The organism is Streptomyces sp. H27-H1, from assembly GCF_026627445.1.
Lineage (GTDB): Bacteria > Actinomycetota > Actinomycetes > Streptomycetales > Streptomycetaceae > Streptomyces.
On the sequence record NZ_JAPNLJ010000002.1, the window covers coordinates 17677 to 75186 of the forward strand.

Annotated in this window: 51 protein-coding genes and 1 pseudogene; 7 read left to right on the plus strand and 45 right to left on the minus strand. The window is 70.8% G+C overall.

Annotated features, from left to right (window positions below; translation table 11 throughout):
- Window positions 1-116 precede the first annotated feature (116 nt).
- From OTB20_RS01845 to OTB20_RS01865, 4 genes are all read right to left on the minus strand, one after another.
- Window positions 117-806, minus strand: a complete 690-nt coding sequence (locus tag OTB20_RS01845) for a hypothetical protein (RefSeq protein ID WP_324290323.1) — start codon at window positions 804-806, stop codon at window positions 117-119.
- A 355-nt stretch (window positions 807-1161) separates the two neighbouring features.
- Window positions 1162-1734: a GNAT family N-acetyltransferase gene (locus OTB20_RS01855; RefSeq protein WP_267814729.1), complete on the minus strand. Its 573-nt coding sequence runs from the start codon at window positions 1732-1734 to the stop codon at window positions 1162-1164.
- 58 nt (window positions 1735-1792) lie between these two features.
- A complete protein-coding gene (locus tag OTB20_RS01860; RefSeq protein WP_267815076.1) occupies window positions 1793-2485 on the minus strand; it encodes a DNA alkylation repair protein in 693 nt (230 codons plus the stop codon).
- A 601-nt stretch (window positions 2486-3086) separates the two neighbouring features.
- The gene (locus OTB20_RS01865; protein WP_267814731.1) at window positions 3087-4064 is read right to left on the minus strand and encodes a helix-turn-helix transcriptional regulator; all 978 of its coding nucleotides are present in this window, start codon (window positions 4062-4064) and stop codon (window positions 3087-3089) included.
- A gap of 147 nt (window positions 4065-4211) precedes the next feature.
- Here OTB20_RS01865 and OTB20_RS01870 point away from each other — a divergent pair, with 147 nt between their 5' ends.
- Window positions 4212-4607 (plus strand): RidA family protein, encoded by a 396-nt coding sequence (locus tag OTB20_RS01870; protein WP_267814732.1) that lies wholly within the window; start codon window positions 4212-4214, stop codon window positions 4605-4607.
- Window positions 4608-4740: 133 nt separating this feature from the next.
- Here OTB20_RS01870 and OTB20_RS01875 read toward each other — a convergent pair whose 3' ends face one another.
- Both OTB20_RS01875 and fmt read right to left on the minus strand, forming a co-directional pair.
- Window positions 4741-6198 (minus strand): RsmB/NOP family class I SAM-dependent RNA methyltransferase, encoded by a 1458-nt coding sequence (locus OTB20_RS01875; protein WP_267814733.1) that lies wholly within the window; start codon window positions 6196-6198, stop codon window positions 4741-4743.
- 144 nt (window positions 6199-6342) lie between these two features.
- Window positions 6343-7287: a methionyl-tRNA formyltransferase gene (fmt, locus tag OTB20_RS01880; RefSeq protein WP_267814735.1), complete on the minus strand. Its 945-nt coding sequence runs from the start codon at window positions 7285-7287 to the stop codon at window positions 6343-6345.
- A 262-nt stretch (window positions 7288-7549) separates the two neighbouring features.
- Here fmt and OTB20_RS01885 point away from each other — a divergent pair, with 262 nt between their 5' ends.
- Window positions 7550-8089: a hypothetical protein gene (locus OTB20_RS01885; RefSeq protein WP_267814737.1), complete on the plus strand. Its 540-nt coding sequence runs from the start codon at window positions 7550-7552 to the stop codon at window positions 8087-8089.
- 155 nt (window positions 8090-8244) lie between these two features.
- Here OTB20_RS01885 and OTB20_RS01890 read toward each other — a convergent pair whose 3' ends face one another.
- From OTB20_RS01890 to pyrR, 16 genes and pseudogenes are all read right to left on the minus strand, one after another.
- Window positions 8245-10368, minus strand: coding sequence for a primosomal protein N' (locus OTB20_RS01890; protein ID WP_267814738.1), 2124 nt, complete (start codon window positions 10366-10368; stop codon window positions 8245-8247).
- Window positions 10369-10476: 108 nt separating this feature from the next.
- Entirely contained in the window at window positions 10477-11685 is a 1209-nt protein-coding gene (gene metK, locus OTB20_RS01895) for a methionine adenosyltransferase (protein ID WP_267814739.1), read from the minus strand.
- Between the two features lie 195 nt (window positions 11686-11880).
- Window positions 11881-13095 carry a bifunctional phosphopantothenoylcysteine decarboxylase/phosphopantothenate--cysteine ligase CoaBC gene (gene coaBC / locus OTB20_RS01900; protein ID WP_267814741.1) on the minus strand — a complete coding sequence of 405 codons (1215 nt, stop codon included), beginning with the start codon at window positions 13093-13095 and terminating at the stop codon, window positions 11881-11883.
- Window positions 13096-13193: 98 nt separating this feature from the next.
- The gene (rpoZ, locus tag OTB20_RS01905) at window positions 13194-13466 is read right to left on the minus strand and encodes a DNA-directed RNA polymerase subunit omega (protein WP_004948662.1); all 273 of its coding nucleotides are present in this window, start codon (window positions 13464-13466) and stop codon (window positions 13194-13196) included.
- Between the two features lie 80 nt (window positions 13467-13546).
- Complete coding sequence (gene gmk / locus OTB20_RS01910; protein ID WP_267814743.1) at window positions 13547-14110, minus strand: guanylate kinase; 564 nt, start codon at window positions 14108-14110, stop codon at window positions 13547-13549.
- Window positions 14111-14171: 61 nt separating this feature from the next.
- Window positions 14172-14495: an integration host factor gene (locus OTB20_RS01915; protein ID WP_267814745.1), complete on the minus strand. Its 324-nt coding sequence runs from the start codon at window positions 14493-14495 to the stop codon at window positions 14172-14174.
- A 245-nt stretch (window positions 14496-14740) separates the two neighbouring features.
- Window positions 14741-15189, minus strand: a pseudogene (locus OTB20_RS42365) (hypothetical protein).
- Window positions 15190-15370: 181 nt separating this feature from the next.
- Window positions 15371-15802 carry a hypothetical protein gene (locus OTB20_RS01925; RefSeq protein WP_267814748.1) on the minus strand — a complete coding sequence of 144 codons (432 nt, stop codon included), beginning with the start codon at window positions 15800-15802 and terminating at the stop codon, window positions 15371-15373.
- 302 nt (window positions 15803-16104) lie between these two features.
- A complete protein-coding gene (gene pyrF / locus OTB20_RS01930) occupies window positions 16105-16947 on the minus strand; it encodes an orotidine-5'-phosphate decarboxylase (protein ID WP_267815077.1) in 843 nt (280 codons plus the stop codon).
- A 5-nt stretch (window positions 16948-16952) separates the two neighbouring features.
- A complete protein-coding gene (locus tag OTB20_RS01935) occupies window positions 16953-18062 on the minus strand; it encodes a quinone-dependent dihydroorotate dehydrogenase (protein WP_267815078.1) in 1110 nt (369 codons plus the stop codon).
- Window positions 18063-18208: 146 nt separating this feature from the next.
- Complete coding sequence (carB, locus tag OTB20_RS01940; protein WP_267814749.1) at window positions 18209-21517, minus strand: carbamoyl-phosphate synthase large subunit; 3309 nt, start codon at window positions 21515-21517, stop codon at window positions 18209-18211.
- Window positions 21510-22673, minus strand: a complete 1164-nt coding sequence (carA, locus tag OTB20_RS01945) for a glutamine-hydrolyzing carbamoyl-phosphate synthase small subunit (RefSeq protein WP_267814750.1) — start codon at window positions 22671-22673, stop codon at window positions 21510-21512. The genes carB and carA overlap by 8 nt, the downstream gene beginning before the upstream one ends.
- The gene (locus OTB20_RS01950; protein WP_267814751.1) at window positions 22670-23251 is read right to left on the minus strand and encodes a hypothetical protein; all 582 of its coding nucleotides are present in this window, start codon (window positions 23249-23251) and stop codon (window positions 22670-22672) included. The genes carA and OTB20_RS01950 overlap by 4 nt, the downstream gene beginning before the upstream one ends.
- Complete coding sequence (locus OTB20_RS01955) at window positions 23248-24534, minus strand: dihydroorotase (RefSeq protein ID WP_267758724.1); 1287 nt, start codon at window positions 24532-24534, stop codon at window positions 23248-23250. Before OTB20_RS01955 ends, OTB20_RS01950 begins: the two co-directional genes overlap by 4 nt.
- A gap of 2 nt (window positions 24535-24536) precedes the next feature.
- A complete protein-coding gene (locus OTB20_RS01960) occupies window positions 24537-25526 on the minus strand; it encodes an aspartate carbamoyltransferase catalytic subunit (RefSeq protein WP_267758723.1) in 990 nt (329 codons plus the stop codon).
- A gap of 104 nt (window positions 25527-25630) precedes the next feature.
- Window positions 25631-26236: a bifunctional pyr operon transcriptional regulator/uracil phosphoribosyltransferase PyrR gene (pyrR, locus tag OTB20_RS01965; protein WP_324289376.1), complete on the minus strand. Its 606-nt coding sequence runs from the start codon at window positions 26234-26236 to the stop codon at window positions 25631-25633.
- Window positions 26237-26476: 240 nt separating this feature from the next.
- Between pyrR and bldD the strand changes: the two genes are divergently transcribed.
- Window positions 26477-26977 carry a transcriptional regulator BldD gene (bldD, locus tag OTB20_RS01970; protein ID WP_267814752.1) on the plus strand — a complete coding sequence of 167 codons (501 nt, stop codon included), beginning with the start codon at window positions 26477-26479 and terminating at the stop codon, window positions 26975-26977.
- A gap of 202 nt (window positions 26978-27179) precedes the next feature.
- On the opposite strand, the gene nusB is transcribed toward bldD, so the two are convergent.
- The 13 genes from nusB to OTB20_RS02035 form a co-directional block, all read right to left on the minus strand.
- Window positions 27180-27617 carry a transcription antitermination factor NusB gene (gene nusB / locus OTB20_RS01975; RefSeq protein ID WP_267758722.1) on the minus strand — a complete coding sequence of 146 codons (438 nt, stop codon included), beginning with the start codon at window positions 27615-27617 and terminating at the stop codon, window positions 27180-27182.
- Between the two features lie 2 nt (window positions 27618-27619).
- Window positions 27620-28186, minus strand: a complete 567-nt coding sequence (gene efp, locus OTB20_RS01980) for an elongation factor P (RefSeq protein WP_267758721.1) — start codon at window positions 28184-28186, stop codon at window positions 27620-27622.
- A 59-nt stretch (window positions 28187-28245) separates the two neighbouring features.
- The gene (locus OTB20_RS01985) at window positions 28246-29355 is read right to left on the minus strand and encodes an aminopeptidase P family protein (RefSeq protein ID WP_267814754.1); all 1110 of its coding nucleotides are present in this window, start codon (window positions 29353-29355) and stop codon (window positions 28246-28248) included.
- Between the two features lie 93 nt (window positions 29356-29448).
- A complete protein-coding gene (locus OTB20_RS01990; protein WP_267758719.1) occupies window positions 29449-30207 on the minus strand; it encodes an AAA family ATPase in 759 nt (252 codons plus the stop codon).
- A gap of 138 nt (window positions 30208-30345) precedes the next feature.
- Window positions 30346-31437: a 3-dehydroquinate synthase gene (aroB, locus tag OTB20_RS01995; RefSeq protein WP_267814756.1), complete on the minus strand. Its 1092-nt coding sequence runs from the start codon at window positions 31435-31437 to the stop codon at window positions 30346-30348.
- On the minus strand, window positions 31434-31916 hold the full coding sequence (locus OTB20_RS02000; RefSeq protein WP_267815079.1) for a shikimate kinase: 483 nt from the start codon (window positions 31914-31916) through the stop codon (window positions 31434-31436). Before OTB20_RS02000 ends, aroB begins: the two co-directional genes overlap by 4 nt.
- Before the next feature lie 44 nt (window positions 31917-31960).
- Entirely contained in the window at window positions 31961-33145 is a 1185-nt protein-coding gene (aroC, locus tag OTB20_RS02005; protein ID WP_267758717.1) for a chorismate synthase, read from the minus strand.
- A 181-nt stretch (window positions 33146-33326) separates the two neighbouring features.
- Window positions 33327-34154, minus strand: a complete 828-nt coding sequence (locus OTB20_RS02010) for a shikimate dehydrogenase (RefSeq protein WP_267814757.1) — start codon at window positions 34152-34154, stop codon at window positions 33327-33329.
- Between the two features lie 6 nt (window positions 34155-34160).
- The gene (gene mltG, locus OTB20_RS02015; RefSeq protein ID WP_267814758.1) at window positions 34161-35879 is read right to left on the minus strand and encodes an endolytic transglycosylase MltG; all 1719 of its coding nucleotides are present in this window, start codon (window positions 35877-35879) and stop codon (window positions 34161-34163) included.
- 127 nt (window positions 35880-36006) lie between these two features.
- The gene (gene ruvX, locus OTB20_RS02020) at window positions 36007-36477 is read right to left on the minus strand and encodes a Holliday junction resolvase RuvX (protein WP_267758714.1); all 471 of its coding nucleotides are present in this window, start codon (window positions 36475-36477) and stop codon (window positions 36007-36009) included.
- On the minus strand, window positions 36477-39146 hold the full coding sequence (alaS, locus tag OTB20_RS02025; RefSeq protein WP_267814759.1) for an alanine--tRNA ligase: 2670 nt from the start codon (window positions 39144-39146) through the stop codon (window positions 36477-36479). Before alaS ends, ruvX begins: the two co-directional genes overlap by 1 nt.
- The gene (locus OTB20_RS02030; protein WP_267814760.1) at window positions 39146-39499 is read right to left on the minus strand and encodes a DUF6167 family protein; all 354 of its coding nucleotides are present in this window, start codon (window positions 39497-39499) and stop codon (window positions 39146-39148) included. The genes alaS and OTB20_RS02030 overlap by 1 nt, the downstream gene beginning before the upstream one ends.
- A gap of 8 nt (window positions 39500-39507) precedes the next feature.
- On the minus strand, window positions 39508-39948 hold the full coding sequence (locus tag OTB20_RS02035) for a DUF948 domain-containing protein (RefSeq protein WP_267814761.1): 441 nt from the start codon (window positions 39946-39948) through the stop codon (window positions 39508-39510).
- Between the two features lie 167 nt (window positions 39949-40115).
- On the opposite strand from OTB20_RS02035, the gene OTB20_RS02040 reads away from it, so the two are divergent.
- Window positions 40116-42380, plus strand: coding sequence for an ATP-binding protein (locus OTB20_RS02040; protein ID WP_267814763.1), 2265 nt, complete (start codon window positions 40116-40118; stop codon window positions 42378-42380).
- Between the two features lie 34 nt (window positions 42381-42414).
- Here OTB20_RS02040 and rpsD read toward each other — a convergent pair whose 3' ends face one another.
- Window positions 42415-43026 (minus strand): 30S ribosomal protein S4, encoded by a 612-nt coding sequence (gene rpsD / locus OTB20_RS02045; protein WP_215033005.1) that lies wholly within the window; start codon window positions 43024-43026, stop codon window positions 42415-42417.
- 55 nt (window positions 43027-43081) lie between these two features.
- Here rpsD and OTB20_RS02050 point away from each other — a divergent pair, with 55 nt between their 5' ends.
- Window positions 43082-43969 (plus strand): DUF2470 domain-containing protein, encoded by an 888-nt coding sequence (locus OTB20_RS02050; RefSeq protein ID WP_420716302.1) that lies wholly within the window; start codon window positions 43082-43084, stop codon window positions 43967-43969.
- On the opposite strand, the gene OTB20_RS02055 is transcribed toward OTB20_RS02050, so the two are convergent.
- From OTB20_RS02055 to OTB20_RS02075, 5 genes are all read right to left on the minus strand, one after another.
- Entirely contained in the window at window positions 43970-44677 is a 708-nt protein-coding gene (locus tag OTB20_RS02055) for an HNH endonuclease family protein (protein WP_267814766.1), read from the minus strand. It abuts the gene before it with no gap.
- A gap of 36 nt (window positions 44678-44713) precedes the next feature.
- Window positions 44714-46066 carry a replication-associated recombination protein A gene (locus OTB20_RS02060; RefSeq protein WP_267814767.1) on the minus strand — a complete coding sequence of 451 codons (1353 nt, stop codon included), beginning with the start codon at window positions 46064-46066 and terminating at the stop codon, window positions 44714-44716.
- A gap of 44 nt (window positions 46067-46110) precedes the next feature.
- Entirely contained in the window at window positions 46111-46731 is a 621-nt protein-coding gene (locus OTB20_RS02065) for a vitamin K epoxide reductase family protein (protein WP_267814768.1), read from the minus strand.
- Window positions 46732-46824: 93 nt separating this feature from the next.
- Window positions 46825-48084 carry a histidine--tRNA ligase gene (gene hisS / locus OTB20_RS02070; protein WP_267814769.1) on the minus strand — a complete coding sequence of 420 codons (1260 nt, stop codon included), beginning with the start codon at window positions 48082-48084 and terminating at the stop codon, window positions 46825-46827.
- A 10-nt stretch (window positions 48085-48094) separates the two neighbouring features.
- On the minus strand, window positions 48095-48805 hold the full coding sequence (locus OTB20_RS02075; protein ID WP_267756797.1) for an MBL fold metallo-hydrolase: 711 nt from the start codon (window positions 48803-48805) through the stop codon (window positions 48095-48097).
- 153 nt (window positions 48806-48958) lie between these two features.
- Between OTB20_RS02075 and OTB20_RS02080 the strand changes: the two genes are divergently transcribed.
- Entirely contained in the window at window positions 48959-49741 is a 783-nt protein-coding gene (locus tag OTB20_RS02080) for a peptidylprolyl isomerase (RefSeq protein WP_267814771.1), read from the plus strand.
- A 200-nt stretch (window positions 49742-49941) separates the two neighbouring features.
- Window positions 49942-51171 (plus strand): DUF349 domain-containing protein, encoded by a 1230-nt coding sequence (locus OTB20_RS02085; protein ID WP_267756799.1) that lies wholly within the window; start codon window positions 49942-49944, stop codon window positions 51169-51171.
- 75 nt (window positions 51172-51246) lie between these two features.
- On the opposite strand, the gene OTB20_RS02090 is transcribed toward OTB20_RS02085, so the two are convergent.
- The 4 genes from OTB20_RS02090 to secD form a co-directional block, all read right to left on the minus strand.
- A complete protein-coding gene (locus OTB20_RS02090; RefSeq protein WP_267756800.1) occupies window positions 51247-53697 on the minus strand; it encodes a RelA/SpoT family protein in 2451 nt (816 codons plus the stop codon).
- A 345-nt stretch (window positions 53698-54042) separates the two neighbouring features.
- On the minus strand, window positions 54043-54603 hold the full coding sequence (locus OTB20_RS02095) for an adenine phosphoribosyltransferase (protein WP_267814772.1): 561 nt from the start codon (window positions 54601-54603) through the stop codon (window positions 54043-54045).
- On the minus strand, window positions 54600-55652 hold the full coding sequence (gene secF / locus OTB20_RS02100; protein ID WP_267814774.1) for a protein translocase subunit SecF: 1053 nt from the start codon (window positions 55650-55652) through the stop codon (window positions 54600-54602). Before secF ends, OTB20_RS02095 begins: the two co-directional genes overlap by 4 nt.
- Before the next feature lie 3 nt (window positions 55653-55655).
- Complete coding sequence (gene secD / locus OTB20_RS02105; protein ID WP_267814775.1) at window positions 55656-57443, minus strand: protein translocase subunit SecD; 1788 nt, start codon at window positions 57441-57443, stop codon at window positions 55656-55658.
- Window positions 57444-57510 lie beyond the last annotated feature (67 nt).

A 57510-nucleotide genomic window follows, 5' to 3' on the forward strand; every position in this document is an offset into this window, starting at 1 on the left:
CGCAGACCGGCCCCCCGCCCCTCTGGCATGTGCCGGGGCACCGGCACACCTGGTCACCGGGTCACCTGGGTCACCGACACACCGACTCACCGACTCACCGACACATCGCGCTGCCCTCAGAGCCCGATCATCCGGACCGAACCGGCCCGGTCCCCGCACAGCGCCGTCATATCGCCGACGTCGGAGGTCAGCAGGATGACGGGCACGGGCCGGCGCAGCGCCGACTCCACCACGGTGGCCTTGAGGGCGTACGAGTCCCCGTGCAGGTCCGCCGCGTCGAGCAGCTCCACGGCGGCCCAGGCCGCGGCCTCCGTGACGGGCTCGACGTCGAGCCGGGACAGGGCCCGGTGCAGCGCGGCGGTGGCGGTGACAGTGGCGGTGGCGGTGGGCGCGCCGGGCTGCGCACGGTCGAGCCCGAGCCCGAGCCCCAGCCCGAGCCCGGCGAGGGCACCGGTGACGGCCCCGACGCTGATCACGAACTCCGCACCGAGCGAGTGGTAGAGCGCGAAGCGCGCGAGGACCTTGCGGTCCTCACCGATCCAGTCGGTCAGCGCCCGCGAGTCGAGCACCACCGTCGCGGGCGGCCCGGCCGCCCCGTCGAGCTCGGCCCGTACGTCGTCCAGTTCCTCGGCGGTGAACCCGCCGTGCTCCCGCTGATAGCGGCGCAGGTGCTCCCCCACCAGATGGTGCCGAACCCGGCGCCCGACGAGCCCGGCCACGTAGGCGGAGACGTCACCGGTGAGCGCACCGAGCACGGCGGCGTGCTCGACGGGCAGCATCACGGAGATACGGGTTGTCCCTGACATATGCCGACGGTAGGGGTGTGCGCGAACCCAACGGGGCGTTGAGGGCCGGAATCACCCGGGAGGGTGACTTTGACGAGTACCGGGGGCCCCTTCCCGCCGGCCAGCCGGACCACGGACGGACGGGACCGACCCGTGAGCCGGGATAGACGCCCGGGGCGGTCAGGGCATCCAGGTACGGGCGGTCGCCCACCCATTCAGCGACTTCGACCGCCAACACGCGCGCGAGGACGATCACAAGGACCTCAGGGTCGGTGGGCGCATCAGATCGCTACGCACTCCCACTCGGTTTAGCGACCGACCACCGTCCGTGGCTGGAGATACGGGCCGCACACGGCCGGTTGCCCTCCCACTCGGCTTAGCGACTGAGGGGGGTGGTAGGGGCGGTGTGGGGATTGGTCTGGGACGGGTTTGCCGGGAGTTCGAAGACGAGGTTGATTCCGTCGTTCTCGTCTCGTCGCTCGGCGACTTGGGTGAAGTCGAAGCCCGCGATGGTGGCCAGGGAGGGGGCGTTGTCGGATCTGATGGTGGCTCGCACGGTTCTGACAGCGGGGTCGGCGGTGGCTCTGGCCAGCAGTTCGGTCAGCATGGCGCGGGCGTAGCCCTGGCGGCGATAGCTGGACACGACGCTGTAGCCGATCTCGACCACGCCTGCCTCGTCCGGCGGTCCGTGGAAGCCGGCGTCGCCGATGACCGTTCCGTCCGGCTCGGACACTGCGGCCCGGGTGGTCCAGGGCGCGGCGGACGGGTCTTTGGTGAGTTGGTCGGCTCGGTAGGCGAAGATCCAGCGGGCACGGTCGGATACGAAGTATTCGTCCAGGGATATCCCGGCCTCGGCGCTGCCGCCGGCGAGATCACCGTCGGCAAGCGCCCGCAGCGCCTTTGCGTTGAGCTTGACGAAGCGGACGCGTTTGGGAAGTTCGTTGTTCATCGCGGAGATGGTCACCCAGCGCATTGAGGCTGTCCACTGCTTTACGGTCTGCCGGTCGTCAATCCGCCGTCTTGTCGTTCTTACGGCGCACGAGCTCGTTGATCCAGACGGGCGCGTACGGAGACGTGCAGCCGGGGGGTGTCGGATAGTCCTTGAGGACCCCCAAGCGCTCGCCGATGGCGAGTGCACGGGCACGGTGCTCCGCGTGCTCGATTCCGATCTGGGCGAGGCAATGGTTCATCGCCCACTGCAGGCGGTCCGGAGCGTCTTTCATCTCCGCCTCGATGACGTCGAGCAGTCCTGCGAGGTCGAGACCATCGGACTTCTTCGCCACCCGCTCGGTCGTCAGCGCCCACCCGGCACTCGCGACCACGGGATCAGGATCGGCGAACCATACGAGACGCAACTCTTCGGCGTGCGGGCTCTTCTTCACCACGTAGTTCACGAGCCAGTCGTGCACCTTGGGCCTACGCCCCTCGCGCAACATCGCGTCCAACTCGTCCCGCCCGAAGGCCTTCGGGCGACAGACCAGGATCGCCAGCAGCCTCGCGGCGGTGTCACCCGTCTCCCAAAGCCGGCAAGCAAGTTCCTGTTGTGTCTTCAACCGCTTCGCGAGCGCGCGCAGCTTGCCGAGATTCACACCGTGATCGTCACCGTGCTTCTCGTTCACCGCCCGAGCCTTCGGATCTTCCAACGCGGCCAGCTCGGCCATCACCTCGGCCACCATCACCTCAACCACCACCATCACCATCACCTAGACCACCACCGTCTCAGCCCCCTCAGCCACAGTCCATCACGCACGGGATTAGCCCCACGAGGAACCTGGCCGCGCCACGAGGAAGACCCTCACGGCCCGTTCGCGCCCAGCCACAGACGGCTGCCAGCCGCTAAGCCGAGTGGGAGTGTGTAGCGATCTGTTGCGCCCACCGACCCTGAAGCCCTTGTGGTCGTCCTCGCACGCGTGTTGGCGGTCGAAGGCGCGGGGAGAGTGGATGTCCGCCCGTCCCTGGATGCCCTGACCGCCCCGCGCAACCATTCCGTCCGACAGGGCGGTCCCGGCCGTCCGTGGTCCGGCTGACCAGCGGAGGGGGCCGTTGACTCCTCCAGTCCGCCCGCCCCTCCCCACTCCTCCCCCCGGCCATTCCCCGGGGGGATCCCGGGAGTCTTGTGTTGTTCCGTGGTGGGACGGCCCGTCAAGGGTGGCCGAAGGCCATCGCGAAGCGACGCGACCGCAGGGAGCGCCCTTGACGGGCCGGCCCGGCACGGAAGGACACTCGACTGCCGGGACGCCCACCGGCACCCACGCAGCCCCGACCAGCCCGCAGCACAAGCCGCCCATCCCCACCCGCCCCTCACCCACCCAACCCCCCATACCGCGCGGCAACCGCCGCAGCCCGCTCGTGCAGCGCGCCGCGCAGTGACTGCGGGGTCAGGGCTTCCGCTTCCGTGCCGAGCTGCCACAGGGCCCATTCCGCGTGTCGTGAATCCTGGAAGGTCACCTCCAGCCGGAGCCAGCCGTCCGGGCCGGGTTCCTCTGCGCGCACCGCCAGAGCGGAGTCGAGCAGGTCCTCCCGCCGCGCCGGGTTGACCCGTACCAGCACGGTGACGTGGTCGCCGCCGGAGAGGAACTGCGCGGAGCGCTCCCGCCAGATCCGGTCCAGATCGACCCGGTTCGGTCGTTGCGCCGCTTCGGGGAGTTCCTCGGCGGCCAGCACCCGCGACAGCCGGTAGGTGCGGTCCGCACCGGCTCGCGTGGCCAGCAGATATCCCCGGTCTCGTACGGTGACCAGGCCGATCGGGTCCACCGTGCGCCACTGCGGCGGCTGGTCCGTGGCCGCGTAATGGATGCGCAGCTTGTGTCCGGCGAGCACCGCGCGCCTGACCTCGACCATCGCGGTGCCGGACACCTCCTCGGCTACGAGTCGGCGTGAGAGCAGGTCGGTCTGCGGGTCGACGAGAAAACGCTGGGCCGCGTCGCTCACGGTGACCGGGTGGCCTTCGGGGAGCGCGTCGACCACCTTCCGCATGGCCGAAGCGAGCGCCGAGCCGAGGCCGAACACCTGCTCGCCGCGCCCCGATCCGGCAGCCAGCAAGGCGAGGGCTTCGTCGTGGTTCAGGCCGGTGAGCTCGGTCCGGAATCCGGGCGCCAGCGCGAAACCGCCGTGCCGGCCGCGTTCGGCGTAGACCGGGACCCCGGCCGCGGACAGCGCCTCGATGTCGCGCAGCACGGTGCGGGTGGATACCTCCAGCTCGCGGGCCAGCGTGTCCGCGGACAGCCGACCGCGCTGACGCAACAGCAGCACCAGCGAGACCAACCGGTCGGCGCGCATCCGAGAACTTTATCGGAATACACGACTAAAGGTGTCGTGATTCGTTGCGAGGCTCGTCGACAACCGAATGGAGATGACGACGTGGCAGACAACGACGTGACAGCTGACAACGCGACAGATGGCAATGCGGCAGATGACAACGTGGCAATGGAACGAACCGCTATCAACCCGGTGACCTGGGCGGCGGAGATGGGCTTCAACCAGGGTGAGCTCGTCTCCGGGCACACCCGGACCCTGTACATCTCGGGGCAGACCGCGATGAGCAGCGACGGCAAGCCCGAGCATGACGGTGACATGGCGGCGCAGTTGGCGCTGAGCACCGACAACGTGGAAGCCGTGCTCCGCGAGGCCGGCATGTCTTTGGCCGACCTGGTCCGGCTCAACGTCTACACGACCGACGTCGACCTGCTCTTCCAGCACTACGGCGTACTGGCGGCGCGGTTGGGCGCCGCCGGGGTGGCTCCGACCACCACGATGCTCGGGGTGACGCGGCTGGCGATCCCCGGCCAGCTGGTCGAGCTCGAGGGAACCGCCGTCGCGTGATGCGGTAAGCCCTCGACGGCGCCGACCTCACACCCGGTCGGGTCGGCGCCGCGGGCACGGGACCCGGGTGGCGGGACGCCAGACACCCCGCCACCCTCCCCTGCTTACTGCTTACTGCTTACTACCTCTGCATCTACCCGGTCCGCCGGATCAGCGCCAGGTACATCGCGTCCGTGCCGTGCAGGTGCGGCCACAGCTGTACGTCCGGGCCGTCGCCCAGCGCCGGGACTTCCTGCATGTACGGTCGCGCGTCGATCAGTTCCGCCGCGATCGGGGAAGCGCCGGCGCCCCGGCCCTTCAGTACGTCCTCCACGACCACCCGGGTCTCCGCCAGGTGCGGGGAGCACGTCGCGTAGCCCACGACGCCGCCCACCCGGACGGCCGACAGCGCCTCGCGCAGCAGGCCGCGCTGGAGCGGCGCGAAGCTCTCCAGGTCCTCCGGCCGGCGGCGCCAGCGCGCCTCCGGGCGCCTGCGCAGCGCGCCCAGGCCGGAGCAGGGCACGTCCATCAGGACGCGGTCGAACGAACCCGGCAGCCACGGCGGGCGCGTTCCGTCGGCCGTGATGACCTGGTAGGGGCCGGGGTTGCCGGCGAGCGCCCGCTCGACCAGGCGTGCCCGGTGCGGCTGCTTCTCGGAGGCGAGCAGGAACGCTCCGCGCTGGGCGGCGAACGCCGCGAGCAGGGCCGCCTTGCCGCCGGGCCCCGCGCAGCCGTCCAGCCAGCGCTCGTCGCGGCCCTCGACCGGGACGGCCGCCATGGCCATCGCCACCAGCTGGCTGCCTTCGTCCTGGACTCCGGCTCGGCCCTCGCGCACCGCTTCCAGCGCGCCCGGTTCGCCGCCCTCGGCCATCCTGACCGCGTACGGGGACCAGCGTCCCGGCAGCGCCGAGTCCTCGCCCACCGCCTCCAGCAGCTCTTCCGCCGTGGACCGCCCGGGGCGCGCCACCAGTGTGACCTCGGGCCGTTCGTTGTCGGCCTCCAGCAGGTCCTCGATGCCGGCGCGGCCGCCGCCCAGCGAGTCCCACAGGGCGCTGACGACCCACCTGGGGTGCGAGTGGTAGACCGCGAGGTGTTCCTCGGCGTCGTCCTCGTACGGCGGAGCGACCTTCTCGAGCCACCCCTCCAGATCGTGCGCGGAGATCTTGCGCAGGACCGCGTTGACGAACTTCGCCCGCCCGTCCCCGAGCACCACCCGGGCCAGCTCCACGCTCGCGGACACCGCCGCGTGGGTGGGGATCCGGGTCCCGAGCAGCTGGTGCGCGCCGAGCGCGAGCACGTCGAGCACCGGCGGGTCGACCTCGCGCAGCGGCCGGTCGATGCAGGCCTTGATGACCGCGTCGTACGTGCCTTGGCGGCGCAGGGTCCCGTACACGAGCTCGGTGGCAAGCGCCGCGTCCCGCGCCTGGAAGGTCTCGTCCTTGCGGGCCTTCTTCAGCAGCGGCGGCAGCACGAGGTTCGCGTAGGCGTCGCGCTCGTCCACCGCCCGCAGTACCTCGAAGGCCAGCATCCGGACGGGGTCCTTCTTGGGCCTGCGGTGCGGCTTGGCCGACTTGGCCGACTTGGCCGGCTTGCTACGAGGCTGCTCGCTCACGTGAAAGGTACTCCGGGGTTACGGGAAGAACGACGAGAAACAGAAAAGGACAGAAGCGCGAAGGAGAAACGGAACTACGGGATACGACCGGCGAACGTCGAGGAACGACGGCGAACGACGGCGACCGTAGGGAAACTACGAAAATCAGCCTACGTCGACCCCGCCCAGACGCTCGCCAGGAGCGATCCGCACCCCGCGCGCCCAGTCGGCGGCCTTCATGGGCTTCTTGCCCTGCGGCTGCACCCAGAGCAGCTCCACGGCGTGCGAGCCGGTTCCGACGTAGACGTTGTTCTTGGCCACGCTCAGGTCGCCGGGCGTCAGGTCGGTCCGGTCGGTGACCAGGCCGACCGAGACCAGCTTGAGCCGCTCGCCCCGGAAGAGCGTCCAGGCGCCCGGTGCCGGAGTGCAGCCGCGCACCAGGCGGTCGGCGCGCATCGCGGGCGCCGACCAGTCGACCCGGGCGTCCTCGACGGTGATCTTCGGCGCCAGCGAGATCCCGTCGGTGGGCTGCTCCACCGCGCGCAGGGTGCCGTTCTCGATGCCGTCCATCGTGGCGACCAGCAGTCCGGAGCCGGCGAAGGCGAGGCGGGTCAGCAGGTCGCCGCTGGTATCGGTGGGCCGGATCTCCTCGGTGAGGATCCCGAAGACCGGGCCGGTGTCGAGCCCCTCCTCGATCCGGAAGGTGGAGGCACCGGTGAGCTGGTCCCCCGCCATGATCGACTGCTGCACGGGCGCGGCACCGCGCCACGCGGGCAGCAGCGAGAAGTGCAGGTTGACCCAGCCGTGCTCGGGGATGTCCAGGGCGCTCTTGGGAATCAGCGCGCCGTAGGCGACCACCGGGCAGCAGTCGGGGCCGATCTCGCGCAGTCGGGCCTGGAAGTCCGGGTCGCGCGGGCGGGCGGGCTTGAGGACCTCGATGCCGGCTTCCTCGGCGCGTTCGGCGACGGGGCTGGCGACGAGGCGGCGGCCCCGGCCGGCCGGGGCGTCGGGCCGGGTGATCACGGCGGCGACCTCGTGGCGCCCGGAGGCGATCAGAGCGTCCAGGGCGGGCACGGCGACCTCGGGGGTGCCTGCGAAGACGAGCTTCACTGGGGTCTACCTCGCTATCTCGGCTGTCAGCAGCACACCAGTCTATGGGGCTGCCCGCTCACCGTCCCACTTGCGCTGCGGCGCCCGCCCGAGGGGGCGTACGCACACACGCGCGCTCCTCGCATATGCCGACACGCCCCCATAGCGTGACCTGGCCGCCGGGTAGCGCGTTGGTCAAGCGAGATTGACCGAAACGGGCCGCGAAACAGATCGGTGTCTGCGGCCCTATCCGCTCTTCAGCACCGGTTCGAGAGGCTTCTTCATGGCCGACCACGCCACCCACGACGCCCAAGCACGGGCCAGCCTGCATCTCCTGGTGCGGGACATCGAGCGGGTTCGCCGGCAGGTGGATGCTCTGCGTACGCTCACCGCCCAGCTCGGCAACGTCTACCGCCCGCGCCGCTCGGGCCCCTCCACGGGCTTCGTCGTCTACGGCCGCGCGCCCGCGCCCACCGTCCGCCTCGCGCAGGAGCTGCGGGACAGCGTCGAGACCCTGGTCACCGCCGCGGTGGACTTCGACCGCTCGCTCGGCTTCTCGTGGGACGCGGTCGGCTCGGCCCTCGGCGTCACCAAGCAGGCCGTCCACCGGCGCTACGGTGCCCGGCGGGCGCAGAGCGCCGAGTCCGTCGAGCGGGAGCCGCTGACGGAGGGCACGACGACGACCCGGACCCTGGGGCCGCTGCCCACCGTCCCGGCGGCGCGCTCGGTGCCGCCGCAGCCGCAGCCGGTGCGCGAGGACTCCCTCGCCCCTGTGGCGGCCGGGGCCCGTCCCGCGGCCTTCCCCGGACCGCGCAACGGCTGACCCGCCGGCCGCCGGGACGCCGACCCCCGACGGCCCTCGCACCACCCCCACGGCCCGTCCGGCACCAGCCGGCCGGGCCGTGCCTGTGCCGTGACCGTCGACGGCCGCCCCACAGGAGCCGCAGGGGACAGCCCCGCGGCCGCCTCCGCGTCCCGTCAGCCGATGTCCAGCGGGTCGATCCGGATCCGGACCGCCTCCTCGACCGGGGCCCCCCGGGCCATCCGCGCCGCCTGCGCGGCCTTCAGCGCGGCCGCCAGCGCGGCCCCGCTGCCCGGCGGCACCCGGACCAGCGCCCGGTCCCCCGGCGAAGGTTCCCCCCGCCGTCCCGGCAAGGGCACAGGCCCCAGGATCTCCGCGTCCGCCGGCAGCCCCGCACCCGCCAGGAAGGCCTCGACGGCCTCTCCGCGCCCCGCGACCGCCGCCATCCGGGAGACCGGCGGGAACCCCAGTTGCGCTCGCTCCGCGAGCTCCCGCACCGCGTGCCCGACGGGATCCCACCGCACCAGCGCCTGGACCGGCCGCAGCGTGGGCTCGGCGACGACCACCACCTGCCCGTCGCCCCGTACCAGTGAGGCCGCCGCGATCCAGCGCCGCAGCGCGTCCTCGCTCGCCCGCAGGTCGGGCCGGCTCAGCATGGCCCAGCCGTCCAGCAGCAGCGCCGCCGCGTACCCGGCGCCCGCCGCGACCGGCTCGGCGCCCGGTGTGGACACCACCAGCGCGGGCTGGTCCGGCACCTCGTCCAGGACGTGGTCGCGCCCGGAAGTCCGTACGGGTACGGCCGGGAAGGCCCGTCCCAGCTCCTCGGCGGTCCGCCGGGCGCCCACCACCTGGGCCCGTAGCCGGAACGAGCCGCACTCCTCGCAATGCCAGGCCGTCTCGGCCCGCCCGCACCATCCGCAGTGCAGGTCCCGCTCGTCGGGGGCCTCCAGCGGTCCCGCGCAGACCGTGCACCGTGCGGGCGTCCGGCACCGTTCGCACGCCAGCCGGGGCACGTAGCCGCGCCGGGGCACCTGTACGAGCACGGGTCCGGTCTTCAGCCCCTCCCGTACGGTCTCCCACGCGAGGCTCGGCAGTCGGGCGGCCCGCGCGGCCCCGTCCCGGGCAAGCAGCTCGTCGCCGACGGTCCGGATCCGGGGCGCGTACGTCCGTACCGTCTCGCGGTCGGCGACCAGCGGCCGGGCCCAGCCGGACTCGACGAGCTGCGCGGCCTCCACCGTGCAGCTGGTGCTGCCCACCAGGAAGGCACAGCCGTCGGTGACCGCGCGCAGTTCCAGCACTTCCCGCACGTGCGGGAAGGGGGCGTGGACGTCGCTGTGGCTGGAGTCGCCGTCGTCCCAGACGGCGACGAGCCCGAGGTCCCGTACGGGAGCGAACATCGAGGCCCGGGTGCCGACCACGGCCCGCACCGAGCCCCGGCTGACGGCCAGCCACTGGCGGTAGCGCTTCTCCGGCCCCGACTCGGCGGTCAGCAGCGCGTGCCGCCCCTCGCCGAGCAGGGCGGTGAGCGCCGAGTCGACACGCGAGGCGGTGCGCCCGTCGGGGACCACGGCGAGGGCGCCGCGTCCGGAGGCGAGGGTGGCGGCCATGGCGCGGGCCAGTTCGTCGGCCCAGCCGGGGCCGGGCAGGGCGGTCCACACGGCGCGCGGGGTACCGCCGCCCGCGAGGGCCCGCAGGAAGGCGGGGCCTGCTCCGTACCGCTCCCAGCCGGCGGGCTCGGGCGCGGCGGGCGGGGGCAGTGGTTCGGGGGACGGCTTGGACTCGGCGCGGGCGCTGCGCGCGGGGAGCGCGAGCTGCAGCACGTCGGCGAGGCTGCCGGCGTACCGATCGGCGACGGCGCGGGCGAGGGCGAGCGTGCGGGGGCCGAGCACGATCTCGGGCGAGACGACCTGGGCGAGGGCCGCGAGCGCGCCGTTGTAGTCGGATTCGGCGCGGCGTTCGATGACGAAGCCGTCGATGAGCCCGCCGCCCTCGCGGCGGCCGCCATGGACGCGGTGGGAGCCCGCGCCGAAGCGGACCCGGACGCGGACGCCGGGCTGGGCGGACTCGGAGAGCTCGGCGGGAACCGCGTAGTCGAAGAGCCGGTCGAGGTGGAGCACGCCCTTGTTCACGAGGACCCGGGCGACGGGCAGTTCTCCGGCGACGGAGGCCCCGCGCCAGGTCCGCGGTTTGGCTTTGGGCGCCTTGGCCTTCGCCTCGGCGACCATCTCCCGCATCAGCGCGAGCTGCTCCGGCGGACCGCCCGGTCCGCTCCGCTCCCCCGCGTCATTGGTGCTGCTCACACCCGCATTCTTACCAAACCCCACCGACAACGGCGGACTCGGCCGCACGTGCGGACGGCCCCGGACCACAGGGGTCCGGGGCCGTCCGTCCAGCGGGTGCTACGGGTACTACAGGCCTGCGGCGGTGCGCAGGGCGTCCACGCGGTCGGTGCGCTCCCAGGTGAAGTCCGGCAGCTCGCGGCCGAAGTGGCCGTAGGCGGCGGTCTGGGCGTAGATCGGGCGCAGCAGGTCGAGGTCGCGGATGATCGCGGCCGGACGCAGGTCGAAGACCTGGCCGATGGCGTCCTCGATCTTCTGCACGTCCACCTTGTGCGTGCCGAAGGTCTCGACGAACAGGCCGACGGGCTCGGCCTTGCCGATCGCGTAGGCGACCTGGACCTCGCAGCGCGAGGCCAGGCCGGCGGCCACGACGTTCTTGGCGACCCAGCGCATGGCGTACGCGGCGGAGCGGTCGACCTTGGACGGGTCCTTGCCGGAGAAGGCGCCGCCACCGTGACGGGCCATGCCGCCGTAGGTGTCGATGATGATCTTGCGGCCGGTCAGGCCGGCGTCGCCCATCGGGCCGCCGATCTCGAAGCGGCCGGTCGGGTTGACCAGCAGGCGGTAGCCCTCGGTGTCGAGCTTGATGCCGTCCTCGACGAGCTGGTTCAGCACGTGCTCCACGACGAACTCGCGGATGTCGGGAGCGAGCAGCGAGTCCAGGTCGATGTCCGCCGCGTGCTGCGAGGACACGACGACCGTGTCGAGGCGGACGGCCTTGTCGCCGTCGTACTCGATGGTGACCTGGGTCTTGCCGTCGGGGCGCAGGTAGGGGATGGTCCCGTTCTTGCGCACCTCGGACAGCCGCTTGGAGAGGCGGTGCGCGATGTGGATGGGGAGCGGCATGAGCTCGGGGGTCTCGTCGCAGGCGTACCCGAACATCAGGCCCTGGTCGCCGGCACCCTGCTTGTCGAGCTCGTCCTCGTCGCCCTCGACGCGCTTCTCGTACGCGGTGTCGACGCCCTGCGCGATGTCCGGGGACTGCGCGCCGATGGACACCGACACGCCGCAGGAGGCGCCGTCGAAGCCCTTCTTCGAGGAGTCGTAGCCGATCTCGAGGATCTTGTCGCGGACGAGCTGCGCGATCGGCGCGTACGCCTTCGTCGTCACCTCTCCCGCGATGTGGACGAGACCGGTGGTGATGAGGGTCTCCACGGCGACGCGCGAGGTCGGGTCCTCGGTGAGGAGCGCGTCGAGGATGGTGTCGCTGATCTGGTCAGCGATCTTGTCGGGGTGACCCTCGGTCACAGACTCCGAGGTGAAAAGGCGACGGGACACAACGCTCCCTGGGGTTGCAGCGGCTGCTGGCTGAAATATTGGCGGAACCACATCGGAGGCTGCGCCCGATCACGTTCCGGATGCAGTTTATCGGTCGCCACCGTGCGCTGGACCACCCGTCTCGCCCTATGGGAGCCGTGTGACCTGCAACACTCCATTCTTACTCACGGATCAGCCTGCGGAAAGAGGCTCCGCTCAGGCGCGTCGCACTCCGATGCGCGGTGCCACCTGATCCCAAATCACGTCCGCGAGCGTTTCCTTCGGACCGTAGGGGACCGCCAGTTCGCTTCCGTCGGAGGACAGGATGACCGCCTCGTTCTCCTCGGAACCAAAGGTCTTCGTCTCGCCGACCTCGTTGACGACGAGGAGGTCGCATCCCTTGCGGAGGAGCTTGGTCCGCCCGTTGGCGAGCACGTCGTCGGTCTCGGCGGCGAAACCCACCACGATCTGGCCCTCCCGGGCCCGGTCGGCGGAAATCTCCGCGAGAATGTCCGGATTACGTACGAGGGTGACCGGCGCGGGTTCCTGGCCGTCCTTCTTCTTGATCTTCCCGCCGGCGTATTCGGCCGGCCGGAAGTCGGCCACGGCCGCGGCCATCACCACGGCGTCGGCGTCGGCGGCGGCCTTGAGCACGGCCTCGCGCAGCTGCAGGGCCGTCCCGACCCGTACGAGGTCCACCCCGGCCGGGTCGGCGAGCGCGGTGTTGGCGGAGACCAGGGTGACCCGGGCCCCGCGGGCGACGGCGGTGCGGGCTAGGGCGTAGCCCTGCTTGCCGGAGGAGCGGTTGCCGAGGAAGCGGACCGGGTCCAGCGGTTCGCGCGTACCGCCGGCGCTGATCACCACGTGCCGTCCGGTGAGGTCGGGCTCGGCCACCCCGCGGGCCAGCACCCGTGCGCACACCTCGAAGATCTCCTCGGGGTCGGGCAGCCGCCCCTTGCCGGTGTCCTTGCCGGTGAGCCGGCCGACGGCCGGCTCGATGACGACGGCGCCGCGCCGGCGCAGCGTGGCCACGTTCTCCCGGGTGGCCGGGTGCTCCCACATCTCGGTGTGCATCGCGGGTGCGAACACCACGGGGCAGCGTGCGGTGAGCAGGGTGTTGGTGAGCAGGTCGTCGGCCAGCCCGTGGGCGGCCTTGGCGAGCATGTCGGCGGTGGCCGGGGCGACGACGACGAGGTCGGCGGACTGTCCGATGCGCACGTGCGGCACCTCGTGGACGCTCTCCCAGACCTCGGTGGAGGCCGGGTTCCCGGAGAGGGCCGCCCAGGTGGCCTCCCCGACGAAGTTCAGCGACGCCGCCGTCGGCACCACCCGTACGTCGTGCCCGGACTCGGTCAGCCGGCGCAGCAGCTCGCACGCCTTGTAGGCGGCGATGCCGCCACTGACTCCGAGCACGACCTTCGGCTTACCCACCACACACGCCCCTTCGGCTGACTGCGACGACACCTCTATGACACACCACAGGCCCGGCAGATGTTCTGCCGGGCCTGTGGTGAAAGGAAACTCGTGCCTTACTGAGCCGGGGCCTCGATGGCCTCGGAGGTCAGCAGACCCGCGTTGATCTCGCGCAGCGCGATCGAAAGCGGCTTCTCGTGGACGTGGGTGTCCACCAGCGGGCCGACGTACTCAAGCAGGCCCTCACCGAGCTGCGAGTAGTACGCGTTGATCTGACGCGCCCGCTTGGCCGCGTAGATCACGAGGCTGTACTTCGAGTCCGTGGCCTCAAGCAGCTCGTCGATCGGCGGGTTGATGATGCCCTCGGGCGCAGTAATGGAAGAGGACACGCTCTACCTTCCGAAGATGGGGTAAGACCTAAAATTTGTCGGATTCAGACCGTCGGGACCGGCTGAACACCGGTCAACAATCAGACGACATTCATCAAGGCTAGCAGCTCGCGCGCCACGTCCTCGACCGAGGTGTTGACTAGGGTGGTGTCGAACTCGGATTCGGCAGCCAGTTCGATCTTCGCGGCGCCGAGCCTGCGCTCGACGACCTCCGCGGATTCGGTGCCCCGGCCGGTGAGCCGGCGGACCAGCTCGTCCCAGCTTGGAGGCGCCAGGAAGATCAGCTGTGCCTCGGACATGGACTCGCGTACGAGCCGTGCGCCCTGGAGGTCGATCTCCAGCAGGACCGGCTCGCCGTTTTCCAGGCGTTCCAGCACTGCGCCGCGCGGTGTGCCGTAGCGGTTGCCCGCGAACTCGGCCCACTCCAGCAGCTCGCCATTGGCGATCAGCTTGTCGAACTCGTCGTCGTTGACGAAGAAGTAGTGGACTCCGTGTCGCTCACCGGGCCGCGGCTTGCGGGTGGTGGCCGACACCGAGAGCCAGACCTCGGGGTGGACCTTGCGCATATGCGCGACGACCGTGCTCTTGCCGACCCCCGAGGGGCCGGAGAGCACGGTCAGCCGCGGACGAACCTCTGCTGCCATAGAGCGATTATCCAGCTTCTCGGGACTGCCTGAGAACGCCGGGAGGACTTCGGACGACGCCTTAGGGGGCGTTACCGCCGAACTCGCGCTCCAGAGAGGCGATCTGGTTGGAACCGAGACCTCGGACACGCCTGGACTCGGAGATGCCGAGGCGCTCCATGAGCTGCTTGGCGCGCACCTTGCCGACGCCAGGCAGGGACTCCAGGAGAGCGGACACCTTCATCTTGCCGATGACGTCGTTCTCCTGACCCAGCTTGATGACGTCATGCAGGGAGGCGCCGGAGTGCTTGAGTCGATTCTTCACCTCGGCCCGCTCCCGGCGAGCCGCGGCGGCCTTTTCGAGCGCTGCTGCGCGCTGTTCAGGGGTAAGGGGCGGAAGAGCCACGCCTACGTCACCTCGGATGTCGAACTGTCGGATACGGGCCAGTGAAATGCCGGAAGGCATCACACCAGGCGAGTTCCCGAACAGCGGTGGTGCTCGATCGCTGCTCGTTCACTCTGCTCGGAGACTAGCGGCCATGACCGCTCCAGTCAGCGAGAACGGACGAAAAGTCCTGGTCAGCCTCCACCGAACCGTACATCACGGACAAACCACCCCGGTTTTGTCCGGTGGAAGACGTTCGAATTTCGTCAGACAGTGCGATGAGCCCTGCCGATGGCGTCCTCGAACGCCCCGATCCCATGTACGGCGAGTGCCGCCCGCAGGTCGTCGCGGATCCCCAGGGGCGCGGACGGATCGTTGAACAGGGCGGTACCGACCGCCACGCCCGAAGCGCCGGCGAGGACGAATTCGAGCGCGTCCCGGCCGGAGGCGATCCCGCCCATCCCCAGGATGGGAACCCGCCCGACGGCGCCGGCCGGCATCGCCCCGTACACCTGGTGGACGCAGCGGACGGCGACGGGCCGGTGACCCCGGCCGGGGCCGGGCGCATGGTGTCGGTGTCGATGGCCATCCCCAGGACGGTATTGATCATCGAGAGCCCTTCGGCGCCCGCCTCCGTACAGGCGGCCGCGAGGTCGGTGATACGCGTCACATCGGGGCTCAGCTTGGCGTAGACGGGCAGCGCGGGGTCGGGCATCACGGTCTTGGTGTCGATGGCGCCGAGCTCGTTCAGGGGGTGAAGCGGTGCGGCTCGCGGCCGTAGCCGGCGCAGCCGGAGGCGGTGGAGACCGGATTGGGGAGGGTCACGTGGGCACCGAAAGGGGCGGACATGTCCACGTCCTCGGGATCCAGGGGGTGCCGGAGGGAGCTCAGGGGGCTCACCGCCCGCTCGCCTTCGGGGTCATCGCGGCCGCGTCTTCCAGATCGGCGGGCAGGGTTCCGGCGTCGTCCCAGCGGACGGTGGCGCCGTCGAAAACCGGCCCGGATGTGCAGGAGCGAAGGAACCGGGTGACGCCGTCGGCGCCGGTGACGGGCAGGACGCAGCTCATGCAGATCCCGATTCCGCAGGCCATGGCCTCTTCGACGGCGGTGTGGCTGGCCGCTCCGGCGGCGGTGGCGATCTCCGTGACGGCCTTGAGCATGGAGAAGGCGCGGCGCAGGAGCGTCGCGGAGACCCGGCCTCCGATGGCGAGGGCACCGAAGGGGCCGGGGCGCACGCCCGTGACGCCGGGGGCATCGAGGACCAGGTGGTGGTAGGCCCCTGCCGGGGCGATGCGGCGGATGGTGGCGGTGGTCCGTACTGGGGGCACGCGGGGCGCTCCTGCGGGTAGGGGGCGTAACCCCCACCCCATGATCGCCCCGCGGTCCGCCCCGGGACACGGGTCCGAAGCCCCGACCCTCCGGGGCGTACGCCCTGCTCCCGCTGCGCGGGGCCTGTCCCCTACTCTCCCCCGGACGGAGTCCGGGGGTACCCCCGGGTTCGCCCGTTCCGCGGGAAAATCCAGCCCCGCCGGCGTTTGAGACGACCCTTCGGCCCCTCCGGCGTTTGAGGCGCGGGGGTCCGGGGGCCGGCCCCCGGGAGCGGCTCCGCAGGCAGGTGTGACGGGGCGGGCTACGCCGCTACGGCCGTGCGGATTTCCTCCGCGAAGGCGTGCGCCGAGGCGCGGAGGGCCGCCGCGTCCGGGCCGTGCTTCAGGACGCCCCGGGATACGTTCGGAACGACATTTCGGACGGCTGCGCCGAAGACGGCCGGGAGGTCCGCCGCCGTCGCGCCCTGCGCGCCGATGCCGGGGGCCAGCAGCGGTCCGTTGATGTCCAGGTCGAAGGAGGACAGGTCCCCGAGGGTCGCCCCGACGACCGCTCCGAAGGAGCCCATCGGGGAGGCCCCCGCGTTCTCCGCCGCCAGATGCGCCAGCATGGTCGCGCCGATGGTCCGGCCGTCCGACCGCACCGCCCGCTGGACCTCCGCACCCTCCGGGTTCGAGGTCAGGGCCAGCACGAACAGCCCCGCTCCGGACTCCCGGGCCAGCTCCACCGCGGGGGCGAGCGAGCCGTAGCCCAGGTACGGGGAGACGGTCAGCGCGTCGGAGAAGAGCGGCGAGGAGGGCGACAGGAAGGTCTCCGCGTACGCGGCCATCGTCGAGCCGATGTCACCCCGCTTCGCGTCCATGACGACCAGCGCGCCCGCCGCACGGGCGTCGGCCACCGTCTGTTCCAGTACCGCGATCCCGCGCGAGCCGAACCGCTCGAAGAACGCCGCCTGCGGCTTGAAGACCGCGACCGAGTCGGCGAGCGCCTCGACCACGGTGCGGGAGAACTTCTCCAGGCCCGCGATGTCGTCGTTCAGGCCCCAGGAGGCCAGCAGTGCCGCGTGCGGGTCGATGCCGACGCACAGGGGTCCACGGGTGTCCATGGCCTCGCGCAGGCGCGTACCGAAGGGGATCACGGGGGTCACGGGGGTCACAGGGCGGCCTTTCGGGTTTCCGCGCCCACCGCTTCGGCGAGCGTCGCGTACGGGCTGGCGGCCAGGCGTGCGGCGAGGCCCTTGTGGATGGCGCGGGCGTAGTACGGGCCCTCGTAGATGAAGGCGCTGTAGCCCTGGACCAGGCTCGCGCCGGCCAGGATCCGCTGCCAGGCGTCCTCGGCGTTCTCGATGCCGCCGACGCCGACCAGGACCAGCCGGTCGCCGACGCGGGCGTACAGCCGGCGCAGGACCTCCAGCGAGCGCTCCTTGACCGGGGCGCCGGACAGTCCGCCGGTCTCCTTGATCAGTGACGGGGAGGACTTCAGGCCGAGGCCCTCGCGGGCGATCGTCGTGTTGGTCGCGATGATGCCGTCGAGGCCCAGCTCCAGGGCCAGGTCGGCGACCGCGTCCACGTCCTCGTCGGCGAGGTCCGGTGCGATCTTGACGAGGAGCGGGACCCGCCGGTCGGTGACGACGCGGTCCGCCGCCTCGCGCACGGCGGTGAGCAGGGGGCGCAGCGACTCCGTGGCCTGGAGGTTGCGCAGGCCCGGGGTGTTCGGGGAGGAGACGTTGACGACGAGGTAGTCGGCGTGCCGGGCGAGGCGCTCGGTGGAGGCGACGTAGTCCGCTACGGCCTCTTCCTCGGGGACGATCTTCGTCTTGCCGATGTTGACGCCGACGACCGTCTTGAAGACGGGGTTGCGGGCGGCCAGTCGCTCGGCGACGGCCGCCGAGCCCTCGTTGTTGAAGCCCATGCGGTTGATGAGCGCGCGGTCCGGGACCAGCCGGAACAGCCGCTTCTTCGGGTTGCCGGGCTGCGGCTCGGCGGTGACGGTGCCGATCTCGATGTGGTCGAAGCCGAGCATCGACATCCCGTCGATGGCTACGGCGTTCTTGTCGAAGCCGGCGGCGAGCCCGAAGGGGCCGTGCATCCGCAGGCCGAGGGCCTCGGTGCGCAGCGACTCGTGGCGGGGGGCCAGGACGGCGGCGACGAAGGTGCGCAGCACCGGCGTGCGGGCCGCGAGGCGGATCCAGCGGAAGGCCATGTAGTGGGCCTGCTCCGGGTCCATCCGCTTGAAGACCAGGTTGAAGAAGAGTTTGTACATCGTGGAGGGGTTCCCTTGCGCGCTCATGGAGCTCATGAAGAGGGGGACGACCGTCGCGCATCGCGCTTGACGGTGTCCCCCTCCCCCATTACGGGCCGTACGGGCTGATCGGTCCTGCCCGGCCGATGGAGCCGGGCGCACGGGACCTAGTCGCGGGCCGCGGTCAGCCGCCGCGCGTGCTCCTGGAGCGAGCGGACGCCCACGTCGCCGCGGTTGAGCGCGTCGATGCCCTGGACGGCCGCGGCGAGCGCCTGGACCGTGGTGAGGCACGGAACTCCGCGCGCCACGGCGGCCGTGCGGATCTCGTAGCCGTCGAGGCGGCCACCGGTGCCGTACGGGGTGTTGACGATCAGGTCGACCTGGCCGTCGTGGATGAGCTGGACGATGGTCTTCTCGCCGTTGGGGCCCTCGCCCTCGCTGAGCTTGCGCACGACGGTGGCGTTGATGCCGTTGCGGCGCAGCACCTCCGCGGTGCCCGAGGTGGCCATCAGCTCGAAGCCGTGGGCGACGAGCTCGCGGGCCGGGAAGATCATCGTGCGCTTGTCGCGGTTGGCGACGGAGATGAACGCGCGGCCCTTGGTGGGCAGCGGGCCGTAGGCGCCGGCCTGCGACTTGGCGTACGCCGTGCCGAAGACGGAGTCGATGCCCATGACCTCGCCGGTGGAGCGCATCTCCGGGCCGAGGACGGTGTCGACGCCGCGGCCGTGGATGTCGCGGAAGCGCGACCACGGCATGACGGCCTCCTTGACGGAGATCGGCGCGTCGAGCGGCAGGGTGCCGCCGTCGCCGTTCTTCGGGAGCATGCCCTCTTCGCGGAGCTCGGCGATGGTGGTGCCGAGCGAGATGCGGGCGGCGGCCTTCGCGAGCGGGACGGCGGTCGCCTTCGAGGTGAAGGGGACGGTCCGGGAGGCGCGCGGGTTGGCCTCCAGGACGTAGAGGATGTCACCCGCCATCGCGAACTGGATGTTGATCAGGCCGCGGACTCCGACGCCCTTGGCGATGGCCTCGGTGGAGGCGCGCAGGCGCTTGATGTCGTAGCCGCCGAGGGTGATCGGGGGCAGGGCGCAGGCGGAGTCGCCGGAGTGGATGCCGGCTTCCTCGATGTGCTCCATGACGCCGCCGAGGTAGAGCTCGGTGCCGTCGTAGAGGGCGTCGACGTCGATCTCGATCGCGTCGTCGAGGAAGCGGTCGACCAGCACGGGGCGGGTCGGCGAGATCTCGGTGGACTCGGCGATGTAGGAGGACAGCCGGTCCTCGTCGTAGACGATCTCCATGCCGCGGCCGCCGAGCACGTACGAGGGGCGTACGAGGACGGGGTAGCCGATCTCGTCGGCGATGGCCTTGGCGCCGGCGAAGGTGGTGGCGGTGCCGTGCTTGGGGGCGGGCAGGCCGGCCTCGGCGAGGACCTGGCCGAAGGCTCCGCGGTCCTCGGCGGCGTGGATGGCCTCCGGCGGGGTGCCGACGACGGGGACGCCGTTGTCCTTGAGGGCCTGGGCGAGGCCCAGGGGGGTCTGGCCGCCGAGCTGGACGATGACACCGGCGATGGGACCGGCCAGTGATTCGGCGTGGACGATCTCCAGCACGTCTTCGAGCGTGAGCGGCTCGAAGTACAGGCGGTCGGAGGTGTCGTAGTCGGTGGAGACGGTCTCCGGGTTGCAGTTGACCATCACGGTCTCGTAGCCGGCGTCGCTGAGGGCGAAGGAGGCGTGGACGCAGGAGTAGTCGAACTCGATGCCCTGGCCGATGCGGTTCGGGCCGGAGCCCAGGATGATGACCGCGGGCTTCTCGCGCGGGGCGACTTCGGACTCCTCGTCGTAGGAGGAGTAGAAGTACGGGGTCTTCGCGGCGAACTCGGCGGCGCAGGTGTCGACCGTCTTGTAGACCGGGCGGACGCCGAGCGCGTGGCGGACCTCGCGGACCACGTCTTCGCGCAGGCCGCGGATCTCGGCGATCTGGGCGTCGGAGAAGCCGTGGCGCTTGGCCTCGGCGAGCAGCTCGGGGTGGAGCTTCTCGGCGGCGGCCAGTTCGTCCGCGATCTCCTTGATGAGGAAGAGCTGGTCGACGAACCAGGGGTCGATCTTCGTGAACTCGAAGACCTCTTCCTGGGTGGCGCCGGCGCGGATGGCCTGCATGACGGTGTTGATGCGGCCGTCGGTCGGGCGGACCGCGATGGCGAGCAGCTCGTCCTTGTCGCCGGTGGGGCCGACGAAGGTGAACTGCGAGCCCTTCTTCTCCAGCGAGCGCAGGGCCTTCTGGAGGGCCTCGGTGAAGTTGCGGCCGATGGCCATGGCCTCGCCCACCGACTTCATGGTGGTGGTGAGGGTGGCGTCGGCGAGCGGGAACTTCTCGAAGGCGAACCGCGGGGCCTTGACGACTACGTAGTCGAGGGACGGCTCGAAGGAGGCCGGCGTCTTCTCGGTGATGTCGTTGGGGACCTCGTCGAGCGTGTAGCCGATGGCCAGCTTGGCGGCGATCTTGGCGATCGGGAAGCCGGTGGCCTTCGACGCGAGCGCCGAGGAGCGCGAGACGCGCGGGTTCATCTCGATGACGATGACGCGGCCGTCGGCCGGGTCGATCGCGAACTGGATGTTGCAGCCGCCGGTGTCGACGCCGACCTCGCGGATGATCGCGATGCCGATGTCACGCAGCCGCTGGTACTCGCGGTCGGTCAGCGTCATCGCCGGGGCGACGGTGATCGAGTCGCCGGTGTGGACGCCCATCGGGTCGAAGTTCTCGATGGAGCAGACGACGACGACGTTGTCCTTGGTGTCGCGCATCAGCTCGAGCTCGTACTCCTTCCAGCCGAGGATGGACTCCTCCAGGAGCACCTCGGTGGTCGGGGAGAGCATCAGGCCCTGGCCGGCGATGCGGCGCAGCTCCTCCTCGTCGTGGGCGAAGCCTGAGCCGGCGCCGCCCATGGTGAAGGAGGGGCGCACGACGACGGGGTAGCCGCCGAGGGTGTCGACGCCGGCGATGATGTCGTCCATCGTGTGGCAGATGACCGAGCGGGCGGACTCGCCGTAGCCGATCTTGGCCTTGACGGCTTCGACGACGCCCTTGAAGAGCTCGCGGTCCTCGCCCTTGTTGATGGCCTCGACGTTGGCGCCGATGAGCTCGACGTTGTACTTCTCCAGCACACCCTGCTCGTGCATGGAGATGGCGGTGTTCAGCGCGGTCTGGCCGCCGAGGGTCGGAAGCAGCGCGTCGGGGCGCTCCTTCGCGATGATCTTCTCGACGAACTCGGGGGTGATCGGCTCGACGTACGTGGCGTCGGCGATCTCCGGGTCGGTCATGATCGTGGCGGGGTTGGAGTTCACCAGGATGACCCGCAGGCCCTCGGCCTTGAGGATGCGGCAGGCCTGGGTGCCGGAGTAGTCGAACTCGGCGGCCTGGCCGATGACGATCGGGCCGGAGCCGATGACCAGGACGGACTGGATATCGGTGCGCTTAGGCACGCTCGGCCTCCATCTGGGCGGTTTCCATCAAAGACGTGAAGCGGTCGAAGAGGTACGCGGCGTCGTGCGGGCCGGCGGCTGCCTCGGGGTGGTACTGGACGGAGAAGGCCGGCTGGTCGAGCAGCTGGAGGCCTTCCACGACGTTGTCGTTCAGGCAGACGTGCGAGACCTCGGCGCGGCCGTAGGGGGTCTCGGACACCTTGTCGAGGGGCGCGTCCACGGCGAAGCCGTGGTTGTGCGCGGTGATCTCGACCTTGCCGGTGGTGCGGTCCTGCACCGGCTGGTTGATGCCCCGGTGGCCGTACTTCAGCTTGTAGGTGCCGAAGCCGAGCGCGCGGCCGAGGATCTGGTTGCCGAAGCAGATGCCGAAGAGCGGGGTCTTGCGGGCGAGGACGCCCTGCATGACGGAGACCGCGTGGTCGGCGGTGGCCGGGTCGCCCGGGCCGTTCGAGAAGAACACGCCGTCGGGGTTGACCGCGTACACGTCCTCGACGGTGGCGGTGGCGGGGAGCACGTGCACCTCGATGCCGCGCTGGGCCATCCGGTGCGGGGTCATGCCCTTGATGCCGAGGTCGACCGCGGCGACGGTGAACTTCTTCTCGCCGATCGCGGGGACCACGTAGGTCTCCTTGGTGGCGACCTCTGCGGAGAGGTCGGCGCCCTTCATCTGCGGGGCGGCCTGGACGCGGGCCAGCAGGGCCTCGTCGCGGACCCCGTCCCAGACCTCGCCGGAGAAGATGCCGACGCGCATGGCGCCGCGCTCGCGCAGGTGGCGGGTGAGGGCGCGGGTGTCGATGCCGGAGATCCCGACGACGCCCTGCTTGACGAGCTCCTCGTCCAGCGAGCGGCGGGAGCGCCAGTTGGAGGGGACGCGGGCGGGGTCGCGTACGACGTACCCGGCGACCCAGATCCGGGAGGACTCGGGGTCCTCGTCGTTGACTCCGGTGTTGCCCACGTGCGGGGCGGTCATCACGACGACCTGCCGGTGGTACGACGGGTCGGTGAGGGTCTCCTGGTAGCCGGTCATGCCGGTGGAGAACACGGCCTCGCCGAAGGTCTCCCCCACAGCGCCGTAGGCGCGGCCGCGGAAGATCCGACCGTCCTCCAGGACGAGTACGGCGGGAGTTTTGGCTGCTCCCCTGGTGGAGGTCGTCATCGTTCGGCGCCTTCCGTCGTGGTGATTGAGTGGTTCATGAGGTTGATCGCTTCGACCCAGGCGGCGTGTTCTGCCGCGCGGTCGGAGCGGAATCCGGAGTCGATCAGCCTGTCGCCATGCGCCCATGTGACGACGAGGAGACCGCCCTCGGTCAGTACCTTGCCCGCGATTCCCTTGTCGAGGCGGGCGCCGCGCAGCTGCGCGGCCGGTACGTAGAAGTCGGTGGCACCCGGACGGACCACGTCGAGGCCCGTGTCGGTGAGCGTGAGCTCGACCCGGCTGCGGACGCCCAGCCCGTGGGCGACGATCCGGTCGAGCCACTGCCCGGCGGTGGTGGACCCGTGGTAGCGGCCGGTCAGGGCCAGCCGGTGTTCGGGGAGACCGCCGGGGGCGGCGGGCAGCTCCGGCAGATCGCTCTGCAGGGTGCCGCGCCATTTCCAGCCCTGCCGCATCAGCCAGTACACGAACGCGATGAAGACGAGGAGACCGATCACCCACGCGATGCGGGCGCCCCAGTCCGTCACCTCCGCCGACTGCCGTTCGGCCTCGGCGGCCAGTTGGATTACTGCAGGTGTCACGCCAGCGTCCCGTCCACGACCGTTGCCCGGCCCCGCAGGAAGGTGTGAGTGACGCGCCCCGGCAGCTCACGGCCCTCGTAAGGCGTGTTGCGGCTGCGGGAGGCGAAGTGTGCGGGGTCCACGACACCACGGTACGAGGTATCGACCAAGGTCAGGTTCGCGGGTTCACCTGCCGAGACGGGGCGTCCGTGATTCGGGAGGCTGCCGATGCGCGCCGGGGCGAAGGACATCCGCTCGGCGACGCCCGCCCAGTCGAGCAGTCCGGTCTCCACCATCGTCTGCTGGACGACGGAGAGCGCGGTCTCCAGGCCGACCATGCCCATGGCTGCGGCGGCCCACTCGCAGTCCTTGTCCTCGTGCGGGTGCGGGGCGTGGTCGGTGGCGACGATGTCGATCGTGCCGTCGGCCAGCGCCTCGCGCAGGGCCAGCACGTCGGCTTCGGTGCGCAGCGGCGGGTTGACCTTGTAGACCGGGTTGTACGAGCGCACGAGCTCGTCGGTGAGGAGCAGGTGGTGCGGGGTGACCTCGGCGGTGACGTCGATGCCGCGGGACTTGGCCCAGCGGATGATCTCGACGGAGCCGGCGGTGGAGAGGTGGCAGATGTGGACGCGGGAGCCGACGTGCTCGGCGAGCAGGACGTCGCGGGCGATGACCGACTCCTCGGCGACGGCCGGCCAGCCGCCCAGTCCCAGCTCGGCGGAGACGATGCCCTCGTTCATCTGGGCGCCCTCGGTGAGGCGGGGCTCCTGGGCGTGCTGGGCGACGACGCCGCCGAAGGCCTTCACGTACTCCAGGGCGCGGCGCATGATCACGGCGTCGTCCACGCACTTGCCGTCGTCGGAGAAGACGGTGACACGGGCCGCGGACTCGTGCATGGCGCCCAGCTCGGAGAGCTGCTTGCCCTCCAGGCCGATGGTGACGGCGCCGATGGGCTGCACGTCGCAGTAGCCGGACTCCTTGCCCAGGCGCCACACCTGCTCGACGACGCCGGCGGTGTCGGCGACGGGGAAGGTGTTGGCCATGGCGAAGACGGCGGTGTAGCCGCCGGAGGCGGCGGCGCGGGTGCCGGTGAGGACGGTCTCGGAGTCCTCGCGGCCGGGCTCGCGCAGGTGGGTGTGGAGGTCGACGAGGCCGGGGAGGAGGACCTGGCCCGCGGCCTCGATGACGGTCGCGTCGCCGGCGTCCAGGCCGGCGCCCACGGCGGCGATGGTCTCGCCGTCGATCAGGACGTCCTGGACGTCGCCACCGAGTACCTTCGCGCCACGGATAAGGATCTTGCTCATCTTTACTTGCTCTCCTCGGTGCGGGGCGTGCTGGTGGTGGTGACGGCGGGCTCGGAGCCTCCGAGCAGCAGGTACAGGACGGCCATGCGGATCGAGACGCCGTTGGTGACCTGCTCGATGACCGTGCAGCGGTCGGAGTCGGCCACCTCGGCGGTGATCTCCATGCCGCGGACCATCGGGCCGGGGTGCATCACGATGGCGTGCTCGGGCATGCGCGCCATGCGGGCGCCGTCCAGGCCGTAGCGGCGGGAGTACTCGCGCTCGGTCGGGAAGAAGGCCGCGTTCATCCGCTCGCGCTGGACCCTCAGCATCATCACGGCGTCGGACTTGGGCAGTACCTCGTCCAGGCTGTACGAGATCTCGCACGGCCAGGCCTCGACGCCGACCGGCACCAGGGTGGGCGGGGCCACCAGGGTGACCTGGGCGCCGAGGGTGTGCAGCAGGTGGACGTTGGAGCGGGCGACCCGGCTGTGCAGGATGTCGCCGACGATGGTGATCCGGCGGCCGTTCAGGTCCTTGCCGAGCCCGGTGTCCTTGCCGACCAGGCGGCGGCGCATGGTGAAGGCGTCCAGCAGGGCCTGGGTGGGGTGCTCGTGGGTGCCGTCCCCGGCGTTGATCACCGGTGCGTCGATCCAGCCGGAGGTGGCGAGCCGGTAGGGGGCGCCGGAGGCGTGGTGCCGGATGACGACCGCGTCGACGCCCATGGCCTCCAGGGTCTGGGCGGTGTCCTTGAGGGACTCGCCCTTGGAGACGCTGGAGCCCTTGGCCGCGAAGTTGATCACGTCGGCGGAGAGGCGCTTCTCGGCAGCTTCGAAGGAGATCCGGGTACGGGTGGAGTCTTCGAAGAAGAGGTTGCAGATCGTGCGGCCGCGCAGGGTGGGCAGCTTCTTTATCGGCCGGTCCGCGACGCGGGCCATCTCCTCGGCGGTGTCGAGGATGAGGACGGCGTCGTCGCGCGTGAGGTCGGCGGCCGAGATGAGGTGGCGCTTCATCCGGGTGCTCCGTAAGTCGGGGAGGGCAGTCAGACGGGCTGGCTGGGGGTGCGGGCAGGGCAGGCTCCGGCGCGGACCCCGAGGGGCCCGGCCGTTCACAAGGGCTACTGCCCGGCTGCCCGGGCGGTCCGCTGGCCGAGGAGCACGGCGTCGCGGCCGTCCTCCTCCTGGACCTGGACCTGGACGTTCTCCCGCAGCGACGTGGGGAGGTTCTTGCCGACGTAGTCGGCGCGGATCGGCAGTTCGCGGTGGCCCCGGTCGACGAGGACGGCGAGCTGCACCGCGCGGGGGCGGCCGATGTCGCCGAGGGCGTCGAGGGCGGCGCGGATGGTGCGGCCGGAGAAGAGAACGTCGTCGACGAGGACGACCAGGCGGCCGTCGATGTCGTCGCCGGGAATCTCGGTGCGGCCGATCGCCCGGGCCGGCTTCATCCGCAGGTCGTCGCGGTACATGGTGATGTCGAGGGAGCCGACCGGGATCTTCGCGCCGGTGACCTCTTCGAGCTTGGCGGCCAGCCGGCGGGCGAGGAATACACCGCGGGTGGGAATGCCGAGCAGCACCACGTCGTCGGCGCCCTTGGCGCGTTCGACGATTTCGTGGGCGATACGGGTCAGGACGCGGGCGATGTCCTGCGCTTCGAGAACGGGGCGCATGACATCGGCGTCTGCGCCCTCGAGGTTCTGGGAGTTCCGGAAGTTCTGAGTGTCCATGAAAAGGACCTCCTTCTCCGCCTCACGGGACGGACCTTAAAGGACGTCTGATCTACGCGCTCCACGGTACCAGGGGGATTCCGGCGACCTGGCATCGGGGCAGCCCGGGGCCCCTCTCAAGTAGGCGTCACAGACCATTCGGCTTGACGCATCCAAGTAACGCTGCGTAACCTCACAGTGAGTTACCAGCCGCGCGGCGGAGCCGCACGTGGTCATGTCGTCACAGCGTCCGGGAGCGTTATGTCCAGCGAATACGCCAAACAGCTCGGGGCCAAGCTCCGCGCCATCCGCACCCAGCAGGGCCTTTCCCTCCACGGTGTCGAGGAGAAGTCCCAGGGCCGGTGGAAGGCCGTGGTGGTCGGCTCTTACGAGCGCGGCGACCGCGCCGTGACCGTCCAGCGTCTCGCCGAGCTGGCGGACTTCTACGGGGTGCCGGTGCAGGAGCTCCTGCCTGGTACGACCCCCGGTGGAGCGGCCGAGCCGCCGCCGAAGCTGCGCCTGGATCTGGAGCGGCTGGCCCACGTACCCGCCGAGAAGGCCGGCCCGCTGCAGCGTTACGCGGCGACCATCCAGAGCCAGCGCGGCGACTACAACGGCAAGGTGCTCTCGATCCGCCAGGACGACCTGCGCACCCTCGCCGTCATCTACGACCAGTCCCCCTCGGTCCTCACCGAGCAGCTGATCAGCTGGGGCGTACTGGACGCGGACGCACGTCGCGCGGTGGCGCACGAGGACAACTAGTCCCCACAGCGCTCAGCAGAAACGTTACCGGCGGGGGGCGGGAGCCCGCCCGGCCCCGGGCACCCGCCGGTTTTTTGCGTCCCTGTCGTCCGGGGTCCCGGCCTTCAGGACCCTCCGGACCGTCGGACCGCCCCGAGTACGCCGCAGGGCCCGCAGCGCGCGTGCGCTGCGGGCCCTGGCGTTCTCGCCGTACTGCCGCGTGTCAGCTCTCGCTGCGGCGCAGCTTCGGCTTGAGGTCCTTGAAGCGGCCGAGGAGCCCGTTCACGAACGAGGGCGACTCGTCCGTGGAGAACTCCTTGGCCAGCTGGACGGCCTCGTCGATGGCCACGGCGTCCGGGGTTCCGTCGACCCAGATCAGCTCGTAGGCACCGAGGCGCACGATGTTCCGGTCGACGACCGGCATGCGGTCGAGGTCCCAGTCCACGGCGTAGGTGGCGATCAGGTCGTCGATGCGGTCCACCTTGTCGGCGTACCCCTCGACGAGCTCCATGGTGAACTCGTTCACCGCGGGCTGGCGGTCGGTGTCCGACCGCGAGTGGCGGACCCAGTCCGCGAGGACCTCGCGCACGGGCACCCCGCGCTGGTCGGCCTCGAACAGGATCTGGAAAGCGCGCTTGCGCGCGTTGCTCCGGGCAGCCACGGTTAGCTGTTCACCCGGCCGAGGTAGTCGCTGGTACGGGTGTCGACCTTGACCTTCTCGCCGATGTTGACGAAGAGCGGAACCTGGATCTCGTGACCGGTCTCCAGCGTCGCCGGCTTGGTGCCACCGGTGGACCGGTCGCCCTGGACGCCCGGGTCGGTGTGCTGGATGACCAGCTCGACGGCGGCCGGCAGCTCGACGTAGAGCACCTCGCCCTCGTGGCGGGCCACGGAGGCGGTGAAGCCCTCGATCAGGAAGTTGGCGGAGTCGCCGACGGCCTTCTTGTCGACCATGAGCTGGTCGTAGGTCTCCATGTCCATGAAGACGAAGTACTCGCCGTCCATGTAGGAGAACTGCATGTCGCGGCGGTCGATGGTGGCCGTCTCGACCTTGGTGCCGGCGTTGAACGTCTTGTCGACGACCTTGCCGGACATGACGCTCTTCAGCTTGGTGCGCACGAAGGCCGGGCCCTTGCCGGGCTTGACGTGCTGGAACTCGATGACGGACCAGAGCTGGCCCCCATCGAGCTTCAGCACCATGCCGTTCTTGAGGTCGTTCGTGGAAGCCACGGTGTGGGAATCTCCTGCACTGGAAGACCACGGGTGCGCGCTCAGCCCGGCGACGCGGGCTAGAGCGCGAGCAGCTCCTTGGTCGTAATGGTGAGTAGCTCGGGACCGCCGTCCGCCTCGGGGCGTACGACGAGCGTGTCATCGATCCGGACACCACCCCGGCCAGGGAGGTGAACCCCCGGTTCGACGGTGACCGGCACGCAAGCGTCCAGTTTACCCATGGCGGTAGGTGCAAGCTGCGGGTCCTCGTCGATTTCGAGCCCGACCCCGTGTCCGGTCCACGCCGCGAGGGCCTCACCGTGACCTGCGGAGTCGAGTACGGAGCGGGCCGCGTGATCCACATCGCGGTACGCGGCGCCGGGCAGCAGGGCCTCGCGACCCGCCCGCTGAGCGGCGAAGACGAGCTCGTACAGCTCGATCTGCCAGTCGGCGGGGGTCGTTCCGATCACGAAGGTGCGGCCGATCTCGCAGCGGTAGCCCCGGTAGTTCGCGCCGAGGCAGACGGAGAGGAAATCACCCTCCTCCACCCGCCGGTCCGAGGGCCGGTGCCGGGAGCGGCCGGAGTGGGGGCCGGTGCCGACGGAAGTCGGGAAGGCCGGCCCGTCGGCCCCGTGGTCCACTAGCCGGCGTTCCAGCTCCAGGGCCAGGTGCCGTTCGGTACGGCCCACCAGGATCGATTCCAGCAGCTCGCCGAGGGCCTGGTCGGCGATTTCGGCGGCGATCCGCAGGCAGGCGATCTCCTCCTCGTCCTTGACGAGGCGGAGCTGTTCGACGGCGGTTCCCAGATCGGCCAGGCGCAGCCCTGGCGCCACGGAGCGCAGGGCGCGGTGCCGGCCGACGGTGAGGTGGTGTTCCTCGACGGCCAGGGAATCGGCGCGGGCGGCGGATGCCGTGTCGGCGGCCGCCACGGCGGGATCCGCCCCGGGGCCGGCCAGCACGGAGAGCCGCAGGTTCTCGTCGAGCCGCCCCTCGTCGGACTCCCCCGTGGGCTGTCCGGCGCAGAACAGCGTGTCCTCCCCGGCCGGACCCACCAGCAGGACCGCGCCCAGCGGTGACGCCCCGGAGAGGTAGCGGACGTTCGCCGGACGCGTGATGAGTGCGGCGGCGTTTCCGGCGGCCGCACAGCGGTCGCGAAGCAGGCCTCGGCGGGCCGCGTACACGTCTGACATGTTTCCGAGCCTACGAGCGCATCGCCCATCCGGCCTGGCGAGCACGGCCGTACGAGCGCCCGGCCCGAGCCGGCGGCTCCGTGGGCGCCGGATTCAGTGGGCCGGCGCCGAGATGACGCGGGCCAGGGTCTCGTCCAGGGCGCGGGCGGTGCCCTCGACGTCCAGGTGGGAGTTGTCGATGATCGGCAGCCCGGATCCGTACCAGCCGGCCATCCGGCCGTGGATCCGCGCGACCTCCTCGTCCGAGAGCCGCCGGTTCCCGGAGCGGGCGGCGTTGCGTTCCAGCACGATCTCCAGGCCGGGCAGCAGTACGACGGGCAGCAGCGCGGGCCCGACGTGGCGCTTCCAGCCGCCGAGGCCCACGACCGGCCGGTCCGGGAACACGGCGTCGTCGAGGATGCACGAGATCCCGTTGGCCAGGAAGTTGCGGGCGGCGAAGCCGCAGGTGCGGCGGGCGAGACGGTACTGCGCCTCGGAGTGGTCGTTCCAGCCGGCCTGCGGGTCCGCGAAGCCCGAGCAGACCCATTCGCGTACGTCGTCCAGGCTGATGTGCGCGGTGGGGACGGGCCGGGTGCCGGCCCAGTGGCGGGCCACCGTGGTCTTCCCGGCCCCCGCGGGGCCGATCAGCAGGACCGCGAGGGTGGCGCCTCCGGTACCGGGAGCGGCGGGCGGCAGCGGGACGTGCCCGGTGAACCCGTCCGGCGGACCCGGCGAGACCAGGGGCGCCGCGGGCCCGGAGGGCATGGGAGACACGGGCCAGCCCGACACCGGGGGGACCGGCGGCTGCGGGGGCGCCGCCGGGTGCTGACTCCCCGGCGGCTCCCAGCCCCCGCCTCCCACTGCCTGCTGCATCCGCTGCCACTCCGTCTCGTTCCACCACTACTGATGCGAGAACGTTATATGACCCCGGGGGCCCGTCGGGTCACGAGGTCACGAGGTGGCCCGGCCGAGGCCGGTTCGGGCCGGTGTTCGGGCCCGTACTGGCCCGTTCTAGGCCGTGACCTCGCCGAATGCTGCCACGAGGACGGCCGGGTCGGGACCTTCCAGGACGGTCGGCTTCGCCAGCCCGTCCAGGACGATGAAGCGCAGCAGGTCTCCGCGGGACTTCTTGTCGAGCTTCATGTTCTCCAGCAGGGTGGGCCACTGGTCGCCGCGGTAGGTCAGCGGGAGCCCCACCGAGGCGAGGACGGCCTTGTGCCGGTCGGCCGTCGCGTCGTCGAGCCGGCCCGCGAGCCGGCCGAGCTCCGCGGCGAAGACCATGCCGATCGAGACGGCCGCGCCGTGGCGCCACTTGTAGCGCTCGTTCTTCTCGATGGCGTGCGCGAGGGTGTGCCCGTAGTTGAGGATCTCCCGCAGGCCCGATTCCTTGAGGTCGCTGGAGACCACGTCGGCCTTGACCTGGATGGAGCGGCAGATCAGCTCGGCAGTGTGCGGGCCGGCGGGGGTGCGCGCCGCCTCGGGGTCCGCCTCGATCAGGTCGAGGATGACCGGGTCGGAGATGAACCCGGCCTTGATGATCTCGGCGAGGCCGCTGACGTAGTCGTTGACCGGCAGCGATTCCAGCGCCGCCAGGTCGCAGAGCACGCCGGCCGGCGGGTGGAAGGCTCCGACGAGGTTCTTGCCCTCGGCGGTGTTGATGCCGGTCTTGCCACCGACGGCCGCGTCCACCATGGCCAGGATGGTGGTCGGTACGGCGATCCAGCGCACTCCGCGCAGCCAGGAGGCCGCGACGAAGCCCGCGAGGTCCGTGGTGGATCCCCCACCGACGCCGACGATGGCGTCGGTGCGGGTGAAGCCGGACTGTCCCAGCGCCTTCCAGCAGTACGCCGCCACCTCGGCCGTCTTGGCCTCTTCGGCGTTCGGCACCTGGATGGCGACGGCCTCGTACCCCTGGGCGGCGAGGTCGTCGCGCAGGGCCTCACCGGTCGAGGCGAGAGCCTCGGGGTGGATGACGGCGACCCGCTGGGCCCTCGTACCGATCAGGGAGCCGAGCTCGCCGAGCAGCTGCCGGCCGACCAGCACGTCGTACGCGTCGTGCCCCGCGCTCGCCCCGACCTTGATCCGCGTCACCTGGTCTGTCATGCGTTCTTCAACTCCAGAGCGTCGAGGACCGCCTGGGCGACCTCTTCGGGGGTGCGGTCGTCGGTGGCCACCACGACGCGCGCCACTTCGGTGTACAGGGGGCGTCGGGCCTCCATCAGCTCGCGCCACTGGCGGCGCGGGTTGATGGCGAGCAGCGGGCGCGCGGCGCCGAGGCCCACGCGCTTCACGGCTTCCTCGACGTCCATCGAGAGGTAGGCCACGGGCAGTCCGGTGAGCAGCTCGCGCGTCGCCTCGTCGAGGACGGCGCCGCCCCCGAGGGCAAGGACCCCCTCGTGTCCGGCGACGGCGGCGGTGACCGCCTGCCGCTCCAGCTCACGGAAGTAGGGTTCGCCCTCGTCCACGAAGATGTCGGAGATCTCCCGGCCCTGGGCCGCGACGATGTCGGCGTCGGTGTCCCGGTAGGAGACTCCGAGCCGCTGGGCGATCAGCTCGCCCACGGTGGACTTGCCGGACCCCATGGGGCCGACGAGGACCACCAGGGGCCCTGTCGTACGGGTGCCCGTCACCGGATCTGCATGTTGTCGAGGTAGGACTGCACGTTGCGGCGGGTCTCGGGGACGGAGTCGCCGCCGAACTTCTCCACGACGGCGTCGGCCAGCACCAGGGCGACCATGGCCTCGGCGACGATGCCCGCGGCGGGCACCGCACAGACGTCGGAGCGCTGGTGGTGCGCGACGGTGGCTTCACCGGTGGCCACGTCCACGGTGGCGAGGGCCTTCGGTACGGTCGCGATGGGCTTCATCGCGGCGCGTACGCGCAGCAGCTCGCCGGTGGTCAGACCGCCCTCGGTGCCGCCGGCGCGGCCGGAGGTGCGCTTGATGCCCTCGGGGGTGGAGACGATCTCGTCGTGCGCCTGCGAGCCGGGCACGCGGGCCAGGTCGAAGCCGTCGCCGACCTCGACGCCCTTGATGGCCTGGATGCCCATGAGCGCGGCCGCGAGGCGCGCGTCGAGGCGGCGGTCCCAGTGCACGTGCGAGCCGAGGCCGACGGGCACCCCGTAGGCGAGGACCTCGACGACGCCGCCGAGGGTGTCGCCGTCCTTGTGGGCCTGGTCGATCTCCGCGACCATCGCCTTCGACGCGTCGGCGTCGAGGCACCGCACCGGGTCGGCGTCGAGCTTCTCGACGTCGGCGGGCGTCGGGTAGACGCCGTACGGGGCCTTGGCGCCCGCCAGCTCCACGACGTGGGAGACGATCTCGATGCCCGCGACCTCCTTGATGAAGGAGCGGGCGATGGCGCCGAGGGCCACGCGCGCGGCGGTCTCACGGGCGCTGGCGCGCTCCAGGATCGGCCGGGCCTCGGAGAAGCCGTACTTCTGCATGCCCGCGAGGTCGGCGTGGCCGGGGCGGGGGCGGGTGAGCGCCGCGTTGCGTCCGGTCTCCTTGAGCAGCGCGGGGTCGACCGGGTCGGCCGACATGACGGTCTCCCACTTGGGCCACTCGGTGTTGCCGATCATGACGGCCACCGGGGACCCCTGCGACAGCCCGTGGCGGACGCCGCCCAGGAAGGTGATCTCGTCCTGCTCGAACTTCATCCGGGCACCGCGGCCGTAGCCGAGCCGGCGCCTGGCCAGGTGTTCGGCCACCAGATCGGTGGTGACCGGGACGCCGGCGGGAAGCCCCTCCAGCGTCGCTACCAGAGCCGGGCCATGCGATTCCCCGGCCGTCAGCCAACGCAACCTGCTCAACGATGCTCCTCGTGCTCGCGCCTGATTCAGCAGCGGCGCGATCGGGTGCGCGGCCCGGACCCGCCTTCACCCCGATCCTCCCATGTCCGGGCCGGTACACCGCCCTCAGGTCCAACTGTCGGACGGCGGCGCACCTCGACCCGAGGCGACATGTGGATCTAGGACCGGTCTACGGGCCCGCTCAGTGGCGGGCGCGCAGCGCCGCCTCGCCCGCGGCGCGCATGGCCGCCAGCGGCGCGGTGGGGCAGCCGGTCATCAGCTCGACCTGCAGGACGGCCTGGTGGACCAGGAGGTCGAGGCCGCCGAGGAGCCTGCCGCCGCGATGCGTCCAGGCCGCGGCGAGGGGCGTCGGCCAGGGGTCGTAGAGCACGTCGAAGAGGGTGCCCGGAGCGTCCGGCACGGATGCGGCCAGCTCGTCCGTGGCCCCGGCCGGGGTGGTGGCGATGACCAGGGGCGCGGCCAGCGCCTCGGACGCCCGCGACCAGTCGGCCGTGCGGACGTCCACGCCGAGCCGCTCGCCCCACTCGCGCATCTCCGCGGCTCGGGCCTCGGAGCGTACGTACGCGGTCACCGCGCCGGTGCAGATCCGTGCCAGCGCGGCGAGCGCCGAGGAGGCGGTGGCGCCCGCGCCGAGGACGGCGGCGGACTCCACCTTCTCCACGCCCTGCTCGCTCAGTGCCGCGAGCAGGCCGGGGATGTCGGTGTTGTCACCGACCTTGCGGCCGTCCTCGGTGAAGACGACGGTGTTGACCGTTTCGACGGAGGCGGCCGTGTCACTGATGGCGTCGAGCAGCGGGATGATCGCCCGCTTGAGCGGCATGGTCAGCGACAGCCCGGCCCACTCGGGGCCGAGCCGTGCGATGAACCCGGGCAGGGCGTCCTCGTCGACCTCGAATCGGTCGTACGACCGGTCTCCGAGGCCGAGCTCCTGGTACGCGGCGCGGTGCAGCACCGGTGAGAGGGAGTGCTCGATGGGCGAACCCAGCACCGCGGCCCGTATCCGTGACATGTCCTGCTACCCGCCGTTCTTCTGCTTCTGCCGTTCCTGGAACTCCGCGACGAGCTGGAGGTGCTCGTCGTAGGTCTTGGTGAAGGTCGTCTTGTCGCCGTCGACCGACACGAAGAACATCCAGCCTCCGTGGTCCGGGCTGAGCGTAGCGGTCAGCGCCTCCAGACCGGGGTTGTTGATCGGCCCCGGGGGCAGTCCCGTCACGTTGTGCGTGTTGTAGGGGTGGACGAACGCCTTGGCTTCCTTGAGGTTGAAGTTGATCTCGCTCTGGTTCTTGATGTAGTTGTACGTCGAGTCGAACTCGATCTTGCGGTTCGTGACGTCGTTGGTCTTCTTGAGGCGGTTGTAGACCACCTCCGACATCTTCCGGAAGTCGTCGTGGTTCTTGCCCTCGGCGTTCACGAGGCTGGCGACCGTGATCACCTGGAGCGGGTTCTCCAGGCCCAGTTCCTTGGACTTGGCCTCGATCCCCAGTTCCGTGTACTTGTCCGTAGCGTTCTTGACCATCTGTTTGAGCAGGGACTCGGGGGTGCTGTCCTTGGTCAGGTCGTAGCGCATCGGATACAGGAAGCCCTCGAGCGGGTCCATGATCTTCGAGTCGTTGTTCGCCCATGCCGGCAGTCCGAGGTTCTTGACCTCGCGCTTGGCGATCCCCGCCGTCGTGCCTTCCGGCTTCTCGAGCTTCTTGTCGATCGCCGCGTAGACCGCGGAGTTGCGCGAGCCCTCGGAGATGGTGAGCACGTGAAGCTTGGAGGGGTCGGTCATGACCTCGACCACCGAGGCGGCCGACATCTTCTTCTTCAGCGGATAGGTGCCGGGCTGGATCGACGTGCCGTTGGCGCTCTTCGCCGCATCCACGAAGGCCTGGGCGCTCGCGACCACGCCGGCTTCCTTGAGGATGCGGCCCATCTGCCCCAGGCCCGCACCCTTGGGGATCTGCACGTCGACCGGCACGTCGATGCCGGCGCCCGCGAAGTCCTCGGCCGCTCCGAACTTGTCCTTGAGGTAGCTGTAGCCGTAGTACCCGCCGCCGCCGACCACGGCGACGATGACCACGGCAGCGATGAGGCAGGCCATGCCGCTGCGCTTCTTCGGTTTGCCACCGGAGCGGCCAGGTCGGCGGCCGCCGCGCCCGCCGTCGTCGCCATCACCGTCACCGTCGTCGTTGTCACCGCCGCCCCCGCCCGCGAGGAACGAGTCGGCCGCGGCGTCCTCCTCCTCCTGCCACGGCTCCTCGGTCTGCAGGTGGCGCATGCTCGGGGGCCGTGGCGGCGGGAAAGCCTCGGGGGTGCCGTAGAGGTCGGGGGCCTCGCCGGGGTAGCCGCTCGACTGCTGCTGCGCGTACGGATCCACGCCCGCGTACGGGTCGGCGGTCTGCGGGACCTCGGCGTAGTGGACCTGGCCGGTGTCCCACACCTGGCCCTGGCCGCCGTACGTCTCCTGCTGCGGGTGCTGCTGCGGGTGCTGGTGCTGTTGCGGGTGCTGCGGATACGGCATCTGCTGCGGCTGCTGCGCGTACGGCGGCTGCTGGGCCTGGGGGTACCGGCCCTGCTGCTGCGCGTAGTAGGGCTGCTGGGGCTGAGGCTCCTGCTGGTACTGCTGCGGGCCTGCGACATAGGGCATCTGACCCTGCTGGGTCTCGTGCCCGGTCCACCCCTGGTCCCCGTACTGCGGGTCCTCGGGGTGCCACGGTTCGGGGCCAGGGCCCCGGCCATACTCAGTCATCGATCCCCTAGCGCGCCGCAGGGCGTTGGCCGCGACTCCGTCTGCCGCGACGCACGGTTCCGCCTCTTCTGATGGGCGACGGCTGTTCGAATGCCGTCACATCGCGCGGAACGTTACCGTATCGCGATCAGACAACCACTTCGACGCACTCGCCGGGCGGATTACCTGATACCCGTTCGGTCTCCAGAGCGTTCTGAAGGATCACCACGGCGGCGGCCTGGTCGATGACCGACCGGCCCTTCTTCGCGTTCCGTCCCGCGGCCCGCAGGCCCTGGGCGGCGGTGACGGTCGTCATCCGCTCGTCCACCAGACGCACCGTCACGGGCTTGATGCCCTTGGCGAGTTCCGTGGCGAAGGCGCGGCACTTGGCCGCGGCCGGCCCCTCCCGTCCGCTCAGCGAACGCGGCAGGCCGACCACCACCTCGATGGGCTCGTACTCCTCGACGAGCTGCCGCAGCCGCCGGTGGGCGAAGGGGATGTCCCGGCCCGGAACGGTCTCCACCGGTGTGGCCAACACCCCGTCGGGGTCGCACGAGGCGACCCCGATCCGGGCGTCTCCCACATCGATGGCGAGCCGGCGGCCACGGCGCAGCGTCATCAGGCGTTCTCGCCCACGAGGCGCTCGACGGCCGCGATGGCGTCGCCGATGGCGGCCGGGTTCTGACCGCCGCCCTGGGCGACGTCGGGCTTGCCGCCGCCGCCACCACCGAGGGTCTTGGCAGCGGCACGGACCAGGTCGCCGGCCTTGAGGCCGCGCTCGCGGGCCGCCTCGTTGGTGGCGATCACGGTCAGCGGGCGGTCGTTGGCCACGGTGAACAGGGCCACGACGACCGGGCGGTCGCCCTGGATGCGGCCCCGGACGTCGAGGACCAGCTTGCGCAGGTCGTCGGCGCCGGTGCCGTCCGGCACCTGGCCGGTGACCACGGCGACGCCGCGTACGTCCTGGGCACCCGCGGCAAGACCGGCGGCGGCCTGGAGGACCTTCTCCGCGCGGAACTTCTCGATCTCCTTCTCGGCGTCCTTCAGCTTGCCGAGCATGGAGGCGATCTTCTCCGGCAGCTCCTCCGGACGGCCCTTGACCAGCTCCTGGAGCTGGGCGACGACCGTGTGCTCCTTGGCGAGGAAGTTGTACGCGTCCACGCCGACGAGGGCCTCGACGCGGCGCACGCCGGAGCCGATGGAGGACTCGCCGAGCAGCTTCACCAGGCCCAGCTGGGCGGTGTTGCCGACGTGCGTGCCGCCGCACAGCTCCTTGGAGAAGTCGCCGATGGTCACGACCCGCACGCGCTCGCCGTACTTCTCGCCGAACTCGGCGATGGCGCCCTGCTTCTTCGCCTCGTCGATGGTCATGATCTCGGCGGTGACGTCGAGCTCGCGGGAGAGCACGTCGTTGATCTTCTGCTCTACGTCGGTGAGGACCGAGCCGGGCACCGCGTTCGGCGAGCCGAAGTCGAAGCGGAAGCGGCCGGGCGAGTTCTCGGAACCGGCCTGGGCGGCCGTGGGGCCGAGCGCGTCGCGCAGCGCCTGGTGGGTCAGGTGCGTGGCCGAGTGGGCGCGGGCGATGGCCCGGCGGCGGTGGATGTCGATGGCGGCGTACGCGGAGGCGCCGACCGTCACCTCGCCGACCTGGACGGAGCCCTTGTGCACGGAGACGCCGGGGACGGGCTGCTGCACGTCGCGGACGACGATGACGGCGCCCGTGTCGAGCTTGATCCGGCCCTGGTCGGCGAGCTGGCCGCCGCCCTCGGCGTAGAAGGGGGTGCGGTCGAGGACGACCTCGACCTCGTCGCCCTCGGAGGCGGCGGGCGCGGAGACGCCGTTGACCAGGAGGCCGACGATGGTGGACTCGCCCTGGTTGGTGGCGTAGCCGGTGAACTCGGTGGCGCCGGAGCCGTCGGCGATCTCCCGGTAGGCGGACATGTCCGCGTGGCCGGTCTTCTTGGCCTTCGCGTCGGCCTTGGCCTGGTCGCGCTGCTGCTTCATCAGGCGGCGGAAGCCGTCCTGGTCCACGGAGAGGCCCTGTTCGGCGGCCATCTCCAGGGTCAGGTCGATCGGGAAGCCCCAGGTGTCGTGGAGCAGGAACGCCTTCTCGCCGGCCAGGACCGTGCCACCGGTGGCCTTGGTCTCGGTGATGGCGGTGTCGAGGATGTTCGTGCCGCCGCGCAGGGCCTTGACGAAGGCGGCCTCTTCGGCGAGCGCGACGGTCTCGATGCGCCCCCGGTCGGTGACGAGCTCCGGGTACTGCTGCCCCATCGTCTCGATGACCACGTCGACGAGGTCCTTGATGACCGGCCCGGTGGCGCCCATGAGGCGCATGTTGCGGATGGCGCGGCGCATGATGCGGCGCAGCACGTAGCCGCGGCCCTCGTTGCCGGGGGTGACGCCGTCGCCGATGAGCATGGCGGAGGTGCGGATGTGGTCGGCGACCACGCGCAGCGCGACGTCGGTGCCCTGGGCGGCGCCGTACTGCACGCCCGTCAGCTCGGTGGCCTTGTCCATGACCACGCGCAGGGTGTCGGTCTCGTACATGTTCTGCACGCCCTGCAGGATCATGGCGAGACGCTCGAGACCCAGACCGGTGTCGATGTTCTTCGACGGCAGGTCGCCGAGGATCGGGAAGTCTTCCTTCCCGTCGCCGGCGCCGCGCTCGTACTGCATGAAGACCAGGTTCCAGATCTCCACGTAGCGCTCGTCGTTGACGGCCGGGCCGCCCTCGACGCCGAACTCGGGGCCGCGGTCGTAGTTGATCTCCGAGCAGGGGCCACAGGGTCCGGGGACGCCCATGGACCAGAAGTTGTCCTTCTTGCCCAGGCGCTGGATGCGCTCGGCCGGGACGCCGACCTTCTCGCGCCAGATGGCCTCGGCCTCGTCGTCGTCGAGGTAGACCGTGATCCAGAGCTTCTCGGGCTCCAGGCCGAAGCCGCCGTCCGCCACGGAGCTGGTGAGCAGCTCCCAGGCGTACTTGATGGCGCCTTCCTTGAAGTAGTCGCCGAAGGAGAAGTTGCCGCACATCTGGAAGAACGTGCCGTGGCGGGTGGTCTTGCCGACCTCTTCGATGTCCGGCGTGCGCACGCACTTCTGCACGCTGGTGAGCGTGGAGGAGGGCGGCTTGGCCTCGCCGAGGAAGTACGGCTTGAACGGCACCATGCCTGCGGGCACCAGCAGCAGAGTCGGGTCGTCCGCGATGAGCGACGCCGAAGGGACAACGGTGTGACCGCGCTCCTCGAAGAAGCTCAGCCAGCGGCGGCGGATTTCAGCCGACTCCATCAGTGGTCCTCATTCCGGTTGTACGTAGCCTTCGAGCGGTACGTGTTCTGGTCCTGCTGGTCGTGCTCGATGGCCCGCAGCCGCCGCGGCCCGGGAAGGGCGGTGACGTTGGCGGGCAGGTCGGGATCCTGGTGGAGTCCCAGTGCGTCGTTCAGTTCGTCCTCGCGCTGCGACATCCCCGACTTGACGTCGAGGGCGAAGTCCTTGAGGCGGTGGCCGGCCTCGATCGCCTTGTCGGCGGCCTGCGCGGCGAGGCTCTCCGGCGTCAGCTTCTTCAGCTGCCGGTTGACCTTGGTGGTGGCCCATACGCCGGCGGCTGCGCCTGCGGTGAACCAGAAGGCTCGGCGGATCATCGGAGGTCTCAGCCCTTCTGCTTGCGGCGCCGGGGTGTCGGCACGGTGCGGCCGACGATCACGGTACGCCGGGACGACTTGCGCGGCGGTTCCTCGGGGGTCCCGCCGGCCCGGCCCAGCGCCTTGCGGACGCCGTAGCCGAAGGCCGCGACCTTGACGAGCGGGCCGCCGAAGGTGGACGCCACGGTGGAGGACAGCGCGGAGGCGTTGGAGGTGACTTCCTGCACGTCGCTCGCGATGGCGTCGACCCGGTCCAGCTGGGTGCGGGCGGAGCGGACGGTGGTGGAGGCGTCCGCGAGCAGCGGGACGGCCTGCTCGGTGACGTCGGCCACCAGCTTGGTGGTCGCCTTGAGCACCTGGGCCAGCCTCACCAGCACCACGGCGATGAAGGAGACCAGGATGGCCCAGAAGACGGCCACCAGGATCCCGGCCACCTCTCCACCGGACACGTCCCACCACTCTCTACGGATTGATCACCAAGCGAAAAAGTCGTCCTCCGACCCTATCGCGCCGGAGATCCGCCGCAGTACCGGAATTCCGGGGGCCACCGCTGCCGGGCGCCCGGATCCGGCTCGCCTTGTACGCAACGCATGCGGACCAGTACGCTCCGTGTCCCATGCGACCAGGACCCATTCCACGAAGGACGCCGGGCAACCTTCCCTCGGATCTGAGCGGCTTTGTCGGGCGGGCCGGGGAACTCGCCGAGCTGGGGCGACTGCTGGACTCCTCGCGGCTGGTCACGGTGACCGGCGCGGGCGGCGTGGGCAAGACCCGCCTGGTCCTGACGGCGGCCAGGGCGGCCGCAGACGCGGCCGATGCGGCCGCCGGTCCCGCCGATCCGGCGCAGGAACGCTACTTCGACGGCGTATGGCTGGCCGAGCTGGCTTCCGTACGGGATCCGGCGCTGCTCGAACTGACGCTCGCCGAGGCGCTCGGGCTGACCGACCACACCACCCGGCCGACCCGGACGGTCCTCGCCGAGCACCTGGCCGAGCGTCGGCTGCTGCTGGTTCTGGACGGCTTCGAGCAGCTGGTCGACGAGACGGCCGACCTCGTACGGGACCTCCTGCGCCGCTCCCCCGGCCTGCGCGTGCTCGCGGCCGGCCGGCGCCCGCTGACCCTCGACGGGGAACTGTCCTGGCCGCTGGCCCCGCTGGATCCGGAGGAGGCCCTGGCCCTGCTGATCGAACGGACCTCGGCGGCCGACCCGGCCTTCGCTCTGACGGAGGCCAACCGGACGGACCTGGCCGAGCTGTGCGCTCGGCTCGACGGCCTGCCGCTGGCGCTGGAACTGGCGGCGGGCCGGCTGCGCACCCTGTCACCCGCGCAGGTGCTGTCCCGGCTGGAGGACCGCTTCGCCCTGCTGACGGGCGGCTCGCGCGGCGCGCTGCCCCGCCACCGGGCGCTGCGCACGGCGATCGGCTGGAGCCACGAGCTGTGCACGGCCGGGGAGCGGCTGCTGTGGGCGCGGCTCTCGGTGTTCGCCGGGCAGTTCGACCTGGACGCCGCCGAGTACGTGTGCGCGGGGCCGGACCTGCCGGTGGATTCGGTGCTGGACCTGGTCGGGGAGCTGCTGGGGCAGTCCCTGCTCGTCCGGGAGGAGACGGCTGCCGGGGTCCGCTACCGGATGCTGGAGAGCGTACGGATCTACGGGGCGGGCTGGCTGGAGTCGCTGGGCGACGCCCGGCGGCTGCGCCGCCGGCACCGGGACTGGTACATGGGCTTGGCGACCTGGTGCGAGCTGGACTGGTTCAGCCCCCGCCAGGAGGAGGTGGCCGCGCTGGTGGAGGCGGAACTGCCGAATCTGCGGCTCGCGCTGGAGTGCTGCCTGGACGAGCCGGAGGAGACCCACCTGGGCCAGTACCTGGCGGGCACCCTCTGGTTCTACTGGGCGGGATGCGGCCGGCTCACCGAGGGGCGGCACTGGCTGGACCGGACCCTGGAGGACGGCCTCGGACTCGGCGGGTCGGAGTACGAGAGCTCCCGGCTGAAGGCGCTGTGGGTGCTCGGGTACGTCGCGGCCCTGCAGGGCGACTCGGTGGCCTCGATGAGCGCGCTGTACGAGTGCCGGGACGGGGCGGCGCGGAGCGAGAACCCGGTCGCGGGGGCGTACGCCGTGCACCGGATGGGCTGTCTGGCACTGGTCTCCGACGACATGGCCCGGGCCGGGGAGCTGCTGGGCTCGGCGCTGGAGCGCTACCGGGAGGCCGGGGAGCTCAACAGCAACGTCCTGATGTGCCAGGTCGAGCTGGCGATGGCGCTGGCCTTCCGGGGGGATCTGGCGGGCGCGCTCTCACTGTGCCGGGAGGTCCGGGACATCTGCGAGGAGCGCGGGGAGCGCTGGACGAAGGCGTACGCCCTGTACGTCCTCGCGTACGCGGAGCTGGACGCCGGGGGCACAGCCGAGGCACGGCGGCTGCTGGCCGAATGCGTGGCCATCAACCACACGTTCCGCGACCGGGTGGGGCTGGTGCTGGCGGTGGAACTGCTGGCGCTCGTCACGGTGGCCGAGGGTCATCCGGCCGAGGCGGCGGTGCTCCAGGGCGCGGCGGAGCCCCTGTGGGACGGGGTGGGGATGCGGCTGTTCGGCTCGGGGTACTTCAACGCCCCGCGGCTGATGTGCCAGGAACGGGCGGGCGAACTGCTTGGCGCCGAGCGGTACGCGTCCTGCGCCCGGCACGGCCGGGCCCTGTCCCTGGACGGCCTGGTGGAGCGGGCCCTGCGGGGGCCGGAGCCGGCGCCGGCGGCGGGCCCGCTGCCGAGGCCGCGCGGCGGATCCGACCGGTCGACGGCGCGCCCCGGGACGAGCACGGCCGCCGGGGCGACCGGGGTGAAAAACAGGAAACCCGCCGGCTCCCCCGAGGGGGAACCGGCGGGCTGACCAGCCTGTGAGGGCTACGGCCGCTGGTACTGGATCAGCGGGCGTAGTACTCGACGACGAGCTGCTCGTCGCAGATGACCGGGATTTCCTTGCGGTTCGGGTCGCGGTCCAGGCGGAAGGCCAGGGCCTTCAGGTTGACCTGCAGGTAGCGGACGGTCTCGCCCTCGCCTGCGTAGCCACCCTCACGGGCAACCTGGAACGGAACCTTCTCGCGGCTGCGCTCGCGCACCGTGATGACGTCGTCCGGACGGACGCGGAACGACGGCTTGTCGACCTTGTCGCCGTTGACCTCGATGTGGCCGTGAACGACCATCTGGCGAGCCTGGTAAATGGTGCGGGCGATGCCCGAACGCAGGACCAGGGCGTCGAGGCGACGCTCGAGCTCGACGACCAGCGCCTCGCCCGTCTTGCCTTCGGCCTTCTTGGCGCGGTCGTACGCGCGGGCCATCTGACGCTCAGAGATGTCGTACTGAGCGCGCAGACGCTGCTTCTCCAGCAGACGAACCTTGTAGTCCGAGTTCTGCTTGCGGCCACGGCCGTGCTCGCCCGGCGGGTAGGGGCGGGCCTCGAAGTACTTGACGGCCTTCGGGGTCAGCGCAATGCCGAGGGCACGCGACTTCTTGACCTTGGGTCGCTTCTGGTTCACGTGGAACCTACCTCCATGTAAGTTAGGTGAGGCTTACCTTAGCGAGGAGGACGTAATGTCTCGACCATCTGGGATCCCCCTGCCCAGTGCGCACCGAAGTTCAGATCCAAACGAAACAGGATCTGCTTTCGGCGACGATAAGCAAGGTCAGCCGCGTCCCAGGGAAGGCGTTCGGCAGCTCACCGGAGCCGAACGCGTACGAACCCTCGTAGAGTCCAACGCCTCAGTATCCCTCACGCTCCCCGGTGCTCTTGACCAGGGGGAGTTCGGGACAGGGATGCCGGCCGCTAGGACCGTCACACCGGACGGGGACGTGATTCTCCTGGTATCAGGGGAATCCGCGGCTGCCAGGGCAGCCGCTCACGCCCAGGACGACGACCTCACCGCCGTGATCGAGATCACGGATGTGGCGCCGGTGTCCGTGGCCCATCGTATCCGAGGCCGCGCCTGGCTCGCCGGGTGGCTCACACCGGTCCGCGGGGACGCCGACCGCGCGGCCTGTGCGGCGCTGCTGGCCGAGCGGCACCCGGTCGGCGAGCTCCTCGGACTCTGCGAATCACTCGAAGCCCCGCACGCCGGACGGCCGGCCTGGATGCTGCTGCGCCTGGAGGTCGGCGAGATCTCGGTGGACGACCTGTGGGGCGCCGAGCACGTGGACCCGGATCTGCTGGCCGCGGCCGCGCCCGACCCGATGGTGGGGCACGAGACGGAGCTCCTGCAGCACCTGGCCGTGGCGCACGGCGACCGGATGGGTGATCTGCGCGCCCTGCTGGGCGCCCGGGACGCCGCGGGCCTGACGGCGGTCCCCCTCGCGCTGGACCGCCTCGGCCTGCGGGTGCGCTTCACCCGGGGCGCCACCGCCTTCGATGCCCGCTTCGACTTCCCGGAGCCGGTGACCGACGTCCGCGGGCTGCGCAAGGCCATGCGCACCCTGTTCGCCTAGCTAGGGACAGGTGGCGAGCATCTCCTGGAGCGCCTGCTTCTCGGGCGGTGTCACGGAGAGCCCGTACTTGGCCTTGATCCCGGTGTAGCGCCGCGCGTACTCGCACCAGTAGGCCTGCTGGGGCGGCTTCCACTTGTCGGCGGTCTTGCTGCCCTTGTCGTAGTTGGTCCGCTTGTCCACGGCGAGCAGCACGTCGAGGTCGTTGGCGTACTCCAGCCGGCGCTGCGGGGTCCAGGCGTACCCGCCCCCGCGCCAGGCGGCGCCGAGGGCGACGACGTGGTCGGTCTGGATCTGGGAGGCGCGGCGGTAGGTGTAGGGGAGCTCTTTCCCCGTGTACGGGTCCTTCAGCACCCCGGAGAGCACGACGCAGGGATTCCTGTCGCCCTCCCGGAGCTCCCTGAGGTCCCTGCGCAGGACGTCGTCCCTGGTGTCACAGCCGTTGCGCCCGCCGATGGCATCGGTCTCGTCGGACCAGTACTTGCCGAAGTTCTCGCGCTTGTACGTCTCCCAGTTCTTGCCCCACTCGACCTTGAGCCTGCCGATCTCGGTCCTGGCGAGGGCCGCGGCGGGCGGGAAACCGGTGCTCGCGAGCGGGACCTGGGCGACGAGTGCGGCCGCGCTGGCGTGGGCCGGGCCGGCGCCGCCGTGGTGGCACCCGCCGAGCAGCAGCACTGCCGTCACGGCGATCAGCGGAGCGGGACGTCCCATGCTCCGGAGCCTAGGCCCCGGCCCCTGACCGGCGGGTCAGGACCCGCCGCGCAGCCGCTCGCGGACCTTCTCCACCACGTCCGCGTACCGCGCCTCGGCGCCGTAGCGGGTCGGTTCGTAGTACCGCTTGCCGTGCACCTCGTCCGGCGCGTACTGCTGCGCGGCGATCGCCCCCGGCACGTCGTGCGGGTACACGTACCCCACCGCGTGCCCCAGCTTCGCCGCGCCCTTGTAGTGCCCGTCCCTCAGGTGGGCCGGGACGGTTCCCGCCAGCCCGGCCCGGACGTCGGCCAGCGCCGCGCCGATCGCCGTCGTCGCGGTGTTCGACTTCGGTGCCAGCGCCAGCGCGATCGTCACGTGCGAGAGCGTGAGCGAGGCCTCCGGGAAGCCGATCATCGCCACCGCCTGGGCGGCGGCCACCGCGAGCGGCAGGGCCGTCGGGTCCGCCAGCCCGATGTCCTCGCTCGCCGAGATCATCAGCCGGCGCGCGATGAACCGGGGGTCCTCCCCCGCTTCGATCATGCGCGCCAGATAGTGCAGCGCCGCGTCCACGTCCGAGCCCCGGATCGACTTGATCAGTGCGCTCGCCACGTCGTAGTGCTGGTCGCCGTCGCGGTCGTACTTCACCGCGGCCCGGTCGACGGCCTCCTCCACCGTCTGGAGGCTGATCTCCGGCTCGCCCTTGGCGATCGCGGAGCCCGCGCCCGCCTCCAGGGCGGTCAGCGCGCGCCGCGCGTCTCCGCCGGCGATGCGCAGCAGGTGCGCCTCCGCGTCCTGCGGCAGGGTGACCGCGCCGCCGAGGCCCCGCTCCTCCGTCAGCGCCCGGTGCATCAGAGCGCTGAGGTCTTCGTCCGTCAGCGGTTCCAGCGTCAGCAGCAGCGAGCGCGACAGCAGCGGGGAGATGATCGAGAAGTACGGGTTCTCCGTGGTCGCGGCGATCAGCGTGACCCAGCGGTTCTCCACGGCCGGCAGCAGCGAGTCCTGCTGCGCCTTGCTGAAGCGGTGGATCTCGTCGAGGAAGAGGACGGTGTCCTTGCCGTATCCGCCGGCCGCCCGCTTGGCGCCCTCGATGACGGCCCGTACTTCCTTGACGCCGGCGGTGATCGCGGACAGCTCGACGAACCGCTTCTTCGTCGCCTGGCTCACCACGTACGCCAGGGTGGTCTTCCCGATGCCCGGCGGACCCCAGAGGATCACGGAGGAGGCTCCGGCGGGACCGCCCGCCCCGTCCCCGACGAGCCGGCGCAGCGGGGAGCCCTGCTTCAGCAGGTGCTGCTGACCGACGACCTCGTCCAGGGTGCGCGGGCGCATCCGGACGGCGAGCGGAGAACTGGAGGGGTCCTTCGCCTGGCGTTCTTCGGCGGCGGCGGTGAAGAGATCTGGTTCCACACAGGAAGCCTATGCGAGGCCACCGACACTCCCGCCCGGACGGGTCAGGAGGTCCAGAAGTCCCACCAGCGGGTCAGGATCAGCATGCCGATGATCCCGATGTGCAGCACCGGGAGCACCCAGGTGAACTCGTCGGCGAAGGCGCGCAGCCAGCCGGGGGCCGGCAGCATCCGGTTGCGGACGTTGTGCGAGGTGACGTACCAGAACATGACGATGGTGGCGACCCAGGCCAGGCAGCACCACAGGCACAGGGAGTTGATGTTGTACAGCGACTGGTACATCAGCCAGGTGCAGAAGCCGACGCCGAAGAGCATCCCGGCGTTCAGGGTGAGCCAGTACCAGCGCGGGAACCGCGCCCGTGCGAGCAGGCTCACGCCGACGCAGACGACGACGGCGTAGGTGACGAGCCCGAGCATCGGGTTGGGGAAGCCGAAGACGGCGGCCTGCTCGCTCTTCATGATGTTGCCGCAGGAGACGATCGGGTTGAGGCTGCAGCCCGGGGTGAAGTTCGGGTCTTCCAGCAGCTTGAACTTGTCGATCGTGATGACCCAGGCGGCGAGCAGTCCCGCGGCTCCCGTGATCATCAGCAGCAGGGCGAGCGCCCGGCTGCCGCCGACGGCCGTGCGCGGCTCGGCGGTGTCCGTATCGGTGCCTCGTGTCGTCATCCCGCCCGCTCCGCATCTGCAAGGTCAACAAACACCGGCCATTGTGCCGTACCTCCTGCCGTCCACCGTTCGGCGGTACGGCGGCTGCGGCCGTCAGGCCAGGCGGGCCCGGACGGTGGCGACCACGTCGGCCAGGGCCACCGGGGTCTGCTCCCCGGACTGCATGTCCTTCAGCTGGACCACGCCCTCTTCGAGGTCACGGTCCCCCGCGACCAACGCGAACCGCGCCCCGCTGCGGTTCGCGTCCTTCATCGCGCCCTTGAGTCCCTTGCCCCCGTACGAGATGTCCGCGGCCACGCCGGCCCGCCGCAACTCGGTCACCAGGCCGAACAGCACCGGCTTCGCCGCGCCGAGTGCCACCGCGAAGACGGAGGTCGCGGACGGGATGTCCAGTTCGACGCCCTCCGCTTCGAGCGCCAGCACCGTACGGTCCACGCCCAGCGCCCAGCCCACCGAAGGCAGCGCGGGCCCGCCGATCATCTCGGAGAGGCCGTCGTAGCGGCCGCCGCCGCCGACCGCCGACTGGGAGCCCAGGCCGTCGTGCACGAACTCGAAGGTGGTGCGGGTGTAGTAGTCCAGGCCGCGCACGAGCTTCTCGTCGTCCTCGAAGACGACCCCGGCCGCCGTCACCAGAGCCCGCACCTCCTCGTGGTACGCCTTGCAGGCGTCGCACAGGTAGTCGCGCAGCATCGGGGCGCCGACCAGCTGCTTCTGTACGTCGGTCCGCTTGTCGTCGAGCACGCGCAGCGGGTTGATCTCGGCCCGGCGCACGGTCTCCGCGTCCAGGTCGAGCCCGCGCAGGAAGGCCTGGAGCGCCTCCCGGTACACCGGGCGGCACTCCTTGTCTCCGAGCGAGTTCAGCAGGATGCGGAAGTTGCGCAGGCCCAGCGAGCGGTACGCCTGGTCGGCCAGGATGATCAGCTCGGCGTCCAGCGCCGGGTCCTCGGCGCCGATCGCCTCGGCGCCGACCTGGGAGAAGTGGCGGTAGCGGCCGGCCTGGGCCCGCTCGTAGCGGTAGTACGAGCCGGAGTACCAGAGCTTGACGGGCAGGCCGCCGAGCTTGTGCAGGTTGCCCTGCAGGGCGGCGCGGAGGACGGAGGCGGTCCCCTCGGGGCGCAGGGCCAGCTGGTCGCCGCCCTTGGTCGTGAGGGTGTACATCTCCTTGCTGACGATGTCGGTGGACTCGCCGACTCCGCGCGAGAACAGCTCGACGTTCTCGAAGCCGGGGGTCTCCACGTACCCGTAGCCGGAGTTCTTCAGGGGCGCGGAGATCGCCTCGCGCACCGCCAGGAAGGTGGCCGAGCGGGGGGGCAGCAGGTCGTACGTGCCCTTGGGGGCCTGAAAAGTACTCACTAAACTCTCGTCACATTCCTCGTCGTGGAGACGTGAAACCGTCTCCCAGGCCGGCGGCCACCTGCCGCAGGTACGGGTTGGTGGCTCGCTCGCGGCCAATGGTCGTGTGCTCGTTGTGTCCGGGCAGCACCACGGTCGAGTCGTCGAGCGGCAGGCACACGCGGGCCAGCGATTCGAGCATGTCGGCGTGGCTGCCGCCGGGGAAGTCGGTACGCCCGATGGAGCCTGCGAAGAGCAGGTCGCCCGAGAACAGCAGCGGCGGGATGTCCGCCGCCCCGGGCATCCCGAAGGTCACCGACCCCCTGGTATGGCCGGGGGCGTGCGCCACGGTGAGCTCCATGCCGGCCAGGGCGAGCTTCGCGCCGTCGGTGAGCTCCTTGACGTCGGAGGGCTCCCCGACCGTGAGCTCGCCCATGAGCTGCGCTCCGAGGGAGCGGCCCAGGGCCTTCTCCGGGTCGCTCATCATGAAGCGGTCCTCGGGGTGGATCCAGGCCGGTACGTCGTGTGCTCCGCACACCGGGACCACCGAGGCCACATGATCGATGTGGCCATGGGTGAGGACGACCGCGACGGGCTTGAGCCGATGCTTCCTCAGCGTCTCCTCGACACCCTGGGTGGCCTGGTGGCCCGGGTCGATGATGACGCACTCCTCACCGGCGGCGGGGGCGACCACGTAGCAGTTGGTCCCCCAGGCCCCGGCAGGGAATCCGGCAATCAGCACGTTCGTCCTCAATCGTCGTCCGGCGGGAGGCTGCAGATCGGAATGCTGCTGCTCAGAGCGTACCGGCGCCGCTCATTACACAGCGAACCCATATACGGTACGGCCTAACCCAGCCCGGACAGTGGTATCAGAGACGCACAAGGAGACGACCCGGTGGTCACGAGCGATCAGCGGCGGCGCCAGCTCGCCAGGGAGAAGTACGAACGCCAGCAGAAGCGGCGCGTCGAAGCACGGCAGAAGTCGCGCAGGCGGCTCGCCGTGATCGGTGCGGCGGTGGCCGTGGTCGTGGCGGCGCTGGTCGGCCTCGTGGCCGGCGGAGTGTTCGACAAGGACAAGAAGGACGAGGCGGCCGATCCGGCCGCGACCCCTTCGGCCTCGCCCACCCCGCAGCAGTCCCCCTCCCCGGCGATGGCGATCGACGCGAAGGCGAAGTACACCTTCGACCTGAAGACCAGTGCGGGCGACGTCAAGTTCGAGATGGACGCGGCGAAGACCCCGCAGACCGTCAACTCGTTCAAGTCGCTCGCCGACAAGAACTTCTTCGACAAGACCAAGTGCCACCGCCTGACGACGAGCGGGATCTTCGTCCTGCAGTGCGGTGACCCGCAGGGCACCGGCATGGGCGGCCCGGGCTACACCATCGCGGACGAGAACCTCGACTCCCTCGGCAAGGCCAACGAGCAGGGCCAGGTCGTCTACCCGGCCGGCACGGTGGCGATGGCCAACACCGGCAAGCCCGGCTCGGGCGGCAGCCAGTTCTTCCTGGTCTACAAGGACAGCCCCCTCGCCCCCTCGTACACCCCCTTCGGCAAGATCGACGCGGCCGGACTGAAGGTGCTCGAAGAGGTGGCCAAGGCCGGTACGGCCGAAGGCGGCCAGGACGGGGCCCCCAAGACCCCCGTGACCATCGAGAAGGGCACCGTCACCCAGAACTGACCGGGAGCAGGCGCCCCGGGCCCGGGCCGCATCGACGACGGCGCTCCCGTACGTGGATATTCCGTCGTGCTGGATGCGGACAGCCGACCCGGCGGTCGCCTATGTTGGCGTTGTGCAGGGCGGGCGCGGCCCGCCCCAGGAAACTGTGGACGATGCCCAGGGGGTGAACCCCTCTCAGGGCATCAGGTGGAGGAGGCGCTGTGAGCAGCGACCCGTGGGGCCGAGTCGACGAGACAGGCACCGTGTACGTGCGTACTGCCGATGGCGAGAAGGTCGTCGGCTCGTGGCAGGCCGGCACCCCGGAGGAGGCCCTGGCCTACTTCGAGCGCAAGTACGAGGGCCTGGTGGTCGAAATCGGCCTCCTCGAACGACGGGTGCGGACCACCGATCTGGCCGCCAAGGACGCATCGACGGCCATCGAGCACCTGCGCACGCAGGTGGACGAGCACCACGCCGTCGGCGACCTCGGCGCGCTGCGCGTGCGGCTGGACAAGCTGGTGTCGACCGTGGACTCGCGGCGCGAGGAGCGCAAGGTCCAGAAGGCCAAGCAGACGGACGAGGCCCGTACGGCCAAGGACGCGCTGGTGGCCGAGGCCGAGCAGCTGGCGCAGAGCGACCAGTGGCGCAGCGCCGGCGAACGGCTGCGGGCCCTGGTGGACATCTGGAAGGGTCTGCCCCGCCTCGACCGCAAGTCGGACGACGAGCTGTGGCACCGCTTCTCACACGCCCGCTCCGCCTTCTCCAAGCGCCGCAAGGCCCACTTCGCCTCGCTCGACGCGCAGCGCGAGGACGCACGCAAGGTCAAGGAGAAGCTGGTCGCGGAGGCCGAGTCGCTGTCGAAGTCGGCCGACTGGGGTCCGACGGCCGCACGCTACCGCGAGCTGATGGAGAGCTGGAAGGCCGCGGGCCGTGCGCAGCGCGAGTCCGAGGACGATCTGTGGAACCGCTTCCGCGGCGCCCAGGACGTGTTCTTCGCCGCGCGCAGCGAGGTCTTCGCGGAGCGCGACGCGGAGCAGGTGGAGAACCTGAAGCTGAAGGAGGAGCTGGCCGACGAGGCCGAGAAGCTCCTCCCGATCACGGACCTGAAGGCGGCCCGTGCCGCGTTCCGCTCCCTGAACGAGCGCTGGGAGGCCGTCGGCCACGTACCGCGGGACGCGCGTCCCAAGGTCGAGGGCCGGATGCACACCGTCGAGCGGGCCATCCAGGAGTCCGAGGAAGGCGAGTGGCGCCGTACGAACCCGGAGGCGCGGGCCCGTGCGGCCGGTCTGACGGGTCAGCTGCAGGCGGCGGTCGACAAGCTGCGCGGTCAGGTCGACGCGGCGCGCGCGACGGGCAACAACGCGAAGGCCGACAAGCTGGCCCGGGAGCTGGAGGGCCGTCAGGCACTGCTGGACCAGGCGCTGAAGGGCCTCGAGGAGTTCGGCGGCTGATTGCGCCCCGCATGTGGGAGGGCCCCGGTACGGATTTCCGTACCGGGGCCCTTCCGTGTCCGTGCGGCCTCGGTGCTACGGCCTGCGGGCCGAGGTCACGCGGTAGACGTCGTAGACGCCCTCGACGCCCCGTACGGCCTTCAGGACGTGCCCCAGGTGCTTCGGGTCGCCCATCTCGAAGGTGAACCGGGAGGTGGCCACCCGGTCGCGGGAGGTCTGCACGGCCGCCGAGAGGATGTTCACGTGCTGGTCCGAAAGGACCCGGGTGACGTCCGACAGCAGCCGGGACCGGTCGAGCGCCTCCACCTGGATGGCGACCAGGAAGACGGAGGACTGGGTGGGTGCCCACTCGACCTCCAGCATCCGCTCGGGCTCCTGGGAGAGGGAGTCGACGTTGACGCAGTCCGCGCGGTGGACCGATACACCGCTGCCCCGGGTGACGAACCCGACGATCGGGTCGCCGGGCACCGGGGTGCAGCATCGGGCCAGCTTGACCCACACGTCCTCGACGCCCTTGACGACAACACCGGGGTCGGCGTTGCCGCGGCGCGTGCTGCGGCCGCGGGCGGGCGGGATGCTGTCCTCGATGTCCTCGTTGGCGGCGTCCTCGCCGCCGAGCGCCTGGACCAGCTTCTGGACGACGTTCTGCGCGGTGACGTGGCCCTCGCCGATCGCCGCGTAGAGCGAGGAGATGTCGGGGTAGCGCATCTCGTGGGCGAGGGTGACGAGGGAGTCGCCGGTCAGGATGCGCTGGATCGGCAGGTTCTGCTTGCGCATGGCCCGCGCGATGGCGTCCTTGCCGTGTTCGATGGCCTCGTCGCGGCGCTCCTTGGAGAACCAGGCGCGGATCTTGTTGCGGGCCCTGGGCGACTTGACGAAGCCCAGCCAGTCGCGGGACGGGCCGGCGCCCTCTGCCTTGGAGGTGAAGACCTCGACCAGGTCGCCGTTGTCGAGGGTGGATTCGAGCGGTACGAGCCGCCCGTTGACCCGCGCTCCTATGGTGCGGTGGCCGACCTCGGTGTGGACGGCGTACGCGAAGTCGACGGGGGTGGCTCCGGCCGGCAGGGCGATGACGTCGCCCTTGGGCGTGAAGACGAAGACCTCGTTGCGCGAGAGGTCGAAGCGCAGCGAGTCGAGGAACTCGCTCGGGTCCTCGGTCTCCTTCTGCCAGTCCAGCAGCTGGCGCAGCCACGCCATGTCGTTGACGGTGTCGTGGCCCGCGCTGCCCTTGGCGGCCTGGGGCACGTCGGTGCGTACCTTCGAGGTGCCCGCGACGGTCTGCTGCTTGTACTTCCAGTGCGCGGCGATGCCGTACTCGGCGCGGCGGTGCATGTCGAAGGTGCGGATCTGGAGCTCTACGGGCTTGCCGCTGGGTCCGATGACCGTCGTGTGGAGCGACTGGTACATGTTGAACTTCGGCATCGCGATGTAGTCCTTGAACCGGCCGGGGACCGGGTTCCATCGCGCGTGCACGGTGCCCAGGGCGGCGTAGCAGTCCCGGACGGTGTCGACGAGCACCCGGATGCCGACCAGGTCGTAGATCTCGGCGAAGTCGCGGCCGCGCACGATCATTTTCTGGTAGACGCTGTAGTAGTGCTTGGGGCGCCCGGTGACGGTGGCCTTGATGCGGGCGGCCCGCAGGTCGGCCTGCACCTCGTCCGTGACGACGGTGAGGTACTCGTCCCGCTTGGGCGCCCTTTCGGCCACCAGCCGCACGATCTCGTCGTACATCTTGGGGTAGAGGATCGCGAAGGCGAGGTCCTCCAGCTCCCACTTGATGGTGTTCATGCCCAGCCGGTGCGCCAGCGGGGCGTAGATCTCAAGGGTCTCGCGGGCCTTCTTCTCCTGCTTCTCCCGCTTGAGGTAGCGCATGGTGCGCATGTTGTGCAGGCGGTCGGCGAGCTTGATGACCAGGACCCGGGGGTCCTTGGCCATGGCCACGACCATCTTGCGGACGGTCTCGGCCTGGGCCGCCTCGCCGAACTTGACGCGGTCGAGCTTGGTGACTCCGTCGACGAGCAGGGTCACCGCGTCGCCGAAGTCGCGCCGCAGGTCCTCCAGCCCGTACTCGGTGTCCTCCACGGTGTCGTGCAGGAGCCCCGCCATCAGCGTGGCCGGGTCCATGCCCAGCTCGGCGAGGATCGTGGTCACCGCGAGCGGGTGGGTGATGTACGGGTCGCCGCTCTTGCGCTTCTGACCGCGGTGCCAGCGCTCGGCGACCTGGTACGCCTGCTCGATCTGGCGCAGCGTGGCCGTCTCGATCTTCGGGTCGTTGCTGCGGACTATGCGGAGCAGCGGCTCGAGGACCGGGTTGTACGGGTTGGTCTTCTGGACGCCGAGACGGGCCAGCCGCGCGCGCACCCGGTTGGACGACCCGGCCGACTTCGCGGACGCGGGCTTGACCGGCGGCGCGGGGGCCGGGGTCGGCGGCACGGGGGCGGCCGGGGGCGTGGCAGGTGCCACCGCGGCCGGCTCGGCCTGCGGATCGGGCTGCGCGGCGGAGATTGGCTGGACCTCGTCTGGCAAGAGCGCTCCTCGGGGGTCCCCCCGGACGGAGTCTGGGGGAGGATCCGGTGCCCGTGTCCGGTCCGGATAACCCATCGTAGCGAGGGTTCCGCCACCCTGTTCCCCGAGCCTCCGCCTGGACCGCCGGGCGTCAGCCCGCACCTGCGGCCCCATCGGCGTGGGCTGGATCGCCCACAGGGCAGGAGCAGCCCCGCCGGCGTTTGAGGCGCGGGTCCGGGCGGAGCCCAGGGAACGGAGGAAGGACGGGCGGGGGACGGCCCCGCGCAGCGGCCCGACCCCCGCGTACGCCGAAGCGGGCGTGCTCCGGGATGTCCCGGTGCACGCCCGCTTCGTGGAGCAGCGTGGTCAGACCACGATCAGCGCGTCGAGCGGAGCACCGCCCAGAGTCGGCGCCAGCCGCTCACGGCCCGGCAGGAACGAGAGTTCCATCAGGACCGCGACCCCGGCGACCTGCGCCCCGGCCCGCCGGATCAGCTCCAGCGAGGCCGCCGCGGTACCACCGGTGGCCAGCACGTCGTCGATGACCATGACCCGGTCGTCGGCGCACAGCGCCTCCGCGTGGATCTCGATCTCCGCCGACCCGTACTCCAGGTCGTAGGACTGCAGCAGCGTCGCCCCGGGCAGCTTCCCGGCCTTGCGCACCGGTACGAAGCCGATGCCCGCCTGCACGGCCACCGGAGCCGCCAGGATGAATCCCCGCGCCTCCAGCCCGACGATCTTCGTCGCTCCGTACTGTCCCGCCAGCGCCACCAGCGCGTCCGTGAGGGCGCCGAACGCCTTGGGGTCGGCCAGCAGCGGGGTGATGTCCTTGAACATCACGCCCGGCTTCGGGTAGTCCGCCACGTCCGTGATCCGGCTGAGCAGCAGGTCCCGTACGCCCTCGGGCAGCGGAGCGGTGGCCGTCACCGGCGCCGTCCCGAGCGGCCCTGCGCCACGACCTCCGGCGCGTCCCCGGCACCGAAGCCGTCCTCGGACGATCCGTCCTTGGCCGCCGACGCCCGCTTGGCGAGCACCCGCTTCTTCAGGGCCTTCATCGCCGGCTCGCGCTCCTTCAGGTCCACGACCAGCGGGGTCGCGATGAAGATCGACGAGTAGGCGCCGGCCGCGAGGCCGACGAACAGCGACAGCGAGATGTCGTTCAGCATGCCGGCGTCCAGGATGCCGCCGCCGATGAAGAGCAGCGCTCCGACCGGGAGCAGCGCGACGACCGTGGTGTTGATCGAGCGGACCAGGGTGCCGTTGATGCTGCGGTTGGCGACCTCGCTGTACGTCCAGCGGGTCTGCTTGGTGATGTCCTTCGAGCCCTCCTTGAGACCGTCGAAGACGACGACGGTGTCGTAGAGGGAGTAACCGAGGATGGTCAGCAGACCGATGACCGTACCCGGGGTGACCTCGAAGCCGACCAGCGCGTACACGCCGACCGTGATCGTGAGGTCGTGGATCAGCGCGATGAGGGCCGCGATCGCCATCCGCCACTCGAAGGCGATGGCGAGGTAGATCACCACGAGGATCATGAAGACGCCGAGGCCGGTCCAGGCCTTGTTGGCGATCTGCTCGCCCCAGCTGGGGCCGACGAGGTCGGCGTTGATCTGACCGGCCTCGACCTTGAGGTCGGCGGCGAGCTTGGTCTTCACGTCGGCGGCGGCTTCGGTGTCCAGCTCCGAGATCTGGATGCGCAGACCGCCGGTTCCGAGCTTCTGGACGATCGCGTCGTGGCCGGAGGCCTTCTCGGCGTCCTCGCGGGCCTGGCTCTCCGAGACGGAGGTCTTCGGGGTGGTGAAGACGGCACCGCCCTTGAACTCGATGCCCATGTTGAGGCCCTGGACGGCCAGGGCCACGATCGCCGTGATGGTGATCAGGATGGAAACGCCGTACCAGACGAAGCGCTTGCCGACGAAGTCGTAGCCGACCTCACCTCGGTACAGCTTGGCGCCGAGATCTCCGAGCTTCGACATCTCTCACGCCTCCTTTGCGTCGACGGAAACGGGGTCGGTGGCGTTGGCCGCGTCGGAGCCGGTGCGGCGCGAGCGGCGCAGCGGCGGCTTGGCGCCCAGTCGCTTCGGGTCCAGCCCGGACCACGGGTGACCGCTGGAGAAGAACTTCGTACGGGCCAGCAGCGTCATGACGGGCTTGGTGAAGAGGAACACCACGACCACGTCGAGCAGGGTCGTCAGACCCAGGGTGAAGGCGAAGCCCTGCACCTTGCCGACGGTGACGATGAAGAGCACCGCGGCGGCAAGGAACGACACGAAGTCGGAGACCAGGATGGTGCGACGGGCGCGCGGCCAGGCTCGCTCGACGGCCGGACGCAGGGTGCGGCCCTCGCGGATCTCGTCCCGGATGCGTTCGAAGTACACGATGAAGGAGTCGGCGGTGATACCGATCGCGACGATCGCACCGCAGACGGCCGGCAGGTTCAGCGCGAAGCCGATGCCCTTTCCGAGCAGCGCCATGATCGTGTACGTGAGGATGCCGGAGACGATGAGGCTGATGATGGCGACGAACGCCAGGCCCCGGTAGTACGCCAGCAGGTAGATCACGACGAGCGCGAGGCCGATGGCGCCGGCGATGAGGCCGGCCTTCAGCTGCTCGCCGCCGAGCGCGGCGGTGACGGTGGTGACGCTGTCCTCCTGGAAGGACAGCGGCAGGGCGCCGTACGAGAGCATGTTGCCCAGGTCCTGCGCGGACTGCTGGTTGAAGCCGCCGGAGATCTCGGCGTTGCCGCCGGTCAGCGCCTGGCTGACGGACGGGTCGGAGATGACCTCGCCGTCGAGCACGATGGCGAACTGGTTCTGCGGGGGCTGCTTGGCCGCCAGCTCGCCGGTGATCTTGGCGAACTTGTCGGCGCCCTTGTCGGTGAACTGCATCGTGACGATCCACATGCCACGCTGCGGGTCGATGACGCCCTTGGCTTCCTTCACGTCCTGGCCGTTGACCTGCGCCGGGCCGAGCACCCACTTGTACCAGACCTCGCCGCGCTTGCCGCAGGCGAGCGTCGGGTCCTCGGGCTTGACGTTCTTGCTGACGGCGGCGCGCTGCGCCTCGTTGCTGCAGTCCAGCGCGGCGAACTTGGCCTGCAGGTCCGCCGCGGCGGCCTGGTCGGCGCTGGGCGCGGACGGCGACGCGGACGGGGCGGCCTTGTCGTCTGCCTTCTTCGACCCGCTCGCCGAGGGCGAGGGAGAGGGTGCGTTCGGGGCCTTGAGGGCCTCACTGACCGCACGGCCCTGGGAAGTGGCGCTGGACGACGGGGTGGGTGCACCGGCGGACGGGCTGCCGGAGCCGCTCGGCTTGGGGCTCGGAGACCCGCTCGGGTTGGCCTCGGGAGCGACGGGCGCGCCCTCCGCCGTGGCGAGCACGGGGCGGAAGTACAGCTGGGCGGTGGTACCGACCTGCTCGCGCGCCTGCTGCTCGTTCGTCCCCTTGGGGATGTTCACGATGATGTGGTCGCGGCCCTGGGTCTGGACCTCGGCCTCCGACACACCGAGACCGTTGACACGGCGCTCGATGATGCCGACCGCCGTGTTCATGTTGGTCTCGTTGATCGCGTCCGGCTTGCCGGGCTCGCTCTTGGCCTTGAGCGTGATGCTCGTACCGCCGGCGAGGTCGATGCCGAGTCGCGGCGTCGTCTGCTTCGTGAGGAACATCCCCGCGGTGAGCGCCACCATCGCGATCAGGATGATGGCCAGGGAACGCCCCGGCCTCCCCTGAGCCCCCGTGGGCCGTCGGCCCTTCTTCGGTGCTGCCACCTTGTCGTATCTCCCTGTCCAACCGTCTCGCGCCGGGTCAGCGCGTGGACGGCCACCGAAATGTGTG

Coding starts and splice junctions, on each gene's coding strand:
- OTB20_RS02055 (WP_267814766.1), bottom strand. CDS start 44,677: ATGGGACGTCCCGCTCCGCTGATCGCCGTGACGGCAGTGCTGCTGCTC.
- OTB20_RS01985 (WP_267814754.1), bottom strand. CDS start 29,355: ATGTCAGACGTGTACGCGGCCCGCCGAGGCCTGCTTCGCGACCGCTGT.
- OTB20_RS01885 (WP_267814737.1), top strand. CDS start 7,550: ATGGCCGACCACGCCACCCACGACGCCCAAGCACGGGCCAGCCTGCAT.
- pyrR (WP_324289376.1), bottom strand. CDS start 26,236: ATGGACACTCAGAACTTCCGGAACTCCCAGAACCTCGAGGGCGCAGAC.
- OTB20_RS01990 (WP_267758719.1), bottom strand. CDS start 30,207: ATGCAGCAGGCAGTGGGAGGCGGGGGCTGGGAGCCGCCGGGGAGTCAG.
- OTB20_RS02065 (WP_267814768.1), bottom strand. CDS start 46,731: ATGACGACACGAGGCACCGATACGGACACCGCCGAGCCGCGCACGGCC.
- alaS (WP_267814759.1), bottom strand. CDS start 39,146: ATGGAGTCGGCTGAAATCCGCCGCCGCTGGCTGAGCTTCTTCGAGGAG.
- OTB20_RS01935 (WP_267815078.1), bottom strand. CDS start 18,062: ATGTACAAACTCTTCTTCAACCTGGTCTTCAAGCGGATGGACCCGGAG.
- OTB20_RS01855 (WP_267814729.1), bottom strand. CDS start 1,734: ATGAACAACGAACTTCCCAAACGCGTCCGCTTCGTCAAGCTCAACGCA.
- mltG (WP_267814758.1), bottom strand. CDS start 35,879: ATGACTGAGTATGGCCGGGGCCCTGGCCCCGAACCGTGGCACCCCGAG.
- OTB20_RS01860 (WP_267815076.1), bottom strand. CDS start 2,485: ATGGTGATGGTGGTGGTTGAGGTGATGGTGGCCGAGGTGATGGCCGAG.
- bldD (WP_267814752.1), top strand. CDS start 26,477: ATGTCCAGCGAATACGCCAAACAGCTCGGGGCCAAGCTCCGCGCCATC.
- OTB20_RS02000 (WP_267815079.1), bottom strand. CDS start 31,916: ATGGGGTCCGGCAAGTCCACCGTGGGCGAGCTGATCGCCCAGCGGCTC.
- OTB20_RS02010 (WP_267814757.1), bottom strand. CDS start 34,154: ATGTCACGGATACGGGCCGCGGTGCTGGGTTCGCCCATCGAGCACTCC.
- OTB20_RS01865 (WP_267814731.1), bottom strand. CDS start 4,064: ATGCGCGCCGACCGGTTGGTCTCGCTGGTGCTGCTGTTGCGTCAGCGC.
- OTB20_RS01955 (WP_267758724.1), bottom strand. CDS start 24,534: ATGAGCAAGATCCTTATCCGTGGCGCGAAGGTACTCGGTGGCGACGTC.
- OTB20_RS02050 (WP_420716302.1), top strand. CDS start 43,082: ATGTCTCGACCATCTGGGATCCCCCTGCCCAGTGCGCACCGAAGTTCA.
- carA (WP_267814750.1), bottom strand. CDS start 22,673: ATGACGACCTCCACCAGGGGAGCAGCCAAAACTCCCGCCGTACTCGTC.
- OTB20_RS01960 (WP_267758723.1), bottom strand. CDS start 25,526: ATGAAGCGCCACCTCATCTCGGCCGCCGACCTCACGCGCGACGACGCC.
- OTB20_RS01845 (WP_324290323.1), bottom strand. CDS start 806: ATGTCAGGGACAACCCGTATCTCCGTGATGCTGCCCGTCGAGCACGCC.
- secF (WP_267814774.1), bottom strand. CDS start 55,652: ATGTCGAAGCTCGGAGATCTCGGCGCCAAGCTGTACCGAGGTGAGGTC.
- OTB20_RS01870 (WP_267814732.1), top strand. CDS start 4,212: ATGGAACGAACCGCTATCAACCCGGTGACCTGGGCGGCGGAGATGGGC.
- ruvX (WP_267758714.1), bottom strand. CDS start 36,477: ATGACGCTGCGCCGTGGCCGCCGGCTCGCCATCGATGTGGGAGACGCC.
- gmk (WP_267814743.1), bottom strand. CDS start 14,110: ATGGCAGCAGAGGTTCGTCCGCGGCTGACCGTGCTCTCCGGCCCCTCG.
- OTB20_RS02040 (WP_267814763.1), top strand. CDS start 40,116: ATGCGACCAGGACCCATTCCACGAAGGACGCCGGGCAACCTTCCCTCG.
- OTB20_RS02030 (WP_267814760.1), bottom strand. CDS start 39,499: ATGATCCGCCGAGCCTTCTGGTTCACCGCAGGCGCAGCCGCCGGCGTA.
- aroB (WP_267814756.1), bottom strand. CDS start 31,437: ATGACAGACCAGGTGACGCGGATCAAGGTCGGGGCGAGCGCGGGGCAC.